At 64.3% G+C, this 57,671-nt stretch carries 48 protein-coding genes and 1 tRNA gene (1 of these 49 running past the window's edge); 18 read left to right on the top strand and 31 right to left on the bottom strand.

What is annotated here, in order from left to right:
• From CR919_RS17265 to ffh, 3 genes are all read right to left on the bottom strand, one after another.
• Positions 1-623, bottom strand: partial view of a nitronate monooxygenase gene (locus CR919_RS17265; protein WP_099821060.1) — the 5' portion only. The gene continues 454 nt to the left of window position 1, outside the view; the window shows 623 of its 1,077 coding nt (coding positions 1-623); the start codon lies at positions 621-623; the stop codon falls past the left edge of the window.
• 88 nt (positions 624-711) lie between these two features.
• Positions 712-1,146 carry a hypothetical protein gene (locus CR919_RS17260; RefSeq protein ID WP_099821059.1) on the bottom strand — a complete coding sequence of 145 codons (435 nt, stop codon included), beginning with the start codon at positions 1,144-1,146 and terminating at the stop codon, positions 712-714.
• A 55-nt stretch (positions 1,147-1,201) separates the two neighbouring features.
• Positions 1,202-2,578, bottom strand: coding sequence for a signal recognition particle protein (gene ffh / locus CR919_RS17255; protein WP_099821058.1), 1,377 nt, complete (start codon positions 2,576-2,578; stop codon positions 1,202-1,204).
• A 122-nt stretch (positions 2,579-2,700) separates the two neighbouring features.
• Between ffh and ccsA the strand changes: the two genes are divergently transcribed.
• Complete coding sequence (ccsA, locus tag CR919_RS17250; protein ID WP_099821057.1) at positions 2,701-3,495, top strand: cytochrome c biogenesis protein CcsA; 795 nt, start codon at positions 2,701-2,703, stop codon at positions 3,493-3,495.
• A gap of 107 nt (positions 3,496-3,602) precedes the next feature.
• On the opposite strand, the gene CR919_RS17245 is transcribed toward ccsA, so the two are convergent.
• From CR919_RS17245 to radA, 4 genes are all read right to left on the bottom strand, one after another.
• Positions 3,603-4,067: a hypothetical protein gene (locus CR919_RS17245; RefSeq protein ID WP_099821056.1), complete on the bottom strand. Its 465-nt coding sequence runs from the start codon at positions 4,065-4,067 to the stop codon at positions 3,603-3,605.
• A gap of 106 nt (positions 4,068-4,173) precedes the next feature.
• Positions 4,174-6,480, bottom strand: coding sequence for a tetratricopeptide repeat protein (locus tag CR919_RS17240; protein WP_099821055.1), 2,307 nt, complete (start codon positions 6,478-6,480; stop codon positions 4,174-4,176).
• A 48-nt stretch (positions 6,481-6,528) separates the two neighbouring features.
• The gene (locus CR919_RS17235; RefSeq protein WP_099821054.1) at positions 6,529-8,385 is read right to left on the bottom strand and encodes an ATP-binding protein; all 1,857 of its coding nucleotides are present in this window, start codon (positions 8,383-8,385) and stop codon (positions 6,529-6,531) included.
• Positions 8,386-8,561: 176 nt separating this feature from the next.
• Positions 8,562-9,938 (bottom strand): DNA repair protein RadA, encoded by a 1,377-nt coding sequence (radA, locus tag CR919_RS17230; RefSeq protein WP_099821053.1) that lies wholly within the window; start codon positions 9,936-9,938, stop codon positions 8,562-8,564.
• Positions 9,939-10,086: 148 nt separating this feature from the next.
• Here radA and CR919_RS17225 point away from each other — a divergent pair, with 148 nt between their 5' ends.
• Positions 10,087-12,144 carry a bifunctional diguanylate cyclase/phosphodiesterase gene (locus CR919_RS17225; RefSeq protein ID WP_099821052.1) on the top strand — a complete coding sequence of 686 codons (2,058 nt, stop codon included), beginning with the start codon at positions 10,087-10,089 and terminating at the stop codon, positions 12,142-12,144.
• A gap of 267 nt (positions 12,145-12,411) precedes the next feature.
• Here CR919_RS17225 and cyoD read toward each other — a convergent pair whose 3' ends face one another.
• Genes cyoD through cyoA form a run of 4 tightly spaced genes read right to left on the bottom strand, consistent with a single transcriptional unit; the run spans position 12,412 to position 16,431 of the window.
• Positions 12,412-12,753, bottom strand: a complete 342-nt coding sequence (cyoD, locus tag CR919_RS17220; protein ID WP_025873831.1) for a cytochrome o ubiquinol oxidase subunit IV — start codon at positions 12,751-12,753, stop codon at positions 12,412-12,414.
• Positions 12,753-13,391 carry a cytochrome o ubiquinol oxidase subunit III gene (cyoC, locus tag CR919_RS17215; protein WP_099821051.1) on the bottom strand — a complete coding sequence of 213 codons (639 nt, stop codon included), beginning with the start codon at positions 13,389-13,391 and terminating at the stop codon, positions 12,753-12,755. Before cyoC ends, cyoD begins: the two co-directional genes overlap by 1 nt.
• The gene (gene cyoB / locus CR919_RS17210; RefSeq protein WP_089239620.1) at positions 13,388-15,385 is read right to left on the bottom strand and encodes a cytochrome o ubiquinol oxidase subunit I; all 1,998 of its coding nucleotides are present in this window, start codon (positions 15,383-15,385) and stop codon (positions 13,388-13,390) included. The genes cyoC and cyoB overlap by 4 nt, the downstream gene beginning before the upstream one ends.
• 2 nt (positions 15,386-15,387) lie before the next feature.
• A complete protein-coding gene (gene cyoA / locus CR919_RS17205; RefSeq protein ID WP_099821050.1) occupies positions 15,388-16,431 on the bottom strand; it encodes a ubiquinol oxidase subunit II in 1,044 nt (347 codons plus the stop codon).
• A 339-nt stretch (positions 16,432-16,770) separates the two neighbouring features.
• On the opposite strand from cyoA, the gene CR919_RS17200 reads away from it, so the two are divergent.
• From CR919_RS17200 to CR919_RS17180, 5 genes are all read left to right on the top strand, one after another.
• A complete protein-coding gene (locus CR919_RS17200; protein ID WP_243380284.1) occupies positions 16,771-17,109 on the top strand; it encodes a hypothetical protein in 339 nt (112 codons plus the stop codon).
• Positions 17,110-17,528: 419 nt separating this feature from the next.
• Positions 17,529-17,897: a hypothetical protein gene (locus CR919_RS17195; RefSeq protein ID WP_099821048.1), complete on the top strand. Its 369-nt coding sequence runs from the start codon at positions 17,529-17,531 to the stop codon at positions 17,895-17,897.
• On the top strand, positions 17,897-18,214 hold the full coding sequence (locus CR919_RS17190; protein ID WP_099821047.1) for a hypothetical protein: 318 nt from the start codon (positions 17,897-17,899) through the stop codon (positions 18,212-18,214). Before CR919_RS17195 ends, CR919_RS17190 begins: the two co-directional genes overlap by 1 nt.
• Positions 18,215-19,054: 840 nt before the next feature.
• Positions 19,055-21,571 carry a DEAD/DEAH box helicase family protein gene (locus CR919_RS17185; RefSeq protein WP_099821046.1) on the top strand — a complete coding sequence of 839 codons (2,517 nt, stop codon included), beginning with the start codon at positions 19,055-19,057 and terminating at the stop codon, positions 21,569-21,571.
• Between the two features lie 1,581 nt (positions 21,572-23,152).
• Positions 23,153-24,139, top strand: coding sequence for a DUF4365 domain-containing protein (locus CR919_RS17180; RefSeq protein ID WP_099821045.1), 987 nt, complete (start codon positions 23,153-23,155; stop codon positions 24,137-24,139).
• A gap of 399 nt (positions 24,140-24,538) precedes the next feature.
• Here CR919_RS17180 and CR919_RS17175 read toward each other — a convergent pair whose 3' ends face one another.
• From CR919_RS17175 to CR919_RS17140, 7 genes are all read right to left on the bottom strand, one after another.
• Positions 24,539-24,859, bottom strand: coding sequence for a tyrosine-type recombinase/integrase (locus tag CR919_RS17175; RefSeq protein WP_099821044.1), 321 nt, complete (start codon positions 24,857-24,859; stop codon positions 24,539-24,541).
• A 985-nt stretch (positions 24,860-25,844) separates the two neighbouring features.
• On the bottom strand, positions 25,845-26,849 hold the full coding sequence (locus CR919_RS17165; protein WP_099821042.1) for a DUF4238 domain-containing protein: 1,005 nt from the start codon (positions 26,847-26,849) through the stop codon (positions 25,845-25,847).
• A gap of 357 nt (positions 26,850-27,206) precedes the next feature.
• Positions 27,207-27,578: a hypothetical protein gene (locus CR919_RS17160; RefSeq protein ID WP_099821041.1), complete on the bottom strand. Its 372-nt coding sequence runs from the start codon at positions 27,576-27,578 to the stop codon at positions 27,207-27,209.
• Positions 27,579-27,654: 76 nt separating this feature from the next.
• The gene (locus CR919_RS17155) at positions 27,655-27,936 is read right to left on the bottom strand and encodes a hypothetical protein (RefSeq protein WP_099821040.1); all 282 of its coding nucleotides are present in this window, start codon (positions 27,934-27,936) and stop codon (positions 27,655-27,657) included.
• 435 nt (positions 27,937-28,371) lie between these two features.
• A tRNA-Thr gene (locus CR919_RS17150) sits at positions 28,372-28,447 on the bottom strand.
• An 84-nt stretch (positions 28,448-28,531) separates the two neighbouring features.
• Positions 28,532-29,536, bottom strand: coding sequence for a 2-hydroxyacid dehydrogenase (locus CR919_RS17145; protein WP_099821120.1), 1,005 nt, complete (start codon positions 29,534-29,536; stop codon positions 28,532-28,534).
• A gap of 97 nt (positions 29,537-29,633) precedes the next feature.
• Positions 29,634-32,519, bottom strand: coding sequence for an autotransporter outer membrane beta-barrel domain-containing protein (locus CR919_RS17140; protein ID WP_099821039.1), 2,886 nt, complete (start codon positions 32,517-32,519; stop codon positions 29,634-29,636).
• 243 nt (positions 32,520-32,762) lie between these two features.
• On the opposite strand from CR919_RS17140, the gene CR919_RS17135 reads away from it, so the two are divergent.
• Genes CR919_RS17135 through CR919_RS17115 form a run of 5 tightly spaced genes read left to right on the top strand, consistent with a single transcriptional unit; the run spans position 32,763 to position 38,777 of the window.
• The gene (locus CR919_RS17135; RefSeq protein WP_099821119.1) at positions 32,763-33,287 is read left to right on the top strand and encodes a sigma-70 family RNA polymerase sigma factor; all 525 of its coding nucleotides are present in this window, start codon (positions 32,763-32,765) and stop codon (positions 33,285-33,287) included.
• Positions 33,284-34,252, top strand: a complete 969-nt coding sequence (locus CR919_RS17130) for a FecR domain-containing protein (protein ID WP_099821038.1) — start codon at positions 33,284-33,286, stop codon at positions 34,250-34,252. Before CR919_RS17135 ends, CR919_RS17130 begins: the two co-directional genes overlap by 4 nt.
• A gap of 26 nt (positions 34,253-34,278) precedes the next feature.
• The gene (locus tag CR919_RS17125) at positions 34,279-37,062 is read left to right on the top strand and encodes a TonB-dependent receptor (RefSeq protein ID WP_243380281.1); all 2,784 of its coding nucleotides are present in this window, start codon (positions 34,279-34,281) and stop codon (positions 37,060-37,062) included.
• 45 nt (positions 37,063-37,107) lie between these two features.
• Positions 37,108-38,076, top strand: a complete 969-nt coding sequence (locus CR919_RS17120; RefSeq protein WP_099821036.1) for a hypothetical protein — start codon at positions 37,108-37,110, stop codon at positions 38,074-38,076.
• Positions 38,073-38,777 (top strand): hypothetical protein, encoded by a 705-nt coding sequence (locus tag CR919_RS17115; protein WP_099821035.1) that lies wholly within the window; start codon positions 38,073-38,075, stop codon positions 38,775-38,777. The genes CR919_RS17120 and CR919_RS17115 overlap by 4 nt, the downstream gene beginning before the upstream one ends.
• A gap of 72 nt (positions 38,778-38,849) precedes the next feature.
• On the opposite strand, the gene CR919_RS17110 is transcribed toward CR919_RS17115, so the two are convergent.
• From CR919_RS17110 to murJ, 8 genes are all read right to left on the bottom strand, one after another.
• Positions 38,850-39,515: a lysoplasmalogenase gene (locus CR919_RS17110; RefSeq protein ID WP_099821034.1), complete on the bottom strand. Its 666-nt coding sequence runs from the start codon at positions 39,513-39,515 to the stop codon at positions 38,850-38,852.
• The gene (locus CR919_RS17105) at positions 39,512-41,395 is read right to left on the bottom strand and encodes a M61 family metallopeptidase (RefSeq protein ID WP_099821033.1); all 1,884 of its coding nucleotides are present in this window, start codon (positions 41,393-41,395) and stop codon (positions 39,512-39,514) included. Before CR919_RS17105 ends, CR919_RS17110 begins: the two co-directional genes overlap by 4 nt.
• Before the next feature lie 155 nt (positions 41,396-41,550).
• Positions 41,551-41,790, bottom strand: a complete 240-nt coding sequence (locus CR919_RS17100; protein ID WP_099821032.1) for a hypothetical protein — start codon at positions 41,788-41,790, stop codon at positions 41,551-41,553.
• A gap of 123 nt (positions 41,791-41,913) precedes the next feature.
• Positions 41,914-42,864 (bottom strand): 4-hydroxy-3-methylbut-2-enyl diphosphate reductase, encoded by a 951-nt coding sequence (gene ispH, locus CR919_RS17095; RefSeq protein WP_099821031.1) that lies wholly within the window; start codon positions 42,862-42,864, stop codon positions 41,914-41,916.
• A gap of 27 nt (positions 42,865-42,891) precedes the next feature.
• Positions 42,892-43,416 carry a signal peptidase II gene (gene lspA, locus CR919_RS17090; protein ID WP_099821030.1) on the bottom strand — a complete coding sequence of 175 codons (525 nt, stop codon included), beginning with the start codon at positions 43,414-43,416 and terminating at the stop codon, positions 42,892-42,894.
• Entirely contained in the window at positions 43,416-46,247 is a 2,832-nt protein-coding gene (gene ileS / locus CR919_RS17085; protein ID WP_099821029.1) for an isoleucine--tRNA ligase, read from the bottom strand. Before ileS ends, lspA begins: the two co-directional genes overlap by 1 nt.
• Positions 46,244-47,191 carry a bifunctional riboflavin kinase/FAD synthetase gene (locus tag CR919_RS17080; RefSeq protein WP_099821028.1) on the bottom strand — a complete coding sequence of 316 codons (948 nt, stop codon included), beginning with the start codon at positions 47,189-47,191 and terminating at the stop codon, positions 46,244-46,246. The genes ileS and CR919_RS17080 overlap by 4 nt, the downstream gene beginning before the upstream one ends.
• 75 nt (positions 47,192-47,266) lie before the next feature.
• Entirely contained in the window at positions 47,267-48,871 is a 1,605-nt protein-coding gene (gene murJ / locus CR919_RS17075) for a murein biosynthesis integral membrane protein MurJ (RefSeq protein ID WP_099821027.1), read from the bottom strand.
• 116 nt (positions 48,872-48,987) lie between these two features.
• Between murJ and rpsT the strand changes: the two genes are divergently transcribed.
• Positions 48,988-49,257, top strand: coding sequence for a 30S ribosomal protein S20 (rpsT, locus tag CR919_RS17070; RefSeq protein WP_025873851.1), 270 nt, complete (start codon positions 48,988-48,990; stop codon positions 49,255-49,257).
• A gap of 215 nt (positions 49,258-49,472) precedes the next feature.
• Here the strand turns inward: rpsT and obgE are convergent, their stop codons facing one another.
• Genes obgE through rplU form a run of 4 tightly spaced genes read right to left on the bottom strand, consistent with a single transcriptional unit; the run spans position 49,473 to position 51,314 of the window.
• Positions 49,473-50,528 carry a GTPase ObgE gene (gene obgE, locus CR919_RS17065; protein ID WP_025873852.1) on the bottom strand — a complete coding sequence of 352 codons (1,056 nt, stop codon included), beginning with the start codon at positions 50,526-50,528 and terminating at the stop codon, positions 49,473-49,475.
• Positions 50,525-50,662 carry a hypothetical protein gene (locus CR919_RS21235; RefSeq protein WP_157804331.1) on the bottom strand — a complete coding sequence of 46 codons (138 nt, stop codon included), beginning with the start codon at positions 50,660-50,662 and terminating at the stop codon, positions 50,525-50,527. The genes obgE and CR919_RS21235 overlap by 4 nt, the downstream gene beginning before the upstream one ends.
• Before the next feature lie 59 nt (positions 50,663-50,721).
• On the bottom strand, positions 50,722-50,985 hold the full coding sequence (gene rpmA / locus CR919_RS17060; protein ID WP_089239574.1) for a 50S ribosomal protein L27: 264 nt from the start codon (positions 50,983-50,985) through the stop codon (positions 50,722-50,724).
• An 11-nt stretch (positions 50,986-50,996) separates the two neighbouring features.
• Positions 50,997-51,314 carry a 50S ribosomal protein L21 gene (gene rplU, locus CR919_RS17055; protein ID WP_004148331.1) on the bottom strand — a complete coding sequence of 106 codons (318 nt, stop codon included), beginning with the start codon at positions 51,312-51,314 and terminating at the stop codon, positions 50,997-50,999.
• 342 nt (positions 51,315-51,656) lie between these two features.
• On the opposite strand from rplU, the gene uvrA reads away from it, so the two are divergent.
• From uvrA to CR919_RS17040, 3 genes are all read left to right on the top strand, one after another.
• Positions 51,657-54,653 carry an excinuclease ABC subunit UvrA gene (uvrA, locus tag CR919_RS17050; protein WP_099821026.1) on the top strand — a complete coding sequence of 999 codons (2,997 nt, stop codon included), beginning with the start codon at positions 51,657-51,659 and terminating at the stop codon, positions 54,651-54,653.
• A complete protein-coding gene (locus tag CR919_RS17045; protein ID WP_099821025.1) occupies positions 54,653-55,060 on the top strand; it encodes a thioesterase family protein in 408 nt (135 codons plus the stop codon). Before uvrA ends, CR919_RS17045 begins: the two co-directional genes overlap by 1 nt.
• An 82-nt stretch (positions 55,061-55,142) precedes the next feature.
• Positions 55,143-55,868: an enolase gene (locus CR919_RS17040; RefSeq protein ID WP_099821024.1), complete on the top strand. Its 726-nt coding sequence runs from the start codon at positions 55,143-55,145 to the stop codon at positions 55,866-55,868.
• 106 nt (positions 55,869-55,974) lie between these two features.
• Here the strand turns inward: CR919_RS17040 and CR919_RS17035 are convergent, their stop codons facing one another.
• Entirely contained in the window at positions 55,975-56,421 is a 447-nt protein-coding gene (locus CR919_RS17035) for a copper chaperone PCu(A)C (protein ID WP_099821023.1), read from the bottom strand.
• 35 nt (positions 56,422-56,456) lie between these two features.
• Here CR919_RS17035 and CR919_RS17030 point away from each other — a divergent pair, with 35 nt between their 5' ends.
• Both CR919_RS17030 and CR919_RS17025 read left to right on the top strand, forming a co-directional pair.
• Entirely contained in the window at positions 56,457-57,233 is a 777-nt protein-coding gene (locus tag CR919_RS17030) for an enoyl-CoA hydratase/isomerase family protein (protein WP_099821022.1), read from the top strand.
• A 157-nt stretch (positions 57,234-57,390) separates the two neighbouring features.
• A partial coding sequence (locus CR919_RS17025) for a transposase (protein WP_133119633.1) occupies positions 57,391-57,671 on the top strand: 281 nt, incomplete at its 3' end.

Below are 57,671 nucleotides of genomic sequence, written 5' to 3'. Positions count from 1 at the left end.
CGCGGCAGCAGTGCGAACAGGCCGACCAGCTGCTGTTCTGCACGTATCGGATCGAAGGCGCCGCGATGGCCACCGGCTTCGGCGCCTTGGGCGACCACCGCGTCAGCCCCCGCATCCTGCGCAGCGCGCGCTTCGGCCAGCGTCGTGGCGCAGGCGATCCAGGCGATGCCCGCATCCTTCAACTGCTGCACATGATGCGGCGACAGCACGCCCATGATGGTCGAGGCCACCGCCGGCCGTGCCGCCAGCAGTGCACTGAACTGTTCCTCGAAATCGGCAGGCGTGGCATCTGCGGCGCTGGCCGCAACCTCCGGCCCCCACTGGCCCAGGAAAGCACGCGTGGCGGCCTCGGCGGCAACGTCGCGCACCGGCGCGGGATCGGGCAGCCACAGGTTCACCTGTGCCGGTCCGCTGGACGCGGCCCGGAAGTCCTGCATCCATCGGCCGATATCCGCCGCGGGCGACAACACGGCCCCCATCGCGCCCATGCTGCCGGCGTTGGCCAGCGTGGCCGAAAGCGGAACCGGACAGGCGCCGGCCATCGGTGCCAGCAGGATCGGCAGCTGCAATGAAAAACGCCGACAGAAATCGTCGGCGCGTTCGAGAATCGGCGAAAGGCTCACGCGACGCACCTGTGGGAGGAGTCGCTGCCAGCATACGCCAGACACTGTGGACGGGAGCGTCGCACCGGGCGATCCGCTCCCGCGTTGCTCAGCGCGCAGACACCGCGTAGGTGCGGACCAGCTGGCTGTCCATTTCTTCGTTGAACTTGAACGTCACATAGCGCGCGTCATCCGCGGCGAACTCTTCCTCGGCGCTGGCGCGGCCGATCTCGGTGCCCTCGGCATCCAGTGCACGCGCCACCAGCTTGCCCTTGAAGGCCTTGTCGGCCACCACGTAGACCGCTGCGTCCTTGGAGCCCATGCCGCGGCTCTTGCCCAGGGTGACGGTGAGCCCGCGCGCAGCCAGGCCCGGATCGGCCTGCAGCGTCACGTTCATCTTCTTGTCCACGCCCTCTCCCAGCCCAGCGACGAAATCGGCAGCGGTGCCGCTGATGGCACTGCCGGCCTTCTGCGACACGGAGGTGTCGTCCTTGCAGGCAACCAGGCCCAGGGCCAGCGCCATCACCACGATCGACTTGTTCATGCACATTCCTTTGATTGATTCCGCGGGTTGTTCAAGCGTTCGATACAGCACGCGCTCAGCGGAACGGCATGCCACGGCCGCCCATGGCGCCCATCATGCCCTTCATGCTGCGCATCATGCCCTTCATGCCGCCGCCGGCCATCTTGCTCATCATCTTTTCCATCTGCATGTACTGCTTCATGAGCTTGTTGACGTCGGCCGGGGTCACGCCCGAACCCTTGGCGATGCGGGCGCGACGCGAGCCGTTGAGCAGGTTCGGGTTGCGCCGTTCCTTCTTGGTCATCGAGCCGATGATGGCGATCATGCGCGGCACTTCCTTGCCCTGGCTGACCTGCTGCTTGAGGTGCTCGGGAATCTGGCCCAGGCCCGGCAGCTTGTCCATCAGGCCGCCGATGCCGCCCATGTTCTGCATCTGCTCGAGCTGGTCGCGCATGTCGTTCAGATCGAACTTCTTGCCCTTGGCGACCTTCTCGGCCAGCTTCTGCGCCTTGTCCTTGTCGACCTGCTGCTCGACCTGCTCGACCAGCGACAGCACGTCGCCCATGTCGAGGATGCGGCTGGCGATACGGTCCGGGTGGAATACGTCCAGGCCTTCCGGCTTTTCGCTGACACCGACGAACTTGATCGGCTTGCCGGTGATGTAGCGCACGCTCAGCGCGGCGCCGCCACGGGCGTCACCATCGGTCTTGGTCAGCACCACGCCGGTCAACGGCAGTGCATCGCCGAAGGCCTTGGCGGTATTGGCCGCGTCCTGGCCGGTCATGGCGTCAACCACGAACAGGGTTTCCGCCGGGTTGACCGCGGCGTGCAGGGCCTTGATCTCGGCCATCATCGCTTCGTCGATGGCGAGGCGACCGGCGGTATCGACCAGCAGCACGTCGACGAACGACTTGCGCGCGTCATCGATGGCGGCGCGGACGATGGCCTCCGGCTTCTGCTCGGCGCTGGACGGGAAGAACAGCACGCCCACCTGCTCGGCCAGCGTCTTCAGCTGCTCGATCGCCGCCGGACGGTAGACGTCGGCCGAGACCACCATCACCTTCTTCTTGCGCTTTTCCTTCAGGTGCTTGGCCAGCTTGCCGACCGTGGTGGTCTTGCCGGCGCCCTGCAGGCCCGCCATCAGGATGATGGCCGGAGCGGGAACGTTGAGGTTCAGGTCGCTGGCTTCGGCGCCCATCACCGCGGTCAGCTCGTCGCGCACGACCTTGATCAGGGCCTGGCCCGGGGTCAGCGACTTCAGCACTTCCTGGCCGACCGCACGTACCTTGATGCGCTCGATCAGGGCCTGCACCACCGGCAGCGCGACGTCGGCTTCGAGCAGCGCGATGCGGACCTCGCGGGTCGCCTCGCGGATGTTCTCTTCGGTCAGGCGGCCACGGCCGCGCAGGCGCTCGATGGTGCCGGAAAGGCGCTGGGTCAGGGACTCGAACATGCGGCGCAACCTGTCTGAAAGCGGGGGACAATAAGGCTCACAGTATAACGGGTCCACCGCGCTCCCCGGACTGCGACGCCAGGGCCGTCGCCAGCACCCCGGGGGTATGCGAAACTTCAACGATGACAATCGTTCTCATCGCCGTCCTGCTCTACCTGGCCGCCAGCGCCCTGCTGGTGCGCGCCCTTGGTCGCAACGACGGGGTGACCACGCCTGTGTGGCTGTGGCCTGCGCTGCCGGCGATGCTGCTGCATGGCGGCTACCACGTGCTGGTGGCGATGCGCACCACCGGCGGACCGGACATGCACTTCTTCGCCGCGCTGTCGCTGGTCGGCCTGGGCATGGCCTGGCTGACCTCGCTGGTGGGCGCGCGCGGGCGCATGTCCACCCTGGGCGTGGTGGTGTTCCCGCTGGCCGCGCTGCTGCTGGTGGTCTACCACGGCTACGGCCACGAACCGAGCAAGCTGCTGGGCTGGCGCCTGGCCAGCCACGCCTGGTTGGCGCTGCTGGCCTACGCCACGTTGAGCATCGCTGCGCTGCTGGCGATCATGCTGTGGCTACAGGAGCGTGCGCTGCGGCGCCGCGAATTCCGTCCGTGGCTGCGTGCGCTGCCGCCGATGGCCGACCTGGAATCGCTGCTGTTCAGGGTGATCACCGTCGGCTTCGCGCTGCTGACCCTGACCCTGGTCACCGGTGTGCTATTCGTCGACGACCTGCTGGCGCAGAAGCTGGTGCACAAGACGGTGCTGAGCGTGCTGTCGTGGATCGTGTTCGGCGTGCTGCTGATCGGCCGCCGTCGCTATGGCTGGCGCGGCACGAAGGCGGTGCACTGGACGCTGACGGCGATGCTGTTGCTGCTGCTGGCGTTCTTCGGCAGCCAGTTCGTGATCGAGCTGGTGTTCGGGCATTCGCGATAGAGGCGTGCCGACCAACGGTCGGCACCCACCCCCACAGCACCCGTGCCGGCCGCCGGCCGGCAATCGGAGCACAGTAGATCCACGCCATGCGTGGATGCCCCAGATGCTCAGGGCACCGGCTGGGCCAGGATCCTGCGCAGCGAGCGGCCGCTGTTGGTGAGAATGTCATCGACCTGCCAGCAGCCCCCGCCCTTGCGCACCATCGGCAACCGCGTCACGTAGGCCTTGTTCCATACCGCATAGCCCATCTCGACCTGGCCCACCGTGGCGGAAGCCTGCGTCCAGCTGTAGCGCACGGCGCCGTCGATGCCCCCGTCCTGCGCGTCCAGCCACGGATCGGAATCGATCGTGCAGATGCCCTCTTCGCGCACCTGGCAGGCACGCTCGGCGTGCAGCGCCTTGGCGAATGCCGCGCTGACCAGCGCCTGCGGCGGCTGCAGCAGGTCGCCCTTGCCGGTGGTCGCTTCGAAGAAGGCACGTGCCACCTCGGCCGGTTCCCGGCAGGCAGGCGCGGCCTGCACGGTGGGGGCCAACAGCAGGCTGACGATCGCCAACATCCCTGTCTTTCGCATATCCAGTTCCTTGATGGTGGAGAGACGCCGGGCATGGCCCGGCGCTACCGGCAACACGTATGGGTAACGCCGGGCCATGCCCGGCGAGCGCGCAGCGCGACGGAGATTACAACCCGTACCGCTCGATCGCATCCAAGTGCGGCTGGCGATCCTGGTCACAGGCCTCGGCCAGGCGCAGCCAGCAGTGTGGGTGCGCCCAATCCGCCGTCGCCTGCTGCAGGAAGCGATGCAGCGCCAGCGGCGCGTGATCCTGCGGCTGGGCGACAGTGAACAACAGACCCGGCAGCGTGCCGTCTTCCGCGTCCGGATCGGTCACGGTGTAGTCCGCACGGCTGTGCGACCACACCTGCCAGCCCTGTGCCTCGGCGGCTTCCACGAAAGCGTTCCATGCATCTTCACCGGGGTGCGCGCCGTCGACCAGCCAGCTGCGAGCGAAACCACCCCGCTCCAGCACATGCACCTGCGCATAGGTCGGAATGAAGTGCTCGCGCTCCGCTTCGTCTTCTGGTGCCGGGTGCACCAGACCGGCGTCGAACACCACCCAGTCACCCACCTGCTGCGCACGATTGGCCGGTGCATTCTCGACGATACGCGCGGTCACCGGGCCGCTGCGGCGGGCGTAATACTCCATCGGCTCGCCGCCTTCTTCGCTGCGGATGATCACCCAGCCCCAGGGCTCTTCGACCACGCCCTGCTGGCTGGACAGTTCCATGCCGATCGCTGCTGCCGAGCGGCGCACCGCATCCCAGTCGCGCGCCGCGCTGGCCGCACTCATGTGGTCCCAGTGCGCGGCGTTGGGCTCTTCCAGCAGTTCCACCAGCTGCGCATAGCAGGCCTGCGCCTCGCTGAAGCGGCCGGTCTCCATGTACATGCGCGCAAGCGTGCCCCGTGCACCGTTCGATCCCGGCGACAACGCCAGCAATGCCTGCGCGGCCTGCTCCAGCGCCGGCCAATCCGACGCGCGCCGTGCACGCTGCACCTCGCACCAGTGCGCGAACACCGGCACGCTGTCGCGGTAGGTCGCAGCCAGCCTGCGCAGGCCGTCATCATCGCCCTGCTCGACCAGCCAACGCATCAGCGTATACGCCGCTGCGCCATCTTCCTGCGCGTGGCCGCGCACGAAGTCCCACAGCAGTGCCTGCGCTTCGGTCCTGGCGCCACAGGCGTGCAGCGCCGAGGCGGCCACCTCGGCCAGCGCGCCGTCGTCCGGCCGCTCGGCGTGGGCCTGCAGCAGCCACTGCGCTTCGCGCTCGGGATCACGTGACTGGTTCTGTTCGCCCTGCGCCTGCAGCCACGCCAGCAGTTCATCGGCAGGCACCGGCAGCGGTGCCGTCTCCGGCAGCGCCTCGATTCTTGCCGCCAAACCCGCCACCAGCGCGGCAGCGCCGCGGTCCTGCCGCAGTTGCCCCAGATGGGTGCGGGCCAGGCCGAGCTGGCGCTGTGCCACCCAGCGCGCACCGCGCTGCAGGGCCAGTTCCAGGCTCAACGCAGCGATCTCGATCACCAGGCGATGCGCGCCAACAGTGGCGAAGTGCTCGATGATGGTGTTGAAGCGCGTACCCAGATCCCAGGTGTTGCGTTCGCCATCACGACTGCACAGCGTTGACACGGTATTGGCCCACAGCCGCCAGTGGTTCGGCGTCAGCTCGCTCCAGGGCACCAGCTGCTGCAGCGCTTCTTCATCACGCCCCAACTGGGCCAGCGCCCAGGCCTTGGACAGCCGGCGCGGCACCGTGCAGTTGGCCGGCTCGTATTCGCCTGCGGCGGCTACTTCGGCCTCACGCTGCTCGATCAGTGCGAGGGCCTCCGCCGCGCGGCCGCTGGCCAGCAGGATCTTGATCTGCATTTCCGGGAAGCTGTCGAACACTTCCTTGCCGCGCGCCTGGATCGCCGCCGCCTGCACCTGCAGGTAATCCAGCGCGTCCTGGCAACGGCCGTCGTCCAGCAGCGCGTCGGCCTTCTCGCAGCTCAGGCACTGGAAGCAGGCCCAGCTCGGGTCGATGCGGCCGAGCGTCTCGTCGCAGACCTCGATGCGCTCGGGCACCCAGCCTGGACCATCGATGTTGCCGTAGCAGGCGGCAAGATCCTGGGTGACGCAGATCGACTGCGGGCAGTCCAGGGTATCGGCACGGTGTGCGCGCTCGAACAGCGCCACCGACTCGCCCAGCGCGCTTTCACCTTCCACGCGGTTGCCGACGCGGTTGCGCAGCGCCCAATGGCCGACATAGACGTCGACCCAGGGGTTGTCCAGCGCCTTGCCCAACGCGCGTGCTTCGGGCAGCAGTGCATCGACGCGGTCGACCTGCAGTTCACTGACTTCATCGGCAAGGCGGGTCAGCAGGTGGGCGTTCTGTGCCTGCCCGGCCTGGCGCAGGTCTTCCTGCAGTTTTTCGACCCAGTTCCAGATATCCATGGGGGTAATGCTCCTGTCTAGCGAAGGCTGGATGAGAGGGGGCGGTGCTCAGCGCAGCATCTGCTGCAGGGCACCGGCAATATCGGTAAATGCACCATTGAGATCGGGGCCCGGCGTCGCCGCAGTGCGCTGCAACGGCCGGCCCTGCGCGGACACGATGATCTTCAGCGAGCGCAGAAGGCGCGCGGCCGACGCGGCCTGCGGGTGGCCATCGCGCTGGGCCTGCAGCAAGGCCTGCACCGCTGGATTGTCCAGGTTGAGGTAGAGCCGCGACGGTGCACGCGCCTCGATGCGGGCGGTGAACTGGCGCGCCAGCCGCAGGGCGGCCATCGAGACGCGCTTGTCGTTCTCGTCGTCTTCCAGGCGCTGCTTCAGCTCGGCTTCGCGGTCGGGCACCACCACCACCGGCAGCGCCTCGGGGCTGAACCGCGCCGGCAGCAACTGTTCGCCATCGCCCAGGTGTTCACGCAACCAGGCCAGCTGCGCATCGTCAAGGCTGTCGTCGGTGCGGAACAGTGCGCGATTGCCCTGCTCGGTACCCAGTTCGACCAGGCGCAGGCCCTTGGCCTGGGCCCAGCGGCGAAGGAATGGAACCACCGCATAGCGATGGCCATGCGCGACCGGCACGCCCATCGCACGGAACAGCATTTCCTCGAAGCCGCCACCGTTGTCGAGGATCACATGCACCGCGCCGCGCGCCGGCAACGCGCTGGCCGGCAGGTCACCCTGCGAGGTCGGCACGCGCACGTGTTCCAGCAGCAGGTCGAACAGGCGCTCATCGCACAGCGCCGCACCCAGCAGGGCCTCGTTGTGGCGGCTGAGCACGCGCCGCCAGGCTTCGGGCTGCTGCCGCGCGACGTCGGCCAGGCCATCGATCAGCGCTTCCAGCAGGGCGTGCTGCACGGCGCGATAGTGGTCATCGCGCTGCAGGTCCTCGCGGCTGGCGGTCGGGGTCAGCTTCGACGATTCGATCACCCCGCCGATGAAACCGGCCCACGGCGGCAGCAGGTCGCGCGCGTCGTCGTCCAGCAGAATGCCGCGCACGAACACCGACAGGTTGCGGTTGTCGCTGGTGCCGTAGGTGGCACCATCCTGCACCCAGAGCATGCCGACGGCATCACTGCTGCCATCGGACCGTAGCGGCATCGTCACGATGGGCTCGAAATCATGTTCGAAGCGGGCCGCGAACTGCTGCGCCTGGCGGCGTGCCTGCACCGGATGCAGCGCGACGTCACCCTGCCCGCGCCACGGCGGCGGTTCGGGATTGATCGCGGCGGTCGCCGCACCGATGAAGATCGGCTCGGACAGCAGCGCGCAGTAGCGGCCCAGCACCTCGTGCAGGCGCGCTTCGTTGGCCAGCGGCAGGAAGTCCGGATGCAGCTCCAGCTCGACCTCGGTGCCGATCGCCCGTGCCGGCACTTCGCTGACGGTGTACTGCTCGGCGTTGCTGGACACGTACAGGTGGCCCAGCTCTGGTGACTGGTAGGAGGTGGTACGCACGCTGACACGGCGCGCCAGCACGAAGGCCGACAGGAAGCCGAGGCCGAACATGCCGATCAGGCCTTCATCGTCCTCGCCGTCCTGGCGCAGGCCGCGGGTGTAACCGACCCCGACCGTGGCCAGGTAATCGTGGATTTCCTGCCGGGTCAGGCCGGCACCGGTATCGGTGATGCGCAGCACGCCGGCGGCGACATCGACCTGCACGTCGATGCGCGACACACTCTGGATGCCGGGCTGCTCGATACGGCGACGGATGATCGAATCGTGCGCGTTCTGCACCAGCTCACGCAGCGCCACCATCGGGGTGGAATACAGGTGCTTGCCCAGCACCGTCATCAATCCATTGAGATCGACCCCGGCGCGGCGGATTTCGGCGGCGGGGGTGCTGAACATCGGGTCCTGCATGTAATCGATTACTCCTTGCCACGGAAAGGCGCCAGGGGGCGTCTTCGTCGAGCCGGGAAAACTAGCACAGGCAGGCTGACTGTTGCCGCATGTGACGTTTGTAGAGCCGAGCCCGCGCTCGGCTGGCCTTTGCCGGAAAAGCAGCCGAGCATGGGCTCGGCTCTACAGTACCGGCATCACGCCGCGTCGATGGCCTCGGACAGGCGTTCGACCGCGATCACTTCCATCCCCTTCACCGAACCGCCCTTGGGCGCATTGGCCTTGGGCACGATGGCGCGCTTGAAGCCGTGGGTCGCGGCTTCGCGCAGGCGATCCTCGCCATTGGGTACCGGCCGGATTTCACCGGACAGGCCGACTTCACCGAACGCGATGGTCTTCTCGGCCAGCGGACGGTCCTGCAGCGAGGACAGCACCGCCAGCAGCACCGGCAGGTCGGCGGCGGTCTCCTGCACGCGGATGCCACCAACAACGTTCACGAACACGTCCTGGTCGCCGACCAGCACGCCGCCATGCCGATGCAGCACCGCCAGCAGCATGGCCAGGCGGTTCTGCTCCAGGCCCACCGCCACGCGGCGCGGATTGGACAGCGGCGAGGCGTCGACCAGCGCCTGCACTTCCACCAGCAACGGCCGGGTGCCCTCGCGGGTGACCATCACGCAGCTGCCCGGCTGGTGCGTGCTGGCACCGGACAGGAAGATCGCCGACGGATTGGAGACTTCCTTCAGGCCCTTGTCGCCCATCGCGAACACGCCCAGCTCGTTGACCGCGCCGAAGCGGTTCTTGAAGGCCCGCAGCAGGCGGAAGCGGCTGCCGCTCTCACCTTCGAAATACAGCACGGCATCGACCATGTGCTCCAGCACGCGCGGGCCGGCGATGCCGCCTTCCTTGGTCACGTGGCCGACCAGGAACACCGCGGTTCCGGTTTCCTTGGCGAAGCGCACCAGCCGCGCAGCGCTCTCGCGCACCTGGCTGACCGAACCAGGCGCGGCGGTCAGCGTCTCGGTCCACAGCGTCTGCACCGAATCGGCCACGATCAGCCGCGGCCCACTCTTGGTGGCGTGCTGCAGGATGGATTCGACACCGGTCTCGGCCAGCGCGTTGACGCCCTCCAGCGGCAGCTCCAGCCGGTGCGCCCGACCGGCCACCTGGGCCAGTGATTCTTCACCGGTGACGTAGAGCACCGGCAGCACCGCGGCCATCTTCGCCACCGCCTGCAGCAGCAGGGTGGATTTGCCGATGCCCGGATCACCACCGACCAGCACCACCGCGCCCTCGACCAGGCCGCCGCCGAGCACGCGGTCGAATTCACCGATGCCGGTGCTGACCCGGTTGTGCTCGGTCTGCGCCACGTCCTTCAGTGCGGTGATCTTCGGCGGGTCGATCTTGCCCGCCCAGCCGGCACGCCGTGAGGCGGGCGCCTTGGCCGCCGTCGCGCTCTCAAGGACGATTTCCGACAGCGTGTTCCAGGCGTTGCACTCGGTGCACTGGCCTTGCCACTTGCTGTATTCGGCGCCGCATTCATTGCAGACATACGCGGTGCGGGCTTTGGCCATCGGAGATTTCCTGCAGGGGCAACGAGCGTGGCAGGATAGCCGAGCCGGGTCGCACGTGCTGCGACCACTCAAGTCCCACCCGCCGGTGCCGATAGCGGTGGCGGGCGTGCGCCTTGCGGGCGCCCCTCCCTTCTCCTCTGGATTCAACATGACTGGTAGTTACAGTCAGGGCCTGGTCGCCATCTCGCTGCTGGTGGCCATGCTGGCATCGTATACCGCGCTCGACATGGCCGGCCGCCTGGCCACGGCCGAGGGCCGGGTCGCCCGCTGGTGGCTGGCCGGCGGTGCCGCCGCGATGGGCCTGGGCATCTGGTCGATGCACTTCATCGCGATGCTGGCGTTCAAGCTGCCGATTCCAGTCGGATACGACCTGGCGATCACCCTGTATTCGCTGGCCGTGTCGATCGGCGCATCGGCCTATGCGCTGTGGCTGGTGTCGCGGCCCAGCCTGCCGCTGCAGCGCCTGGCCGCCGGTGCGGTGCTGATGGGACTGGGTATCGCGGCCATGCACTACCTGGGCATGGCCGCGATGCGGATGCAGCCGGGCATCGACTACCACCCGGGCTGGTTTGCCGCATCGATCGCGGTGGCCATCGGCGCCGCCGGTGCAGCGCTGTGGATCGCCTTCCGGCTGCGCGTCGAGCAACGCAACACGGTGCGCCTGCGGATACTGGCATCACTGGTGATGGGCCTGGCCATCGTCGGCATGCATTACACCGGCATGGCCGCCGCACGCTTCCCGGCAGGCAGCGTCTGCGGCGCGGTCGGCAGCGGCGGCATCGATCCCCGCTGGCTGGCCGTGCTGGTGATCGTGACCACCCTGGCCACGCTGGGCATCGCGTTGGTTGCCTCGTTGTTCGACCGCCAGATGCGCGTGCGCACCGGTCTGCTGGCCGACTCCCTGGCCCACGCCAATGACAAGCTGATCCAGGCGGCACTGCACGATCCACTGACCCAGCTGCCGAACCGCATGCTGCTGCAGGACCGGATCGAGCAGGCCATCGAGAAGGCGCAACGCCGCCAGCAGTCGGTGGCGGTGATGTTCTGCGACCTGGACGGTTTCAAGGCCGTCAACGATGCCTATGGCCACCAGCTGGGAGATCGCCTGCTGGTCGCGGTGGCCCAGCGCGTGGGGGCGCAGCTGCGGCCGCAGGACACCCTCGCCCGCCTCGGTGGCGACGAGTTCGTGATCGTGCTGGCCATTGATGCACCCGACGATGCGGCGGTGGTCGCCGAACGGGTGATCGCGGCGGCCAGCGAACCGTTCGTGCTGGATGCGGCGGAACTGCAGGTCACCGCCAGCCTGGGCATTGCCCTGTATCCGGACGATGCCGGCGACGAACGCGAGTTGATGGCGCATGCCGATGCGGCGATGTACCACACCAAGGAAACCGGCCGGAACGGCTACACCTTCTTCATCCCTTCGATGCAGCTCAGTGCCAACCGCCAGCTGCGGCTGCTGCAGGACCTGCGCAAGGCGATCGCGCGCAACGAACTGCTGCTGCACTACCAGCCGAAATTTCCGGCGGCCGACGCGCCCGCCACCGGCGCCGAGGCGCTGCTGCGCTGGCAGCATCCGGAGCTGGGCCTGCTGGCACCGGACGTGTTCATTCCCATCGCCGAGCGTAGCGGCCTGATCCTGCCGATCGGCGACTGGGTGCTGGACCAGGCCTGCGCGCAGCTGCGGGCCTGGCATGACGGCGGGCACAGCCACTGGACGATGGCGGTGAACCTGTCGCCGCTGCAGTTCGCCTCGCCGGCCCTGCTGGACAGCGTGCGGGCGGTGCTGGAACGGCATCGCATCGACCCGGCGCGGCTGACCCTGGAGATCACCGAAACCACGGCGATGAAGGATGTCGAGGCAAGCCTGGCGATCCTCAACGATCTGACTGCGATGGGCGTGCACATCGCCATCGACGACTTCGGCACCGGCTATTCCAGCCTGCTGTACCTCAAGCGCATGCCCGCCACCGAGCTGAAGATCGACCGGGCGTTCGTGCATGACCTCGAACGCAATGACGAGGATGCGGCCATCGTGTCGTCGATCATCGCGCTGGGCCGCACCCTGCAGCTGCAGGTGGTGGCCGAGGGCGTGGAGACCCAGGCGCAGCGCGATTATCTGAGCGAGCTGGGCTGCGACCAGCTGCAGGGCTATCACCTGGGGCGGCCGATGGAGGCCGAGGAGTTCCTGCGCAAGGTGGGGTGAGAGGCAACCGCATCCACGCATGGCGTGGATCTACTGCATCCTCCGGATGCATTGAACGGCAACCGCATCCACGCATGGCGTGGATCTACTGCATCCTCCGGATGCATTGAACGGCAACCGCATCCACGCATGGCGTGGATCTACTGTGCGGGGACTTCGCGGTGACGGGTAGATCCACGCCATGCGTGGATGCGTTCCCCGCGATCGCGGGGCAAACAGAAAGGCCGCCCGAAGGCGGCCTTTCTGCGTGGCAACGTCGCGAAGACGTCAGTGCATCATGTGCACGTTCATGTTGTGCATGACCCACAGGGTACCGACCACGATGATGCCGATCACCACCACGGTGAAGGCCGCAGCGTTGACGTTCCAGCGGCTCTCCGACGAGCGGTCCAGGTGCAGGAAGAACACCAGGTGGACCAGCATCTGCAGCACCGCGGTGATGGCGATCACCACACCGTTGACGGTGCGCGAGAAATCGCCCGACATCACCATGTAGAACGGGATGACGGTCAGCACCACCGCCAGCACGAAGCCGATCAGGTACGACTTCACGGTGCCGTGGCTTTCGCCGCCGGCGGCGTGGTCGTGTGCATGGTTGTCATGTGCCATTACAGCGCTCCATTGAGGTAGACGACGGAGAACACGCCGATCCAGATCAGGTCCAGGAAGTGCCAGAACAGGCTCAGGCACGCCATGCGGGTCTTGTTGGTCGGGGTCAGGCCGTACTTCTTCAGCTGCACGAACATCACCAGCAGCCACAGCAGGCCGGCGCTGACGTGCAGGCCGTGGGTACCGACCAGGGCGAAGAACGCCGACAGGAAGGCACTGCGGTCCGGACCGTAACCCTGATGGATCAGGTGCTGGAACTCATAGACTTCCATGCACATGAAGCCAAAGCCCAGCAGCCAGGTGATGCCCAGCCACAGGAACATCTGACCGACCTGCTTGCGGTGCATGGCGATCATGCCCAGGCCGAAGGTCAGCGACGAGGTCAGCAGCAGCGCGGTTTCCCACGCCACGAACGGCAGCTCGAACAGGTCCTTCGCGCCGGGGCCACCATCGGTGCCGCCGGCCAGCACCACGTAGGTGGCAAACAGCGAGGCGAAGATGAGGCAGTCGCTCATCAGGTACACCCAGAAACCGAAGACGGTGTTGCCGCCGGTGTCGTGGTGCTCGTGGTCGTCATGGCCATGGGCCGCCGCGTGTGCGGCGTGCCCGTGGTTCACGGTGGAGGTATTGGTGCTCATGCCTTCAGCTCCGACTTCACCAGGCCCTGGGCTTCCAGGTGCTTGCGGTGTTCGTTCTCGATGCGTTCCACCTCGGCGGCCGGGACCCAGTAGTCCACGTCCTGGTCGAAGGTGCGGTAGATGAACGTGGCGATCATGCCGACGAAGCCGATGATGGCCAGCCACCAGATGTGCCAGATCATCGCAAAGCCGAACACCATGCTGAAGGCGCCGATGACAACGCCGGTGCCGGTGTTGCGCGGCATGTGGATGTCGGTGTACTTGGCCGGCTTCGGCCAGGCTTCACCACGCTGCTTGCGCTCCCAGAAATCGTCCAGCTCGGTGACTTCCGGCAAGGTGCCGAAGTTGTAGAAAGCCGGCGGCGAAGAGGTTTCCCACTCCAGCGTACGGGCATCCCACGGGTCGCCGGTGAGGTCGGCAGTCTTCTTGCGGTCGCGGATCGACACGGCCACCTGGATGATCTGGCACAGGATGCCGGCACCCACGATGAAGGCGCCCACAGCGGCCACCAGCAGGAACGGCTCGTAGGCCGGGTTGACGGTACTCTGCAGACGACGGGTCATGCCCATGAAGCCCAGCACGTACATCGGCATGAAGGTCACATAGAAGCCGATGAACCAGCACCAGAACGCGCACTTGCCCCAGAACTCGTTGAGGCGGAAGCCGAACATCTTCGGCCACCAGTAGGTGATGCCGGCGAACATGCCGAACACCACGCCGCCGATGATGACGTTGTGGAAGTGGGCGATCAGGAACAGGCTGTTGTGCAGCACGAAGTCGATGGCCGGGATCGCCAGCATCACGCCGGTCATGCCGCCGATGGTGAAGGTGACCATGAAGCCGATGGTCCACAGCACGGGCGTGGTGAACTGCACGCGACCGCGGAACATGGTGAACAGCCAGTTGAAGATCTTCACGCCGGTGGGGATGGAGATGATCATCGTCGTGATGCCGAAGAAGGCATTGACGTTGGCACCCGAGCCCATGGTGAAGAAGTGGTGCAGCCACACGATGAACGACAGCACGCCGATGCAGGCGGTGGCGTAGACCATGCCCTTGTAACCGAACAGGGCCTTGCGCGAGAAGGTCGCGATGACCTCGGAGAACACGCCGAAGGCCGGCAGCACCAGGATATAGACTTCCGGGTGACCCCAGATCCAGATCAGGTTGATGTACAGCATGGCGTTGCCGCCACCGTCATTGGTGAAGAAGTGCGTACCCAGGTAACGGTCAAGGGTCAGCAGCACCAGGGTGATGGTCAGCACCGGGAAGGCGGCGACGATCAGCACGTTGGTCACCAGCGCGGTCCAGGTGAAGACCGGCATCTGCATGAGCTTCATGCTCGGGGTGCGCATCTTGAGGATGGTGATGAAGAAGTTGATACCACTCAACGTGGTACCCAGACCCGCCACCTGTAGTCCCCATATGTAGTAGTCCATACCTACATTGTTGCTGTACTCGATGCCCGACAATGGCGGGAAGGCCAGCCAGCCGGTGGCGGCGAATTCACCGATCCACAGCGACAGCATGATCAGCACCGCACCGGACACGAACAGCCAGAAGCTGAGCGAGTTGACGAACGGGAACGCGACGTCGCGCGCACCGATCTGCAGCGGCACGGCCAGGTTCATCAGGCCGGTGATCAACGGCATCGCCACGAAGAAGATCATGATCACGCCGTGGGCGGTGAAGATCTGGTCGTAGTGGTGCGGCGGCAGGTAACCCTCGGACCCGCCCACGGCGATGGCCTGCTGGGTACGCATCATGATCGCGTCGGAGAAACCGCGCAGCAGCATGACGAAGGCGACGATGATGTACATCACGCCGATCTTCTTGTGATCCACCGAGGTGAACCACTCCTTCCACAGATAGCCCCACAGCTTGAACTTGGTGATCAGGGCGACGACGCCCAGGCCACCAAGGATCGCGCCGACCAGGGTGGTCAGCACGATCGGATCGTGGGGGATCGACTCAAGAGAGAGTTTTCCCAACATGTTCATTCTCCCGAACCCATGTGGCCTTCATGGCCAGCGTGTTCGTGTTCTTCGGTGGCATCCAGGTTCTTCCCGGATTCCTTGGCATCATGCGCGTCGCTCGGGGCGTGCCCCTCGTGCGCTTCATGGCTGGACGCATCGGCAGCAGCCGCACCCGCATGGGCATGCTTCATGCCGTAGTGCTTGTTGTCGCCCATGTGCTTGGCGATGACCCAGTCGAACAGGCTGTCTTCAACCTTGCCGAAGTAGGTGACCGGGTACCACTCGGAATTCTTCGCTTCGCCCAGCGCCTTGAACGAGGTCTTGTCCAGGGTCTGCTCGCCGGCACGGACCTGGTCCAGCCACTGGCGGTACTGCGCGTCGGTGACCGAGTAGGCAGTGAAATGCATCTTGGCGAAGCCTGCACCGCTGTAGTGCGAGGACATGCCCGGGAACTCACCCAGTTCGTTGGCGATCAGGTGGAGCTTGGTCTCCATCGCCGCCATCGAGTAGATCATGCTGCCCAGGTGCGGGATGAAGAACGCATTCATCACCGTATCGGAGGTGATCTCGAAGTTCAGCGGGGTGTTGACCGGGAACTTGATCTCGTTGACGACCGCGACCTTCTCTTCCGGATAGATGAACAGCCACTTCCAGTCCAGCGAGATCGCCTGGATGGTGACCGGCTTGACGTCCGATTCCAGGGGCTTGTACGGATCCAGCGCGTGCGAGGACCGCCAGGTCAGCACCGCCAGGACCAGCACGATCATGCAGGGGATCGACCACACCACCACCTCGATCGCCGTCGAGTGGGACCACTTCGGCTCGTAGCGGGCCTTGGTGTTGGAGGCGCGATACTTCCACGCGAAGGTCAGGGTCATGATGATGACCGGGATGACGACCAGCAGCATGAGCACGGTGGCCGTGATCAGCAGTGTCTTTTCATCCTGGCCGATCTGGCCCTTCGGACTGAGGATGGCCACGGCATCGCAGCCGGTGAGCATCACCAGCAATGCGAGCAGCAAGCCCGGGCGCAACCAGCGCCCAAGGGTTTTCAACGGAATCATCGGTCGATCCAATTGCGAGGGAATGCCGTTCCCCGTCCTGCCCGCACCGGCCAAAGCCGGGCCCACCCGTCCAGAAGACAGGCAGGTAAGGTGGGGTCGAGTCAGCCCTTCAATTTTAGGCCGTCACCCACCATTTAAGAAAGGCATTGACAATGATCAGGCGCAGGAAAGGCCCGGATCTGGCTGCGACACGTTGTCGCACCGCGCGCAGCGCGCCCCTGTTGCGGGCGCTGGGGACCAGATTCGGCAAAGCAAGCTGAACATGCTCAGGCTACTTGAAGTGCATGTCTGCCGCACCGAGACTGGATGACAGACACCTCGTCCTGGCAAAGATGCCTTATGAACGCCCTGCTCCGCTGGCTCAGCACGCCCGCCCTGCGCCGCACGCTTGCCGTGCTGGGCGCCACGCTGGTGGTGCTGCTGGCCTGCAACCCGGAACTGGCGCCGCTGCTGGCGGTGCTGGATGTGTTGGGGCTGGACGTGCTGGCGCTGCTGCTGGGTGCGCAACTGCTGGCCACTCTGCCCTGGCTGCGACTGCAGGTTGACCGCGGGCTGCGGGGCGCTGGGCGGCTGGCCTGCGGCGCGGTGGCCGGGGCGGCAGGCGGTTATCTGCGGCAGTTCTGGCCGTTCTGTCGTGATCGCCTCGGGTTGTGCCGTGGGGTCGGCCGTGCTGGCTGACGCGTTCGACGTTGGCTGCGCCGACCGCTGAAATGGGCCTGATGAGCCCCCAGCCTTGCCGGCTAAGCGTTTCGGCCTGCGGGCCGCCGTGCCAAAATGCACCCGAAGCGTAAGGCAGCCCTGCGTTGACGGAATCTGCCCTTGGCAGCCCCCGGCGGGGTGTGCACACCATGGCATGCCACTGAAAACGAGTGGCCGGGTCGGCAAACCCGATTACTGCTGGTTGTTTACGCTTGTCAGCCGGCGTCACCTCTGCGTGGCGCCGGCTGACAATCCGTTCGCGTTCCATGGCGGGCGGTGCGTGGGGGTGCGTGCTTGCATGCGCCCGCCGGGTTCCAGCAGTAACCGGTTTTTGCCGCCACGCATCGTCCGCCACCTCCCCCGGTGGCGCTGCTGTCTGTCCTGCACGGAGCACTGCCATGCACGCATCGGAATATCTTGACCTCAACGCCCGCCATGACCCGGCCAATGCCGAGAGCGTGGGCGAGCCTGGAGCGGACCCCACCGCCTTCGTCTCCACGTTGCGCAGCATCCAGGCCGGAGCCGCCGCCGATGGGCGCCCGTGGCCGGAAACCCACCTGCGGCTTGGGCGCCGCATGCAACTGGCCGATGCCGACTGCGCGCTGGCCGGCCTGACTGTGGTGCAGGAAATGCTGTTGGCGGCGGAACGCACCCGGCAGAACGGCCCTTCCCACGAATACGTGGGCGAGCGCGCGATGGAGGGCATGATGATGGCCTGCCTGGCCCTTACCGCACAGGTCACTGCCTGCCTGCATGCGCGCAGCTAGTGCGCGGCCGGTTCGGCAGGCGGGCGCTGGCGTGGGCCGCCGTATTGATGATCGGGGTGCTGGGCCTGGTGGTCGCGCACAGCTATCGGCCGGAGGCGCGCATCAACGTCACGACCTATCGGGAGTTTTCCGATCTGGAGTTTCTGCAGCTGCAGGACGACCTGCGCGTGCGGTTGCAGCGGGAAAGCGTGGCCGGCATGCCGGAATTCAACATGGTCAGCGCGGCGACGTATTTTGAGATCCACCAGGATGGCGAGCCCGTCATTCTGGTGGACAACTCGGTAGGCCGTTTGTTGGTGATCGCGTTCGGGGAATAGCGCGGGTTGGTTTTGAAGTGCCTTCGGACGTATGACCGAGGTTTGGACTTCAGGCCGAGGCCGATGTCCGACACGCATCAACGGTGGATTGATATGGAAGGTGTCGATCAATCCCCCAGCATGACGCCAGCGCTTTAGTTGTGCGTCGGATCGGGACAATGCAAGACGTGCGGCGTTCCCGCGTTGCCAGCCATGGGCTGGCACTACTGAAGCAGCGGGTCAGCGGCCATGCCGGCCAAACGAAAAGCCCCGACCAAGGCCGGGGCTTTTCGTACAACTGGTGCCGGAAATAGGAATCGAACCTACGACCTACGCATTACGAATGCGCCGCGCGGACCCTACTAGCAACCGAGCGCCTAGCAACTGATCGGGTAAGGCCCGCTCTGGCCGAGCGGACCGGGGTGGACCGTTGCCACCTGTGCGCTGAACATAACTCTGCTGGCAAGTGCTCAGGGCGGCTGCCGCTTCCTCTACCAGGAAGTGACCCGAATGACGGTAAGCGCCAACTAAGCCTCGGGGTACGAACAACTCCTTCCAACCGATCCCCTGTGGACGAGGACACTCCTTATCTATGGCATCTATGGCTGCAACCCATCGCTGAAGGCCAGACGGACGAGCGCGGCAAGGCCAATGCGCCACCTGCTCAAGAATTTCATATAGGAGACATGAGGTTAGCGAATGGCCTCACCTATAAATGCCAACGAAGCCACTCAACAAGAAAAGGCGCGGACCCGCGCGAGGGACACTTTTTCGTCCAGTCATGGCACAAGCAGACGAATGGACAACGAGCCAAGAGTACCGGCAATATCGGAGGAGCAATCACAAGGAAGGAGTGAGAACATGGTCGACTTTACAAAGCGCGTCTCAAGCACAAGAACCCAGCGCCCCACGAATCCAATTGACTTGTACGAAACGCTGGACAGACTTCACGACAAAGGCCCATTACGGCCTGCCCAGCTTTCGGTCTTAGAGGAATGGCATTCGAAGCGAAAGCATGACCGTGACGTGCTGATAAAGCTACACACCGGACAGGGGAAGACCCTAATTGGACTGCTTGCTCTTCAGAGCCAATTGAATGACAAGAAGGGGCCCGCCGTCTATCTGTGTCCCGACAACTTTTTAATCGACCAAACTAGAGAGCAAGCGAGACAATTTGGCATTGCTACGTGCGGAGCGGACCCGGAACTCCCAGACGACTTTCTTAGCGGAGACAAAATTCTGGTTACGTCCGTACAGAAGGTATTCAACGGACTTACCAAGTTCGGACTGAATCATAAGTCAATCACAATCGGCACGTTCCTAATGGACGACGCCCATGCATGCGCGGATACGATCAGAGAAGCTTGCAGGATTCGAGTGCCGCATGAAGACCCTGCTTATAAAGCGCTACTGACTCTCTTTGCATCCGATCTTGAACAGCAAGGGATCGGAACTTTTGCAGACATTACAAACGAGAAGCGCGACGCATTACTTCCAGTGCCCTACTGGTCTTGGCAGCGACATGTGGAGAACGTCGCCACCACTCTATCGGCCGGGACAGATCGGAAGCCAATTAAGTTCGCTTGGCCGCTAATCAAGAATTCCTTGCATCACTGCCAATGCGTAATATCCGGAGCTGCGATAGAGATCGAGCCTTACCTTCCCTCTATTGAGGCGTTCGGCAGCTACGCTTCAGCTTCCCACCGAATTTTCATGTCCGCGACCGTCACCGACGATGCATTCTTGGTTAAGGGACTACGGCTAAAGCCTGAAACAATCACCAGACCACTCACCTACTCAGGCGAGAGGTGGTCTGGCGAGAAGATGATCATAATCCCTTCATTAATCGACGAAGATCTTGACCGCGAACTTATAGTGAGCACATTCGGCGCGAGCCAGAAGCGGACATCTGGATTGGTCGGCTTGACACCAGGGTTTGCATGGACGAAAGATTGGGCGCGATACGGCGGAATTGTTGCCTCACCCGACACGGTCTCGAAGACAATAGAAAACCTCAAGGCCGGCAACTATGGCAATGCCGTAGTCCTCGCAAATCGATATAACGGCATCGATCTGCCTGACGACTCCTGTCGAATTCTTGTATTCGACAGCAAACCCTACTCTGAGAACTTGATCGACCTGTACGAAGAGTCATGCAGACCCAAGAGTGTCACCACCCTCATGCGAACAGTCCGGACTGTCGAACAGGGCATGGGACGTAGTGTGCGCGGAGAGAAGGACTACTCAGTAATAATTATCACGGGATCGGACATCACGCGCCTAATAAGAGACAGAGAGTCCAGAACCTTCCTTTCATCTCAGATGTCAACCCAAGTTGAAATAGGCCTCGAGATATCAGGGTTTGCGCGAGACGAGATCGAGCAAGGCACGAAACCTATAGACGCGCTGAGCCAACTGATTCGCCAGTGCCTTGGACGAGATGCAGGCTGGAAGACTTTCTACTCAGAAAGAATGGAAGAAGTTCGACCTAAAGGCGCCAACGCAGAAGCACTTCTTCTCTATACGAAGGAACTAGAAGCTGAGCTTCTCCACTCGAACGGCGAGAACGAGAAAGCTGTTGCAGCAATACAAGCACTGCTTGATTCCGGCAAACTGCCCGACTCCGAGAGAGGGTGGCATCTTCAATCCATGGCACGCTTCCTATTCAACAGTGATCGGCTGCGGTCTCAGGCGCTTCAGGTGACAGCTCACAAATCAAATCGCCTTGTATTGAAGCCCGATCAAGGCGTGACAGTCACCAAGCTGTCGATTATCAGCCAGGGCCGCTCGGAGCGAATTATCGAATGGCTGCAGAATTATGGCAATTATTCGGATATGGAAATAGCGCTCAGCGAAATATTGAGCCGACTGACTTTTGGCGCAAAAGCGGACCGCTTTGAGCATGCTCTGGACGAACTTAGCAGGGCACTTGGCTTTGCAGGTGAGCGCCCAGACAAGGAATGGAAGGAAGGTCCCGATAATCTATGGGCATTAGACTCAAAGCAGTACATTATCTGGGAATGCAAGAATGAGGTAGGCGTAGATCGTGCCGATATCAATAAGCGCGAGGCCGAACAGATGAACAGATCCTCCGCCTGGTTTCTAAAGCACTACCCCGGACTGAGTGCCAAGCGAATTATCGTACATCCAGCGAGCAAAGAAGCTAGCGCGGCATCATTCCTACATGAGGTAGAAGTGATGCGGGTGACTGAGCTCAAAAAGCTGCTCAAGAACATAAGAGCATTCTTCAAGTCACTGCAGCCACTTGACTTCGCTGACTTGTCCGTCAACCACATCCAGAAGAACTTGGACGCGCACGGCCTGTCTATTCCATCACTCCTAAAAGACTATTCCAAGAAGATCAAACCATTAATCTAACCGCCACCTTGCGGCTGCCGGAACATTGGCAGTCGCCTCTTGGCCATCCGCTCTACTTGGCTACAAAGAGGTTAGTATGAGATCCGACGCTTACAAGCGATGACAAGGCATCGCGACTGTGCAGGACCAAATTAATACACTAGAATCGAGATACTTCCCAAGGCGGAGTTGCTTGCGTGATCGATCCGGGCCCTGGTCTGCCACCTCATGTAGCGCTCCTACTGAATGAGGACTTCGATTTCACAGACCCCACGCTGGTTGTCCGTAGGCTGCGATCAATGCTTCGCGACCTTAAGAACCAAGCGAACATCAGTGAGATCGAGCCCTTACCTAAGGTACCCATTGGCAATCCAGAATTCAGAGCAGTATTGAGCGGAGGATTGGACCTGTTCGGCAAGACGGGCGCCTGCCAAGAGGTACCGTGCAGAATCAGATACGCGGACCAAATTGCTCGAACCGTAGCCCTCATGTCTGATCGGGTCAGCGCTCACGACTTCTTCTACGAACGCATTTCGGCCCTTAGATCTCGCCCGACGAACGCCGAGTTATATGGCTTGGCAATAGATACCCTTGTGCTCAAGCGTGTACAGCCGCTGATTGAAGCGGGAATCCTACGCTTCACCTCTCCCTTCATGCCAACCTGCAATTCTTGCATAGCCGAATTTGAGCGAAGAATTGAAACCCTCACTGAGGAGGCCGTTGCGCGGATAGGCGCTGATATGGTCATAGAGCGCACTGACAGCGGTGGGTACGTTGATCTGACGGCCGTCTATGACCCACCGATATTCATGCACTTTTCAACTAAATTCGCTAACTCAGCTAGCGATGAAGAGATCCGATCAGTATTTTTGCATGAAGCTATAAGGTCTACAGTTTGGGACGCACGCACTGCTGCATGGACCTCTGGAAGCGTTTTCTCGAACTCTTCAGTTGGAGTATCTGCTCTTCTATCCTCGGACGGAGCGCATTTCACATCACCTGAGCTACAGGCCTTTGCAGCGGATAGGACTGCTGAGCTCCCCTGGGTTGCAAACCTCACGATTGAGCAAACGCTTGCGCTGCGTGACGCTGCCAGCCTCGCCCTTCCCCGACTCCGCGAATTCATGGCACGCAGGCTGTCCGGCATAGGTGAATCGGACGAACCGAATCGACAGTGGCGGCAAATCGTGGAAGAGCTAAGGGAACAAGCTGCAGAAGTTCGTTCAGAATTGGAGGCTGCAACGACCCGATCCCCCTCTCTTAGTCGGAACTCTGCGGGAATCTTGGGCTTAGCAGTAAGCGCAGCGTGCCTTATCGGCGACGGCCCCATTTCCGCACTCGGCGGGCTGCTGGGAACACTCGGGTTAGTACACTCGATAGATAACAGACATGCGTTTGAAGCGAGAACCAAGCCTGGTTATGTTCTCGTCTCCGCAAGAGATATCCTCGCGCACGCCCGTTAGCGGGACACAGCGAAAAGATGGAAAACCGTCAGAGAATTGACCGTCTACTACTCCCCGACATTAAAGCAGCCTTCACACACACACCAGAAACCATGCAATCATCGAAAAATAGAATCAAGCTTAATCGCGAGGAGGGCGCGTGATTAGCAATCGAGTCAAGGAAAGGATTGGCATCAATGAGGTTCGCAGCACCGTAGAAAATCTTTGGGAATGCGGCTGGCAGGAGTATGGCGCACAGAATGACGATGCAATTGACGGGGTCATAATTATGAGAAGGGGAACGAAACGCCCCTCCGACACCGGCGGCATCGTTTTTACCCAGGTCAAGTGCGGCGGGAACGGTTATCGCAAAGACCAGGTCCAATATCCAGCACACATCGGCGTCGCGCTAGGTCCAGATTACATCGCCACCCACATGCCTCGTTGGAGCAGAGCGCCAGGACCATGCGTTCTGATCTTTGTTGACGACACAACTAGCCGAAAGTCACCCGAGTCATGGTGGGTCGACTTGAGACAGGACTGTATTTCACCGACGAACAAAGGAATTATATTAATCCCCAGAGCCCAGCGATTCGGCGAGCACAGCAAGGGAGATTTCCACAGGCTGTGCGGATCCGGAACGGTAGACCGCCTCTTGGATCGAATCAACCTGGAGCGACGTGAGTCACTCATACCAACCCTAGGAAAAAATGAGTCCATCCGCAGAGATGCCAGGGATTTCTACAGGCATTGGCAGCAAGATAATGCCAGCCAGATAAATCCTATGCTTGGCCCTATCCTTGTTAATCGTGTTGGGTGGAAGCACATCACCCGCCGCGGAAGATTACCAGAGCGGATTGTTCAATCTTGGATGCTGCTTGGCGCAGCGAAAGCTATGATTATGCGCTGCACTCAAGTTTATACACTTGGTCACGCGTCTGAAGAAGAGTACGACGATGGAAATATTCTAGTTACGGATTACCTAGGGCTACGCGCAAAGGTAACCTTCACCTACAGACATCAATCCATCTGCCAAGTCGTGCTAAAGAGAACACGCCTCATCCGCCCAAATAACAAAAATTCGGAACGGCAGAAGATTTGGTTCTACTCCATATACGAAACGCGACGAGGCCGAGAGAACGTCTAAAAAAATGAGGCACGCTCCCCGACGTCAGCTACCGGAAAAGACCGAGCGAAAAATCACGCAAGAAGGTGATACGCCATTACTCTTCAAGGGCAACTGGGTCGGGGAACGCACAGGAAAATTATCACACTGCGGCACTTCACTTCAATGTATCGGTTGAAGTTCGTTTCAAAAGTCATGGGACAACCTCCATGCCCGAGTGACGCCGACAGGGCCCTCTCTTCCCCATCATCTATGAGCAGCGACTAGCTCCCGTGCTGACTCCTCCTCTTCGCTGGAGACTGTGCGACCTAAGTGCTGACCAGCACGGAGATGCCAAACGCCAGGCGGCTTCGCAGTACTGATGCGCATACCGCAGTGTCACAGTGATGTCTGCATGACCCAAGAGCTCGCGCACAGTGTTCAGTCTACACCTGCCCGCACCAAGCGCGATGCAAAGTGATGCCGGAGGTCATGGAACCGGAACTGTTCGATGTGGGCGTCAGTGATCAGTTTGCCCCACCCATTTTTGATGTCGCTCACCTCGAATACCTTGCCCGCGCGTCGCTCGCCCGCTTGACCGGCCCAACGCTGCAGGACTTCCATGGCTTCGACGTTCAGAGGGATGTGATGCTGCCTGCCGGACTTGGCGTTCTCCGCCTGGATGGTGAGCATCTTTGCTTCCCAGTTGATGTCGGCCCATGTTATCGACAGCAGCTCATCCCGTCTCATACCGGTGTTCATGGCTGTAAGAACCACGGGCGTAGGTGATCGACATACCCGTCCATCGGCAAATCAAGCATAACCACTAGCCGGTACTTACGTCGGCCCTCATTCGCGTTCGCCCTGCCCTCAACCCCGGCTAGATCGCGCGCTGCGAGCGCGGCCCGGAGCATCGCTTCTTCGCCCGGGGGCAGGAACCGAACCACCTTGCGTCTATCTGCTGATCGCTGACGCATGCCCATGAGGGGACTGGTCTCGATCAACTTCCACCCCACAGCCCGCGAAAGCGCTGACCTCAGGCAAGCAAAGTCGCGCGCTGCGGTAGCCTTAGTGAAAGCATCGGGTCCAGTAACACGCGCGCGCCACCATCGCTCCATCTTCGGCACATCAATCTCAATGATCTGACGGCGTAGCAGCCATGGGAACACTGATCGGATGCGATCCGGGTACTGACGACCACCCTTGAGTTCGGCAATAGCCCAAGGTTCGAAGTGATCGTTGAGCAGCGCTTCGAGCGTGCAACTAGTGGGCTTGGACTTTGCGAGCGCCGGCAATCCGGACTGAACGTATTCAGCGACTGCTTGCCGGGCTTGGTCGCGGGCCTGATCAAGTGACAGGTGTTCGACCGAACCCAACGTAAGACGCTTACCGTGCGCCCAGGTAGCGATCCAAGCTTTGTGCCCTGACGGCTCCGCGAACCTGAGCGTTTCTGAGCTCATAGGGGCGATCCCGGGGTTCTGACGTGAGGACGATGCGTTTGGTGAGGGCGGATGACATTGGCCGAACTGTCCGTAAGTGGCGGTAGAGCCAACTTAGGACAGGATGCGAGGCGGTGTTTGGATGCGGATCGTCCGTATCCCACTATCGTGAATCACCCGTGCGATGTGTGGGCCACAGGCAGGGGAGCGACGAATCCTTGTCCCTTTTGAAAGCGCTTCCCTTCGAGTTGGATCATGCTCCAACCGATGAAGTACGAAGGCCGGGAGTTCGGCCAGCTGTAAATCGTCTATTCGGCCGAAGTTCTCTTGCTTGCCATATCGGTGATTCGCGGCCCACCTCTAAGAATCGGATGATCCGCAACCATCCTGATGGGCAATGAGAAGTCTCCCATCGAGGAAAAAACATAGCGTTCGCTTCGGCTCACCTGAAGTGAATTGAAGTTCATCACATGCTCCGGCTTGTAAGGCAGCGCTGTGCCGAGGGTCAGGGCATCGTCCAAAGCGAAAATTCCTTCACGGTCGCGTACGACCGACGCAGTGAGCTGGATTGGCATGGAGCGAAGTGTGTTCGCCGCCTCAGCCACTTGTTGAGCCACCGATGAGCACCACATGGCGAGAGCACGTGTTGAAGAAAGGGGGAAGTAGATTTCGATCCCCTTAACACCGAGGCCGAGATTGCCGTACGGCTCCATGTCGATATGATTTTGGAGAGCGACCGGATTGTCGCCAATCATGAAGGGATGGGTCTTCGTGGTCTTCGCCAAAAACCAGACCTTGTTCAGAAAGTGAGGGCCGAAGTCAGTCGGCGCCTGCAAGATCATTCGTGCTGTGTCGATCTTGATTTCGTTCTCGGTCTGCGGCCGAATGAGCGCTTCAGCCTGGAGCCCTGGTGCGACGTGGTCGCCCATGGACTCAATCTTCTCACGCAGCAAGCGGCGCATGTCTTCCCATTGCATCCGGAACGCTCGCGTCCTAACGAACTGGATAGCAAAGAATGCGGCCAGAAGAGCGCGGCCTTGGGCTGGAATTGCGCCGACAGAATCATCCTGGAGAATCCGCTCCATGATGGGTTTTGCTTGCGACTCGATCCTTGACAGCCCATCTTCCAAGGAGTGGTCAGCACCATCGACCACAAAATCATAGAAGCGCGACTCACTGGCGACATTCTTGGCGTTCGTCTGGAAGCTGCGTCCGGAGTCCTTGTCGAAGACCCAGAGCTGATCCTTCTTCCCTGTTCCGAAGTTTCGCAAGAGGAACTTCGGAACGTAGTGCTGGATCTTCGCTGCCGTCATGGCGGTCCAGGAAAGCTCTGGATTGATTGGGCGTAATCTTATCCTGTCCACGCGCCTTGCAGGTCACGATCCATGCTTTATGCCCTGAGGGCTGCACACGAAGAATCAGACCGCGAGCCCGAGCATCCCTGAGCTCATAGGGGCGATCCCTGGGCTCCGACGTAAGAACAATGCGCTTGGTGAGAGCGGATGACATTGGCCGGAAGGTCGATAAGTGGCGATAAGGCCAACCTAGGACAGGATGCCAAGCGATGTTGGATGCGGATCGTCCGGAGTGGACAACCACACCCCATGTAGCCGCCAGTTCAGTCACAACTAAAGCTGAAAACCGATGAAATTCGAACAGACCCACAGGCTCTACAGCACGTATACCAAAACCACCTCGTATCGATATCCATCGCCAACTTCGTACACGTGAGCCTGAAGCACTAGATCACTCCTCCCCTCCTCTTCTGTGTAAAGATCAACCAGAACGTTCCAAAAATCTCCATACCAAATGCATACGGAAGAGCTCCACGACTCGTCTGGTAGCCTTTTTAAGTGTGCGCCATACGCGCGAATGCTCTCTTGCGCGCTTACCCACACATCTGGGGCTTGAAGGGTTACCTGCGGTAGCGATGGTTCGCCCCCTTGGATCAGCGCATCAACGATGGCTGCGAGCGTGAGCCGCCAAGCTTGCGGCACCGCAATCTCGTTCTCACCATCTTTAGCTATGGCCGTCTCATTCATTGCTAATCTCTCCCGTGCAATTGCTTGTGGCAGTCCAAACAGACCTCGGCATGATTGGAGGATTACGACCAGCCACCTACGGCTCCAAATCAACGATTGCCTGGTCGCTGGACGCATCAGTCTGATCAGCGATAGTGCCAACGAGATCGATGATCTCTTCGATCTCGGCGCCTCGTTGATTAGGCTCATCGTCATATCCCAAACCGGTCTCCGAAAACTCCTGCGCTAATGCATCGATCAGCGACTCGCGGTCCTGCTTGACAAGGTGCTTGATGCCCTCTTCAGGCAGGTGAAAGCTGTGCTTCGCTGCGATTTCAGCCAGCAGAGAATGCAGACGGGATGAGATAGACCGCTTCATTTCACTTTACCTTCGGGTCTCTCAACCCATCGCTGCTTCTTGGAATGGCAGTTATGACCTTCCCCCTCACCATTCAGGACTACCTTCGCATCTTTTCCCGGTGTAGGCAGTCCTGCCACCGACCTGCTTGGCGACCTTCGCAGGGTCTTTTACGCTCCTTGAAAGAGCCTCGACGCAATGTTCGGCATTCATGACACAAGGAGGTTATCGGAATGCAACTCCAGGGCCGAGGCCAAAGGGGCCATCCTGAGCTGGACAGGACCCTTGGCTATAAGCACCAGCGATGCCTCGCGAGGGATTGAATGGCTACGGGAAGCTTATGACTGCCAGCCATGGGCTGGCACTACTGAAGCAGCCCGCCAGCGGTCGGCACCAACAACGGCCGTGCCGCCCAAACAAAAAGCCCCGACCAAGGCCGGGGCTTTTCATTACAACTGGTGCCGGAAATAGGAATCGAACCTACGACCTACGCATTACGAATGCGCCGCTCTACCAACTGAGCTATTCCGGCTGAGCAGGCGATTTTACGGTCGCCCCACCCCTGCGGTCAATCCGGTCGTGACGATTGCCGCCAAACGCTTACCCACCCGGCCCCTCAGCCCGCCATCACCCGGTTACCACAGTCCCGCCCCGCCGCGAAATCGGCCAGGTTGCCCAGCGTGATCGCCGAGATCTCCTGCAGCGCCTCCACGGTGAAGAAGCCCTGGTGGCCGGTCACCAGCACGTTGGGGAAGGTCATCAACCGCTGGAAGGCCTCGTCGTCGATGATCTCGCCGGACAGGTCCTGGAAGAACAGCGCGCTTTCCTGCTCGTACACGTCGATGGCCAGGTGGCCCAGCCGGCGCGACTTCAGCGCGCGGATCACCGCGTGGGTATCGACCAGGCCGCCACGCGAGGTGTTGACCAGCATTGCACCGGGCTTCATCCGCGCCAGTGAGGCGTCGTCGATCAGGTGCTGGGTATCCGGCGTCAACGGGCAATGCAGAGAGACGATATCCGAGCGCGACAGCAGCTCGTCCAGCCCAACCATCGCACCGATCTGGGCGAAGGCCGGCGAGGGATACGGATCGTGACCCAGCACGGTGCAGCCCATGCCGCGGAAGATGCGCGCGGTGGCCAGCCCGATCTTGCCGGTACCGATGATGCCCACGGTTTTGCCATGCAGGGTGCGGCCGAGCAGGCCATCAAGCATGAAGTTGCCCTCGCGCACGCGGTTGTAGGCGCGATGGGTCTGCCGGTTGAGGGTCATCACCAGCGCCAGTGCGTGCTCGGCCACGGCTTCGGGCGAGTAGGCCGGCACGCGGGCGACGAACAGGCCGAGCGCGTTCGCGGTGGCCAGATCCACATTGTTGAAGCCGGCGCAGCGCAGCAGCACCGCGCGTACGCCCAGCGCATGCAGGGCCTGCAGCACCGGCGCATCAAGCCTGTCATTGACGAACACGCAGACGGCGGCGCAGTCCTGTGCCAGTGCGGCGGTGTGCACATCCAGCGCGGCGTCGAAATACACGAACTGGAACTGCTGCCCTGCCCCTTCGCGCAGGTTGGCTTCCTCGAGAAAGCGGCGATCGTAGGGACGGGCACTGAAAACGGCGATCTGCATGGGAAGGTCTGCGCGGAAATCCGCCACGACCATAGCGCACCCGCACATCGATGGGGATGGCACCGGCGGCGTGACTGCCGCCGGTGCCGGTACTGCCTTAGAACGTATAGCCCAGGCCCAGCATCACGCCGTTCTGCAGTTGGCCGTCGCGACGCTCGCCCACGTAGTCGACCATCACCGACAGGCGATCGCTGGCGCGGCTGGTCACGCCCAGATTCCAGGCCAGCACCTGCTCGCCCACGGTCTGGCTGCTGGCACCGAACACCAGGTCCGGCGCAGCGGCGAAGCCGGTGCTGTAACGGGCCTGGGTGTCGCCCAGTTCCTTCTGCCAGACCACGCGCGCGCGCGGGGTGATGCGCTCGCCATTGTTGCCTTCGAAGGTCTTGAACAGCTGCAGGCCCGCGCCGACGCGGATGCTTTCCAGGCTGTCACCACGCCCGACCAGCGCGCCGGCACCCTGCCCTTCATTGAAACCGGTGGCCGAGGTGCGCGCGTAGTCGACCACCGGCAGCAGCGGCTGGATCACCACCCCCTTGGCGGTGGTGAACGAGAAGCCGTGCTCCAGGCGGGCCGAGATCGCATCGTTGTTGTACTTGGCACGCAGCGCGCCCTGCAGACCGTCGATGCCCTCGATGCTGCGGCGGGTGTCGTGGCGCAGGTCGGTGTAGCGCACCGAGGCCGAGAGGTAGCCACGCGAGTAGGTGGCATCCAGGTAGCCGCCCACATCCAGCGCGCGCACGTCGCCGGTGAAGCCGGAACCATCGCGGCCCTTGGTCGACATGTCCGCCGCGGCAACGCTGACGCCCAGGGTCACCCGGTCATCGGCCAGCTGCGTATCGGCACCGAGCACGATGCCGCCGACGGTATGGCTCAGGCCAGCCACGCCGCCCTCGCCGTCGATGCGGCCATGGCTGCCGAAGCCGCGGCCCCAGAGGCCATGGTTGCGTGGTGCTTCGCCGCCGAAGTCGGTGTTGCCACCGCCCGCGCCCGCCGGCTCCACCAAATGCATCGCCAACTGGTTGAACAGGCTGCCATTGGCCATGCCGGGCTGCGCCGAAGCCGCCTGCGCTGCCTGTGCAGCCAGGCCGCCGGCGTCACCGCTGCCGCTGCGTCGTGCGGCCTGGTGCTGCTGCACCACGCTGCCGATGCTGCCGACCAGCGCGTTGTCGGCCAGGCGCAGGCTGGCGTGGCCATCACCGCGCAGTGCACCGGCCTGCTGTGCGATCACATCGCGGTCAGCAAACTGCAGTGCCCCCAGCAGCGGCTTCAGGCCGGCATCCTGGCGCTGACCCGCAGTAGCCAGCGCGCGACCGAGTCCATCGTTGCCGTTGTTGCCGGTGAGCTGCGCGAGCTGGTCGAAGCCGGGGTTGGCGGTCAGCGACAGGCCCTCGGCGGTCTGGTTGATGTTGAAGCTCAGCAACGAGTTGTGGCGCGGCCGGAATACTTCGCCGCCGGTGATGCTGGCCGTATAGCCGGTGTCACCCAGGCGCACCGCATCGGTGAAGCCCTGGAAGATCGGGCCGCTCACCAGCTCGCGCTGGTAGTTTCCGGCGTAGAAGCCCTGCGCCACGTTCAGTTCGAGGTGCGCGCCCGGCGAGATGACCAACGCGCCCTCGTTGGCGCCGCTGTCGTAGAAGTCGCCCACGCGCAGGCGGCCACTGTTGGCGCCGCCCGCCTCGGTGACGTCGAACAGCACCTTGCCGCCCGGCATGATGTTGACGTAACCGTGGGTGACCAGGTCACCACCACGCGGCATCAGGGTGCCGTACACGCGCAGGCGGTTGAAGCCGTCCTCGCGGTACGACGGACCGGTGCCAGCGAACAGCGCATCCGAGTCGTTGGCGACCGAGGCGATGTCACCGTGGCCGACCACCATGCCGGCCGCCAGCACGCGCAGCTCCGGGGTCCGCAGGGCGCCGCCTTCCAGGGCGATGGTGCCGTTCTCCACCAGCATGAAATCGGCGCCGGTGGTCTCGGCGGTGCGCCAGGTGCCGCCTTTGGCCACGCGGATCACGCCGGCCGAATTGCCCAGCGTGGAAGCATCCAGCTGCGACAGGCGCAGGCTCGCCAGCAGGTCGGCCTGGATGCCCGGATCGCTGAGGAAGTCCTGCACCGAGAAGCGACCGATGCCGTTGGGACCACGTGCAGCCGCGTTGTAGATGGAAACGGCCTGGTTGATGTACGTGGTGGCGAAGTCGGTATCGTTCCAGCGCGCGAAGTCGTCGTCGACGAACGCCTGCAGCTGGCGTGCGGTGCGCAGATAGCCCGGATTGATGTCGCCGCTGACATTGCCGGTGACCGTCAGGGTGTCGCCCGGGTCGCGGTAACCGGCGGCGGTGATGATGTTGTTGCTGTAGATGTCCTGGCCCGGGAAGGTTTCCAGCTTGCGGCCACTGCCATCGGGATCGAAGCTGATCGACGCGCCGGTGGTCCGGGCCGGATCGCGGAACACCAGCAGACCGTTGGGCTGCACCACCTCGTACATGGCCTTGTGCAGCAGGCCGGCATCCATGCCGCCGCCGTAGTTGCCGGTGTAGATCTCGGTCATCCGCGGCGACGGCGTATAGATCACCTTGCCACTGTTGCTGGCGGCGTGGATCTGCACCGAGTCGACCAGCGGCAGGTCGCTGGCCAGGTAACGCTCGACGCCACCGGACTGCATGATCGAGCAGGACGAGATGCAGTGGCCGGACACGATGGTGTTCAGGCCGTTGGTACGGATCACCCCCTGCAGCCACTCACCCGCGATCAGCGCGCCACCATTGGAGGTGCGCAGCACGACTTCGCGGATCGGACGGCCTTCGGCCTGTGCCTTGGCCAGCAACGCCGGCAGTGCGACCACGTCGGCGACGGTGACACCGCCACTGAGCACGACGCGATCGCCCTGCACGTGATAATTCATTGCCATGACGTCATCCATCTGGCCCAGGGTCGCGATACCCACCAGGCCCGCCAGGGCGATGCTCAACTTCGAATGCTTCATTGCGTTCTCTCTCTCCGCCCGCACCACGCGGGTCGAAAGCAGAACGCAGCAGCGGGGCAGACGCCCCCAGTCGGCGACGAGAAAAAAGATGAATGCATTCACAATGGAAATGCAGAAGAAATGCGGGCTTCCCCATCCGGTCACCGTCGCGTAAAACTCGATGACGCGTCCGTCATTGTCGTCCGAGGTCCTCCCCTGTCCGTGCCCTCCCCTTTGCTCCGTGCTGCGCCGGAACTGCCTGGGATTCCGGACGTCTTCATTGCATTCGTACGTGAGGAACGCGCGCCGCTGTGCGCTTTCCTGCGCGCCCGCGGTGTCGGTCCCGAGGATGCCGAGGACATCGCCCAGGACTGCATGGAGCGCCTGATCCGCTACCGCGCACACGACACCGAGGAACTGCGGCTGCTGCTGTACCGCATCGCCCGCAACCGCCTGGCAGACCGCGGGCGCTCGCCGCAATCGCGCAACCACCTGTCGCTGACCGAACGCGACGGCAACGAAGAAGCTGCCAGTGCTTCTCCTGATCCGCTGCGTCAGGCAGAATCCGGGCAGATGCTCGCCCTGCTGCGCCAGGCACTGTTCAAGCTTCCCGAACGTGCCCGCGAGGTGTACCTGCTCAACCGCATCACCGGGATGAGCTATACACAGATCGCCCGGCATTGCGGCATCACCGCCAAGACCGTGGAAAAACACATTGCCCGTGCATTGCAGGGCCTGCGCAAGGAGCTGGGCCCCGATCCTCTCCACAATGATGGAGACACCGAATGATCCGCAACGACAACAGGGATGACACGTTGCTTTTTGAACACGCAAGCGCCTGGGTAGCCCGGCTGGAAGCCCCCGACTGCAGCCCCGAAGAGCGTCAATCCTTCGAGGACTGGCTGGCCGAGGATCCCGCGCACGTCAGCGCATGGGTGCAGGCCGAGAAGCTGCACCAGCGCAGTGCCGGCCTGGCCGGCGACCCGTGGCTGCGCACCGCCGCCGCGCGTGCGGCACGCAGGCCGCAGCGTCGTTGGTTGCCAAGTGTGGCCGCCGCTGCCGGCGTATGCCTGGCCGTTGGCCTGGGCTGGATGCTGTACACCGATGGCAATCCCACACCCCTGACCTATGCCAACGCCAGCCTGCTGCCGCAGCAGCGCACGCTGGCCGATGGCAGCATCGCCATGCTCGACGCCGGCACTACGCTCACCGCGCGCTTCGGCTGGCGCAAGCGCGAACTGGCGCTGGAACACGGTCGCATCCAGCTGCAGGTCGAACCATCATCGCGCTCGCTGCGGGTGCAGGCCGGCGGCAGTTCGATCCGCGATATCGGCACCACCTTCCAGGTGGAACGGCTGACTGACGGCCGGGTCGAGGTCGCGCTGCTGGAAGGCGTGGTGGAAGTCACCAGTGGCAGCGCGCAGCACACGCTCTCGCCGGGCCAGCAGCTGCAGGTCCTGGCCTCCGGCAAGATCCAACCGGGCCCGCAGCTGTCCTCGACCGCTGCCGCCGAGGCCTGGCCACAGGGCAAGCTGGTGTTCGACGGCACGCCCCTGGCCACCGTGGTCGAACGCATGAACCGCTATGGCAGCACGCCACTGGTGGTCGCCGACCCGGACATCGCCGACCTCGCGGTCAGCGGCACCTTCCGTGCAGGCGACGCGCACGAACTGCTTTCCGCCCTGGAACTGGGGTGGTCCATTGCTGGCCAGCCGCGCTCGGATGGCGCGCTGGAACTGCGCCGCACCTACTGAGGCGGCGGCCGATGCCGGCGCCGGGTGTGCTTCGTTGGGACGCGCTTCGGTGGGGCCTGCTGCAGGCCCTGCTGTGCGTTGTGCTGGTGCCGGGCGTGACGGCAACGGCGGCGTCAGCAGAAGCCGTCAGGCAGGTCGACTACCGGATCGCTCCCGGCGCCCTGCCGCCGGCCCTGCAGCAATGGGCGCGCCAGAGCGGCATCGCCCTGGTATTCGACGCGCGTGAGCTGACCGACCTGCGCAGCGGCGGCGTCGCCGGCTCGCTGGCGCCGGCCGCTGCGCTGAAGCAGCTCGTCGCCGGCATGCCGGTGAACATCCTGCAGACACCCAGCGGCGGATTCGTGGTGCGCCGGCATGCTGCGCCAGCCGACGTGGTCGCGCAGCCGGTACAGCGGCCACCGCCGCCGGCGCCACCGAAGCCGGTGCAGGTGGAGCTGGCGCCGATCCATGTCACCGGCAGCCGGTTGCCGCGCACCTCCGTGCAGACCACGCTCCCAGTAACGGTGATCGACCGCGAAGACATCCTGCGCAGCGGCTACGGCACGTTGTTCGACCTGTTGCGCCACCTGCCCGGCATGAACGGCCACCCGCCCCTGAGCACCTCGCGCAGTGGCGATTCGCTGTACCTGCCGGTCGGCGCAGCGGCCACCACCAGCCTGGATGGCATGGGCCCGCGCGCGACCCTGTTCCTGGTCAATGGCCGGCGCCTGCCGCGCTATCCAATGGTCTCGCTGGAAGAAGGCGGGCTGACCGATCTGGGTGGCATTCCGCTCAGCTTCGTCGAGCGCATCGAACTGGTGCGTGGCGGCGCGTCGGCCATCTACGGCGCCGATGCGATGTCCGGCGTGGTCAACATCATCCTGCGTGACCAGGCCGAGGGGCCGGAAGCTACGCTGCAGTCGGGTGTCAGCAGCCGTGGCGACGGCGATCAGTACCGGCTGCAGGCGGCAACGGGTGGCGTGCGCGAAGGTGGCGACCGCTGGTTCGCCGGCGTCGACCTGCATCGCCTGCAGCATGTGGCCGGTGACCAGCGCGACTGGCATGCGGAAACCTCGCTGTACCCGATCGGGCTGATCCTGGGCAACGGCGATTACTACCCGGCCACGCAGTGCCATCCGCCACTGCAGCGCGAAGACGACGGCTGCTGGTTCGACAACGCCCGCCCGCGCTCGCTGCAGCCGGCATCGGAAACGCTGTCCGGCTACCTGCGCTATCGCCACGAGCGCGGTGACGGACGCTACGCCTATGTGGAAGCACGCGCCAGCCACAACCGCCAGCGTTTTGAACTGGGCCCGACCGCCGTCGCCCTCAATTTCAGCCGTGGCGCGATCCTCAATGTGGTCCTGCAGGAAGGCGGCGAAGTGCGCCCGCGCGTGCATGCCACTGAAGGCGACGTCAGTTTCGGCATGGGCCGCGAGCGCACCGGCCGCAGCTGGGATGCCGGCCTCAGCGCGCAGCGCAGCCAGGTGGACCTGCGCACCGAAGGCACCGTGCGCAGCGAGCGCCTGCTGGAGGCCGCACGCACGCTGGATTTCCTGCCCGGTTTTTCCACCCTGCCGCCGGGGCTGGCAGACGAGCTGTTTCCGGCCATCCACAACCGCGGTCGTACCGAACAGTGGCAGGGCTGGTGGGGCATGCAGCGCACCCTGATGACACTGCCAGGCGGTGCGGCACAGCTGGCCACCGGTATCGACCTGCGCCGCGAGCGCTGGACGTCGCTGCCCGATCCGCTGCTGGGCAAGGGTGAGCTGGCCCTGGGCCTGCCGCTGGAGCAGCGCCGGCTGACCCGGCAAAGCAACGCCGCCTACGCCGAACTGGGCCTGCCGTTGGCGCCGACGCTGCGCCTGGACGTGGCTGCGCGGCTGGACCGCGATGGCAGTGACACCGCATTCTCGCCGCGTGCCGGCCTGCGCTGGAGTCCGAGCCCGCACTGGTCGTTCCTGCTGGCCAGTGGCCGCGGCTACCGCGCGCCCAGCATCTTCGAGCGGCGGCGACCGCCGGGCTACTTCGGCCTGTATCCCCTGCCCGCATCGGCTTCCCTGCCGCCGTGCGCGCGCCCGCTGCGCGGTGGCGGCTGCGCGGTGGAAGTAGAGGTGGTGGAAAACGATGCACTGAAAGCGGAGAACTCGCGCAGCCACTCGCTGGCTGCCAGCTGGACACCGAGCGATGCGTTCTCGCTGTCACTTACCCACAACATCGTCGAACTGCGCAACGAGATCCTCGCCCTGCAACCCAGCGATGCGCTGTGGAATCCCGGTACCTGGGAGCTGGATGAGCAGGGCCGCCTGCGTGATCTTCGCCTGTCATTCGACAACATCGGCCGCACCACCTCACGCAACTGGGTACTGCGTGGCGAGTACCGGGTGGATGCCGGCCGCAACGGGCAATGGCTGTTCTCGCTGGATGCGTTGAAGCAGCAGGAACTGCGTCGTGATCGCAGCCATGGCGAATCGGTGGACCTGCGCGGGCATGCCACGCCGGCGAACGCGGGCATTCTCAACGTGCAGTGGCAGAACCCTTCCTGGGACATCGCCCTGCGTGGCAACCGCGTCGGCCGCACCCGCGCATGGCTGGCCGGTGAAGCATGCACGCAGGAGCAGCATGACCAGCGCCGCTGCATGAACCCCGCGCAGCTGCGCTGGAACCTGCACCTGGCGCGCCGGCTGAGCCCACGCGTGATTGCCGCTCTGGACGTGCACAACCTGCTCGATACGCGGCCGGTGAACTACCTTGCCGGCAGCGGCGGGCAGATGGCCGGACTGGACGATCCGCTGGGGCGCTACTTCCTGCTGACCCTGCAATTCCGCTGAGCGTAGTACCCTACGCCGCCTGTTCCACGGCGTCGAAGGCGAGTCATGAAAGCCTACCTCTGGTTCCTGGGCGCGCTCATGTTGTTCTTCGCGCTGCCCTTCCCCTGCCTGCTCTATTACGGCACCAGCTGGCCGATGGACCTGGGCGACCGCAGCGCGCCATGGTTGGCGCTTGGCCTGCTGGCGACGTCGCTGGCGCTGTGGCTGGTGCTGCTGTACGCCTTCCTGCATTACCTGCTGCTGGCGCCACCGCGCGCACTGCAACGCGTACGCAGCATCCTCGCCAACGGCGAGCCACGCAGCGCGCGCATCGAGCAGGCCGAACAGACTGGCGTGCAGGTGCGCGGCTTCGCGCAGTGGCGGCTGCAACTGGCCTTCGACAACCTGTCCGGCACGCCGATCACCGAAACGCTGGTCGTGGTCGACAGCAAGCCACAGCTGCAGCGTTTTGCCGTGGGCAGACAGCTGGATGTGCTGCTCAGCCGCACGCCGGGCACCCCGCCCAACCTGATGCTGGAAGGCGCGCAACCGGAACTGGACAGCGCCAGCCTGTGGCGCCGCGCCATCGGCGGCGTGATCGGTGTCATCGTGGTCGCTGCCGCGTACGTCATGGCCTACCGGCTGCAGAGCGATGGAATGGGTTGGACGTTCCTGGGTTTCGGTCATCCACTGCTGATCTGCCCGCTGGTGCTGTGCTGCTACCTGATCGGCCTGCGCCTGCTAGCACGCCTGCTGGCCGGCACGCTGCAGATCGACGCGCGCGGCGAAGCACTCAAGTACCGCGGGATCGGCGCCGAAGCGCGAGTGCTCGACGTGCGCCAGACCGGTACCTACGTCAACGAACAACCGCAGGTGGAGTTCCAGCTGGAATACCTCGACCGCGAGGGCAACGTGCAGCACGCCAGCGTGCGTCGCTTCGTTGCGCTGCTCGAACTGGCCAACATTCCTCGCGGGCAGGTCGACATCCTGTACGACCCGGATGATCGCCGCAGCGTGCGCATGGAGGACGCGTGAAGCGGCCCGTGTCCACACCGCTGGTGTTCGCCGGCGTGGTGCTGGCCCTGGCCGGCGTCGCCACGGCGGGCGGTGTATTACAGACCGTTGATGCGACCCTGCGCGGCGCCGCATCGACCGCGCCTGCGGATGCAACGCAGCAACATCCTTGGGAACAACCGTTGCGTACGGCGGCCATCGCCACGCCACGGGCAGCTTTCGAACCGATGCGCGTGCCCGGGCGGGCACGGCCCAACCTGCTGCTCGACAGCGAGCGCCTGCAGGCTGCAAGGCAGGCGCTGGAAGCGATGCCCGGACTGGCCGGCGAACGCCTGGTCGTTTTCCACAGCATCCACTTCCATGACGACGGTCGCATCGACATCGACCTGGTCGCCCCACAGCAGCCGGGCCATGTGGATGCTTACCACTACCAACGCGGGCAGTGGCGCAAGGGCGATGCGGTGAACCCGCAGCAGTTCGCACCGACCATCACCCTGCGCCGCAGCAGCACCGCACTGGCCAACATCGATTTCGATGCCGTGCCACGGGTGACGCAGGCCCTGCAGGAGCAGCGCAATGCCCTGATGCGTACGCCGGCCCAGGTCGGCCATGTGTATGTGGTCATCCGCAAGGGCGGCAAGCTGGTGTGGTTGCCGGATGAAGTGGCGGGCGACCGCCAGACCGTGCGCCTGCGCTACGACGCCAAGGGCAACCTGCAGTAGAAAATGGGGACGGAGGGGCCAAGTGGCACGACAAGGGCCAAAGCGACTTGCCCCCCTCCGTCTCCTTTTCTGCTATCTCACCGAGCGGGCGATGGCGTACTGCGCGGCGTAGTAAGTGGACAGCACCAGCAGGCTGGCCATCGGCAGGCCGCCGCCGAAGCGATCCCACGCCAGCAATGAATCGCTGGCGACGAACAGCAGTGCACCACCAGCAGCCCAACGCGCACTGCCCGCTTCCAACGCATCGGCGTGCGGCCGTTTCCAGTAACGCGCCAGTGCCAGCACTGCCATGGCGGCCAGCACCACGACGTAGGCCAGCACCGGAATGCGCATCGGCAGCGGCAGATGCGGCCATAGGCCGGCGACGTTGATCGAAGCGAATGCGGCAAGCAGCACGAAGGCAGCGAGCAGTCCGCGACCCGCGCGCAGGCCGGCACGGAACGCGGCGATGTAGCACAGATGTGCCAGCAGGAAGGCAACCAGCCCTGGCACGAACGCGTCGATCGGCAACATCAGCGCGATATCGCCCACGCAGGACAACAGCATGCCGGACAGCACCGCGCGCCGGTAGAACGCATCCGCTACCGGCCGCGCCTGCCAGGCGATGGCGGCGATCAGCAGCGTGGTCGCCGGCTTGGCCAACCAGTGCAGCCAACGCCCGTCGCCGTCCAGGTAGGCGCCGACGATGGCCAGCACGGCCACCACCAGGATCAGCCCATCGCGCGTACGCAGGCTCATCGCGCCTTCCACAGCTCTGCAAGGCGATCCGGGCGGCCGCTGATGCGTTCCAGCACCGGATACTGCAGGCCGCCGTGGTAGTCGATCTTCATCGTATCGATGCGGTCGAACTGTTTGACCAGCAGTGTGATCGGCGCCTTGTCAGTGGCCGCCGCAGCCACCGCATCCTTCAAGCGCTGGCTGCTGTATTCGCGACCACCAACGGCGATCACCTTCATGCCCGGCGCCAGACCTGCGTTGAACGACGGGCTGTCCCAGATCACATCGCCGACCACGCCGCTGTCGAGCACCGTCGCGCCCAGCGAGTAGGCCAGCAGCGCTGCCTTCGCGCGCTTTTCCTGTGCCTTGTAGGCCTCGTTCGGCGCATCGCGGTAGACCAGCTTCCAGCCCGCCAGTTCCAGGCCGCCGGTCAGCGATCCGTGCCCGTCCAGGCGCTGGCGCAGAAAGCTGGCCCAGTCGTACGGCGCGATGCCGTTCAAGGTCGCCACCACGTCGTCGAAGGTGTACGGATTGACGTCCCAATCGCCGTTGCCGACGCCAAAAAACGCACGCGCGAAATCATCCAGGCTGCGACGGTTGCCGGTCAGCCCCCGCAGCTTGCCCTCTACCTCCAGCCACAGCATCTGCCCACCGGAGTAGTAGTCTTCGCTCATCTGGTAATTGCGGTACGGCAACGTGCGGCGCTGGGCGATGGTCGGGTCGTTGGTGGTGTCCTGCAGCGGACGCCAAGCCAGGCCCGGGCGGCCGCGATCATAGGTTGCCGCCACGTTCGCGAGCATGTCGCGCGCCTGCTCGATGGTCCACAGCCCGGAACGCGCGGCCAGCACCTGGCCCCAGAACTGGGTCTGGCCTTCGTACACCCACAGCAGGCTGTCGCCCATCGGCATGTTGAAGTTGGCCGTGGCCAGATCGGCACCGCGACGGTACTTGCCGTTCCACGAGTGGGTGTACTCATGCGGCAGCAGGTCGCGCATCCACGCGTTGCTGTCCCACTCCGTGAAATAGCCCGGGTCGGCGCTGTTTTCGCTGGAGCGATGGTGTTCCAGTCCGATGCCGCCAAGACGATCGGTCAGGGCAAGCAGGAATTCGTAGTGATCGTAGTGACGCGCGCCGTACAGTTTGTCGGCCTGCTGCACCAGCGCACGATGCACCTTCAGCTGCGCATCGGTTGGCTTCAGTGATTTGGCATCGTCGGCGAACACGTTCAGGTGCACCGGCGCCTTCGCGCCGGGGTCGAGGTCGATGCGCTGGTGATGCTCGCCGGCAAACAGCGGCGAGTCGACCAGGTGGTCATAGGAGATCGGCTTGAACACCACGGTGTCGCCATCGCGGCGGGCGGTTTCCAACGCGGTGGCGTAGGCCCAGCCCTTGGGCAGCGTCACGCTGGCCTGCGCCTGCAGGTTGCGCGCGTCCACGCCGGCCGGATACAGCGAATTGGCGTTCCACTGCAGGTTGAGCATTTCCGGGGTCATCACCACCCGACCCTGGCTTCCCCCCTGCGAAGACAGGAAATCGAAGTGGGCGACGATCTCGCTCACACCCGCCGGTACCTCCACCTTGAACGCGTATACGTTGAACTGGTCGCGCTGCCAGGCCAACGGCTTGCCGTTGGCGGTCACCCGCAGGCCGGCGAGCTTGTCGATGGGGCCAGTGGGCGAATGGTTGCCGGGAATCCACTGCGGGTACAGCAGGGTCAGCGGACCGGGCTTGGCTGGCACGGTGGCGGTGACCTTGAAGATGCGCCGGGCCAGGTCGCGCGCGTCGACATCGATGCGCAGCAGGCCCGGGGCGGCGGCATCACCCGGTGGCGGGGTCTGCGCCAGCGCGGGCGTGGCCGCCAGCGCGAACAGCACGGACATCACCAGGGCACGGGTTTTCATCGGCAGGTTCCAGCAGCAGAGGATTCCCCGATGCTAGGCCTGTGCGGTGCCGAGCCCCATGGCCGAAGGTCATGGTTGCCAGTGCACCGACCTGATGCGGCAAAGCCTCATCGGAGCATTGGCGAAGACTGACAGCATCCACGCATGGCGTGGATCTACTGGAAAGCGGAGGAGTACCGGGTAGATCCACGCCATGCGTGGATGTCGCGCTTCCCGAAGCCGTGCGAACCAAGGTTCACACCCACCAGTTGCGCCATCGCAATAAACCGGGAGGCCCATCGGTAGATCCACGCCATGCGTGGATGGCGCATCCCGAAGCCGTGCGAACCAAGGTTCGCACCCACCAGTAGCGCCATCGCAATAAACCGGCAGGCCCATCGGTAGATCCACGCCATGCGTGGATGACCTGCATCCCGAAGCCGTGCGAACCAAGGTTCACACCCACCAGATGCGCCATCGCAATAAACCGGCAGGCCCATCGGTAGATCCACGCCATGCGTGGATGAAGCTCTTCCCGGTCAGTCGACCAGGCGCAGGCGCAGTTCCTTCGGCAGCGCGAACACCATCGATTCCGGCTCGCCGTCCAGCTCACCGATACCGGAAGCCCCCAGCTCGGCCAGACGCGCCAGCACGCCATCGACCAGCACCTGCGGTGCCGAGGCACCAGCGGTCACGCCAATGTGCTGCTTGCCCACCACCCAGGCCGGGTCGATCTCGTGCGCACCGTCGATCAGGTAGCTCTCCACGCCTTCACGGCGGGCCAGCTCACTCAGTCGGTTGGAATTGGAGCTGTTCGGCGAACCGACCACCAGCACCAGGTCGCAGCGCTTGGCCAGGTCGCGCACAGCGTCCTGGCGGTTCTGCGTGGCGTAGCAGATGTCGTCGTTCTTCGGCCCCTGCATCGCCGGGAAGCGCTCGCGCAGCGCATCGATGATGCCACGCGTGTCGTCCACCGACAGCGTGGTCTGGGTGGTGTACGCGAAGTTTTCCGGCTGGTTGATCTGCAGCGTGGCCACCTGCTCCACGTCCTCGACCAGGTAGATCTGGCCGGTGCCCGCTTCGCGGTTCCACTGCCCCATCGTGCCCTCCACTTCCGGATGGCCAGCATGGCCGATCAGCACCACGTCACGGCCGGCGCGGCAGTGGCGGGCGACTTCGAAATGGACCTTGGTCACCAGCGGACAGGTGGCGTCGAACACCTTCAGGCCACGACGCTCGGCTTCCTGGCGCACGGCCTGGGAAACGCCATGGGCGCTGAAGATGACGGTGTTGTTGTCCGGCACTTCGTCGAGTTCTTCGACGAAGATCGCGCCGCGCTGCTTCAGGTCGTCGACCACGAAGCGGTTGTGCACCACTTCATGGCGGACATAGATGGGCGCGCCGAGCGTTTCGATCGCGCGCTTGACGATCTCGATCGCACGATCGACACCGGCACAGAAACCACGCGGGTTGGCGAGCAGCACATCCATCAGTTCAGTCTCCCGGCAGCGGCCGGCTTACGGTTTCGGGTTGGCATTATCCGCCTTTTTGGCGGACTTGCCGTCGAACAGGCCAAACAGGGCGATGCCGATGGCACCCACCACGATGGCCGAATCGGCAATGTTGAACGACGGCCAGACATGCTCGCCGACGTACCACTGGATGAAATCCACCACGTGACCATGCACCTGGCGGTCGATCACGTTGCCGATCGCACCGCCGATGATCAGCGCGTACGGCACGGCAGCCTTCCAGTTGCCACGGGCAGTCGCACGCAGCCACCAGGCCATCAGGCCGCTGATGGCGATCGCCAGCACGGTGAAGAAGTGCTTCTGCCAGCCACCGGCATCGCTCAGGAAGCTGAACGCTGCACCGGTGTTGTAGGTGCGGTACCAGTTCCAGAAGCCGTCGATGACCACCACCGGCTGGAACTCCGGCAGGCTCGACAGCACCCAGGCCTTCGACCACTGGTCCAGGCCGATGATGACTGCCGACAGCAGCAGCCAGACCAGTGCGTTCGGATGCGGGCGCGGGGCGGCCATCAGAACCAGCTCCGCACTTCGCCGGCACCGGCGATGTTGGTCACGCAGCGGCCACACAGTTCCGGGTGGTCGGCATTGCTGCCAACGTCGGCACGGTGGTGCCAGCAGCGCACGCACTTGGACTTCTGCGTCGGCTGGGCGCTGACGAACACCTCGTCGGTGGTCGCCGGGCGCACCTGCACGTCACCGCTGATGAACAGGAAACGCAGTTCATCGGCCAGCGGCTGCCAGCGTGCGGCCTGCTCTTCGCTGGCGGCGATGGTGATTTCCGCTTCCAGCGCGGCACCGATCGCACCATTGGCGCGCATCGGCTCCAGCACCTTGGCCACCTGTTCGCGCACGGCCAGCAGCTGGTCGAAGTCAGCGGCGTTGAGCTGTGCCTCGGCCGGCAGCGGCGCCAGGCCCTCGTACCAGGTGGTGAACAGCACGTGGCCGGCACGGTCACCCGGCAGGTAACCCCACAGCTCGTCGGCGGTGAAGGTCAGGATCGGCGCCACCCAGCGGGTGAACGCTTCGGCGATGTGGTACATCGCGCTCTGCGCCGAACGACGACCATCCGAATCGGTCGGCATCGTGTACAGGCGGTCCTTGGTCACGTCCAGGTACAGCGAGCCCAGGTCCACGCTGCAGAAGTTCAGCAGCAGCTGCACGATCTCGGCCATGTCGTAGTTGTCATACGCCGCCTTGATCTTCTCCTGCAGCTCCCAGGCGCGATGCACGATCCAGCGGTCCAGCGCGACCATCTCGTTGAGGGGGCGCAGGTGCTGGGCCGGATCGAAACCGTCCAGGTTGCCCAGCAGGAAGCGGGCGGTGTTGCGCAGGCGACGGTAAGCGTCGGCGGTGCGCTTGAGGATTTCCTGCGACAGCGACATCTCGTTGCTGTAGTCGGCCGAGGCGATCCACAGGCGCAGGATGTCCGCGCCCAGCTTGTTCATGATTTCCTGCGGTTCGATGCCGTTGCCCAGCGACTTGGACATCTTGCGGCCGTGCTCGTCCACGGTGAAACCGTGGGTGAGGCACTGCTTGTACGGCGCGCGCTTGTCGATGGCCACGCCGGTCAGCAGCGAGGACTGGAACCAGCCGCGATGCTGGTCGGAGCCTTCCAGGTACAGGTCGGCCGGCTTGCCGAAGCCACGTGCGGCCAGCACGGCTTCGTGAGTCACGCCGGAATCGAACCAGACATCGAGGATGTCGGTGACCTTCTCGTAGTCGGCCGCTTCGGCGCCCAGCAGTTCGGCCGCGTCCAGCGAGTACCACACGTCGATGCCTTCGGCTTCAACGCGGTCGGCCACCTGCTGCATCAGCTCCACCGAACGCGGGTGGATCTCGCCGGTCTGGCGGTGGGTGAACAGTGCGATCGGCACGCCCCAGGTGCGCTGGCGCGAGATCGTCCAGTCCGGGCGGCCATCGACCATGCTCTGGATGCGCGCCTTGCCCCAGCTCGGGAACCAGCCGACGGTGTCGATGGCGGCCAGCGCATCGTTGCGCAGGTTGGCCTTGTCCATCGAGATGAACCACTGCGGGGTGGCGCGGAACACCACCGGCGTCTTGTGCCGCCAGCAGTGCGGGTAGCTGTGGCGGATCTCGACGAACGCCAGCAGCGCGCCGCTGTCACGCAGCACCTGCACGATCGCCTCCTGCGCCTTCCACAGGTGCTGGCCCGCCAGCACCACGTCGCCTGCAGGCGGGGTCGATTCCAGGTAGACGCCACGGCCGTCGATCGGCGTGATCTGCCCGGCGTTGTACTTGTCCAGCAAGCCATACTTCTGGCTGACCACGTAGTCTTCCTGGCCGTGGCCGGGCGCGGTGTGCACCGCACCGGTACCGTCCTCGTCGGACACGTGTTCGCCGTTGAGCACGAGGATTTCGCGCTCCGGGTAGAACGGGTGCGCCAGCAGCTGGTTTTCCAGCGCCGAACCTTCGGCTTCACCGTGCAGCACCACCGCGTCCACGCCGTAGCGCTGCAGCGAACGCTCGGCCAGCGCAGCAGCCAGCACCAGCCAACGGCGCTTGCCGTTGTGCGCCGGGCCTTCGGCCAGCACGTAGCGGATGTCCGCGCCCAGCGACACCGCCAGCGAGGCCGGCAGCGTCCACGGGGTGGTGGTCCAGATCGGCACGGCCACTTCCACGTCAGCCGGCAGGCTGACACCGAACGCCTGCGCCACGGCCTGCGCATCACGCGCGGCGTAGGCCACGTCGATCGCCGGCGAGGTCTTCTCGTGGTACTCGATCTCGGCTTCGGCCAGCGCCGAACCGCAGTCGAAGCACCAGTACACCGGCTTGGCGCCGCGCAGCAGATGGCCGTTGGCCACGATCTTGGACAACGCGCGGATCTCGTTGGCCTCGAAATCGAAGCTCAGGGTCTTGTACGGGTTGTCCCAGTCGCCGGTGACGCCCAGGCGCTTGAAGTCAGCGCGCTGGATGTCGATCTGCTCCTCGGCGAACTCGCGGCACTTCTGCCGGAACTCGACCGCATCGAGCTTCACCCCGACCTTGCCCCACTTCTTTTCCACCGCGATTTCGATCGGCAGGCCATGGCAGTCCCAGCCCGGCACGTAGGGCGCATCGAAGCCGGCCAGGTAGCGCGACTTGACGATGACGTCCTTGAGGATCTTGTTGACCGCGTGGCCCAGGTGGATGCGCGCATTGGCGTACGGCGGACCGTCATGCAGCACGAACAGCGGGCGGCCGGCGGCGTTGTCGCGCAGCTGCTGGTAGAGCCCCTGCTCTTCCCAGCGCGCCAGAATGCCCGGCTCGCGCTTGGGCAGGTCGCCGCGCATCGGGAATTCGGTGGCCGGCAGGTTGAGGGTGGTCTTGTAGTCCTGGCTCACGCAGTGGCTCGCAATCTATGTTCGGAAAGGATGGCACGCGCCTGTTCGGCGTCGCGGTGCATCTGGTCGGTCAGCGCCGCCAGATCGTTGAATTTCTCTTCATCGCGCAGCTTGGCGACGAATTCCACTTCGATGTGACGCCCGTACAGGTCGCCCTGGAAATCGAACAGGTGCGCTTCCAGCAGCGGCTCCACGCCATCCACGGTCGGCCGGGTACCGAAACTGGACACCGACGGCCACGGCTGGTCGAACACCCCGTGCACCCAGGTCGCGTAGATGCCCGACAACGCCGGGGTCTTCGGGAATCGCAGGTTGGCGGTGGGGAAGCCCAGCGTACGGCCGAGCTGACGCCCGCGCACCACCCGCCCGCTGATCGAGTAGGGACGCCCCAGCAGGTCGCCGACGCGGGCGAAGTCGCCTTCCTGCAGCAGCTGGCGGATCCGGGTGCTGGAGATGCGATCACCGTGCAGGTCGACCGCTTCGATTTCGCCGGCGCTGAAACCGAGCTCGGCACCCAGCGCCTGCAGCAGGGCCAGATCGCCACGGCGGCGGTTGCCGAAACAGAACTCCGGCCCGATCCAGACCTCGCGGGCGTTCAGGCGATGGGCCAGCAGCTGGCGCACGAAGGTTTCGGCCGGCATCGCCGCCATCGCCGCGTCGAAGCGCAGCAGGCCGATCGCATCGACGCCCAGTTCGTGCAGGATCTCGACCTTGCTGCGGGCCAGGGTCAGCCGCGGCGGCGGCGTGCCTTGGGCAAAGAACTCGCGCGGCAGGGGCTCGAAGGCCACCGCCACCGCAGCCACACCCAAGGCGCGCGCACGCGCGACCGCGTGCCGCACCAGCGCACGATGGCCCAGGTGGAGGCCGTCGAATGCACCGATGCAGACCACGCTTCCGTTGGGGAACAGCTCCCCGCCCTCGACGCTTCTGAACAGCCTGCTCATCAACTCTCGTTCCGGCCGGCCCAAGCCCGCCGTTTCAATGGTGTAACCCTGAAGTATAGCCGCCGGGAGCCACGATCAATGCCCGCGCAGGTCGCGCGGACGGAAGCCCATCGCCACCATTGCCAGCAGATAGGTCAGCCCGCCACCGCCGACCAGCAGGCCGAGGGCACCGATCCGTTCCCACACGCCCATCGACGAGAAGCCCGGCAGCCAGTACAGCAGGGCCAGCAGCACGCCGACCATCGCCGTGCACGCCACCAGCAGCCGCAGCAGGTAACCGCCCCAGCCGGGACGCCGCTGGTAGACATCGGTCTTGCCCAGCCAGTACCAGAGCAGCCCCAGGTTCAGGTAACTGGACAGCGCGCTGGCGATGCCCAATGCCAGGTGCAGGCCGGGCTGCTTGCCGAGGGCGGCCATCACCCCCTGCGCCTTCAGCTCATCGGGCACCATCACCTGGTACAGCACCGCCAGCAGGGCGAAGTTGAACACCATGTTGGCCACCAGCGCGGCGACACCGGCACGCACCGGCGTTTTGGTGTCCTGCCGCGCGTAGAAGGCCGGCAGCACCACTTTCAGCAGCGCGAAGGCCGGCAGGCCGAAGCTCAGGCCGTACACCGACAGCGCCGTCATGCGGGTGTCGAAGGCGGTGAACTGGCCGTGCTGGAAGATCGTCGAGATCAGCGGCTCGGCCAGCAGCAGCAGGCCGAGCATGGCCGGCACCGAGATCAGCAGGGTCATGCGCAGGCCCCAGTCCAGCGAGCGCGAAAAGCCTTCGCGGTCGGTGCTGACATGGTGCCGGGCCAGCGCCGGCAGGATCACCGTGCCCAGGGCCACGCCGAACACACCCAGCGGCAGTTCCAGGAAGCGATCGGCCAGCGACAGCCAGGACTGCGAACCATCGGTCAGCTTGGCGGCGATGACGGTATCCAGCAGCAGGTTGATCTGCGCCACTGACGAGCCGAACAGGGTCGGCACCATCAGCGTCATCACCTTGCGCACGCCCGGATGGTTCCAGCCCCAGCGCGGCAGGGTCAGCAGGTCGATACCCTTCAACGAAGGCAACTGGAACAGCAGCTGCAACAGGCCGGCGGCCAGCACGGCCCAGCCGAGGGCGAGGATCTGCTTTTCCGGTGTGCCCCCCAGCCGCGGCGCCAGCCACAGCGCGCCGGCGATCATGCACAGGTTGAGGATGACCGGGGTCAGCGCCGGCATCGCGAAGCGCTGGAAACTGTTCAGCGCGCCGCCGGCCAGGGCGGTCAGCGAGACGAACAGCAGGAACGGGAAGGTCAGGCGGAACAGGTCGATCAGCAGGCCCTGCTTGGCAGGGTCGGTGTCGACGCCACTGGCGAAGACCGACGCCAGTTGCGGCGCGAAGATCAGCGCCAGTGCGGTGACCAGCATCAGCACGCCGCCCAGGGTGCCGGCGGTGCGGGCCATCAATTCACGCAGCTCGGCGTGGCTGCGGGTCTCCTTCACCTCGGTGAACACCGGCACGAATGCGGTGGCAAAGGAGCCCTCGGCGAACAGCCGGCGCAGGAAATTGGGTATCCTGAAGGCGACCCAGAAAGCATCGGTGATGGCGTTGGTGCCGAAGGTCGAGGTCACCACCTGGTCCCGGACCAGGCCGAGAACCCGCGAGACCATGGTCATGCTGCTGAACGACAGCAGGCCCCGCAACATCTTGGGTGAACTCACTCAACGTCCCTCTTGACAATCGACTTGACGTACATTTCTTACGCCATCATACTAGCTAGCTTGCTGTTCCCATAACACCGATTTTTCAGGAAACCACCACCGTGGCCAATATCAAGTCCGCCAAGAAGCGCGCCAAGCAGACCGTCGTGCGCAACGCGCGCAACGTGGCTCAGCGCTCGATGCTGCGCACCGCTGTCAAGAAAGTGATCAAGGCGCTGGACGCCAACGATGCCGCCGGCGCTCAAGCCGCCTTCGCCGTTGCCCAGCCGATCCTGGATCGTTTCAGCGCGCGTGGCCTGATCCACAAGAACAAGGCTGCTCGCCACAAGAGCCGCCTGAACGACCGCATCAAGGCCCTCCAGGCCGCCTGATCCGGTTGGTTGCTGGAGCCTCGGCTCCGGCAGCACGCAAAAGCCCGGCTTCGGCCGGGTTTTTTGTTGCCTGCAGTTTCCGCTTCTGTAGAGCCAAGCCCATGCTCGGCTGGCCGCGCGAACAGCAGCCGAGCATGGGCTCGGCTCTACAGAAGAGCGGTACCCACAAAAAACCCGGCCGAAGCCGGGTTTTTTCGCGGGAACCACAACAGGCATTACTGCGCGTTGCGGGCCGCCTCGAGCTCGTCTTCCTTCTGGCGATCGAAGAACGCCATGATCCGGCTCATGATCGGGAAGGTGCCCTCGCGACCCAGTGCGGACACCAGGAACCACGGCTCCTTCCAGCCCAGCTCGGCCACGATCTTCTCGGCGGCGGCCTTGGCCTCGTCCTCGAACATCAGGTCGGCCTTGTTCAGCACCAGCCAGCGCGGCTTGGCCAGCAGCTCCGGATCGTGCTTTTCCAGTTCGCGCTCAATGGCACGCACCTGCTCGACCGGGGAAACGCCCTCCACACCACCTTCCATCGGCGAGATGTCGACGAGGTGCAGCAGCAGGCGGGTGCGCTGCAGGTGGCGCAGGAACTGCGCGCCCAGGCCGGCACCGTCGGCCGCACCTTCGATCAGGCCCGGAATGTCGGCGATCACGAAGCTGCGGTAGTTTTCCACCTTCACCACACCCAGGTTCGGGTACAGCGTGGTGAACGGGTAATCGGCCACCTTCGGCGTCGCCGCCGAGACGGCGCGGATCAGGGTGCTCTTGCCGGCATTGGGGAAGCCCAGCAGGCCGACGTCGGCCAGCAGCTTCAACTCCAGCTTCAGCGTGCGCTCTTCACCCGGCTCGCCCGGCAGCGCCTGGCGCGGCGAGCGATTGGTGGAGCTCTTGAAATGCATGTTGCCGAGGCCGCCGCGGCCCCCCTTGGCCACCAGCAGGCGGTCGCCATGCTGGGTCAGGTCGCCGATGATTTCATCGGTGGCCACGTTGATGATCACGGTGCCGACCGGCACGGTGATGACCATGTCTTCGCCACCCTTGCCATAGGCCTGGCGGCCCATGCCGTTCTCGCCGCGCTGCGCCTTGAAGATGCGGTCATGGCGGAAGTCGACCAGGGTGTTGAGGTTTTCGTCGGCGCGGATCCACACGCTGCCGCCCGCACCGCCGTCGCCGCCGTCCGGGCCGCCGAGCGGAATGAACTTCTCGCGACGGAAGCCAATGCAGCCGTTGCCGCCGTTGCCGGCGAACACTTCGATTTCTGCTTCGTCTACCAGTTTCATTGTTTCGATGCCTGCGATGGGCGCGGCATGCACGCCGCCACCTTGATGTAGTGCCGGCCGCTGGCCGACAACCGGGCGATGCCCGTTTTACCATTGATTCCAACGAAAAGCCCCGCCGAAGCGGGGCTCTTCATGCAGCGAGCTCTTCATCCAGCACGGCCATGCCGAGGCATGGGCGCCGGACGCAGCCTTATCAGGCTTCGACCGAGACGACGCTGACGGTGCGACGCTTCTTCGGGCCCTTCACGGTGAACTCCACCTTGCCGTCCGTCAGGGCGAACAGGGTGTGGTCACGACCGAGGCCGACGCCCGAACCCGGGTGGAACTGGGTGCCGCGCTGACGCACGATGATGTTGCCGGCTTCGATGGCCTGGCCACCGAAGATCTTGACGCCGAGGTACTTCGGGTTGGAGTCGCGACCGTTGCGCGAAGAGCCTACGCCTTTTTTATGTGCCATGACCTATCTCCTTACTTGCTGCCACCGGCAATGCCGGTGATCTCGATTTCGGTGTAGTACTGACGGTGACCCTGGCGCTTCATGTGGTGCTTACGGCGACGGAACTTGATGATCCGGACCTTGTCGGCACGACCCTGGGACAGGACGGTGGCAGTGACCGCAGCGCCGCTCAGGGCGTCGCCGATCTTGATGCCATCGCTGTCGCCGAGCAGCAGGATGTTGTCGAACTTGATCTCGCTGCCGACTTCGACTTCGAGCTTTTCAATGCGGAGCTTTTCGCCCTGCGCCACGCGGTATTGCTTACCGCCGGTGACCAGTACTGCGTACATGACCAGACTTCCTCTGTAGTTATTGTGGTCTATGGACTGCCGCCGTCGAGGGCGGACAGGAGCGGAATTGTACGTGGACCACCGCGGACGGGTCAAGTCAACCCCTGGGCAGGGCCTGCGGGGACCTGTCCCCCGCCCTCAGTAGAGCCGAGCCATGCTCGGCTGAACGGTTCGGGGTCCGGCCAGCCGAGCGTGGCTCGGCTCTACTGGCCGTCTCACGAGGTGAGACACCGGGCTGGCATTGTCGCCCATTGCCCCCATCTGGTCACCTCGGTAGGCTGACCGATTGCCGCCCTATCGCTGGCCCGGCGGCCCAGCCACGCCCCCACAACCGGATTCCCCATGGCGATGGATTTCATCCGCATCCGCGGCGCGCGGACGCACAACCTCAAGAACATCGACCTCGACCTGCCCCGCGACAAACTGATCGTGATCACCGGCCTGTCCGGCTCGGGCAAGTCGTCGCTGGCGTTCGACACCATCTATGCCGAGGGCCAGCGGCGTTACGTCGAGTCCCTGTCGGCGTATGCGCGGCAGTTCCTGAGCGTGATGGAAAAGCCGGACCTGGACCATATCGAAGGCCTGTCCCCGGCGATCTCGATCGAGCAGAAGTCGACCTCGCACAACCCGCGCTCGACGGTCGGCACGATCACCGAGATCTACGACTACCTGCGCCTGCTGTACGCACGTGTCGGCACGCCGCGCTGCCCCGACCACGGCTATCCGCTGGAAGCGCAGACGGTCAGCCAGATGGTCGACCACATGCTGACGCTGGACCCGGAACAGCGCTACATGCTGCTGGCGCCGGTGATCCGCGACCGCAAGGGCGAGCACGCACAGGTGTTCGACCAGCTGCGCGCGCAGGGTTTCGTGCGTGTGCGCGTCGATGGCGAGCTGTACGAAATCGATGCGGTGCCGCCGCTGGCGCTGCGCCAGAAGCACACCATCGAGGCGGTGATCGATCGCTTCCGCCCGCGCGAAGACATCAAGCAGCGCCTGGCCGAGAGCTTCGAAACGGCCTTGAAGCTGGGTGATGGCATGGCGTCGGTGCAGTCGCTGGACGACGCCGGTGCGACCCCTACCCTGTTCTCGTCCAAGTATTCCTGCCCGGTCTGCGACTACTCGCTGCCCGAACTGGAGCCGCGCCTGTTCTCGTTCAACGCACCGATGGGCGCCTGCCCCGGCTGCGATGGACTGGGCATGGCCGAATTCTTCGATCCCTCGCGCGTGGTGGTGCATCCCGAGCTGTCGCTGGCTGCCGGTGCCGTGCGCGGCTGGGATCGCCGCAACGCCTATTACTTCCAGCTGATCGCCTCGCTGGCCAAGCACTACAAGTTCGACACCGACGCGGCGTGGAACTCGCTGCCGGCCAAGGTGCAGCAGGCCGTGCTGTATGGCAGCGGCGAGGAAGCGATCACCTTCACCTACTTCACCGAGGCCGGTGGCCGCACCCAGCGCAAGCATCGCTTCGAAGGCATCATTCCCAACCTCGAACGCCGCTACAAGGAAACCGAATCGGCGGCGGTGCAGGAAGAGCTGGGCAAGTACATCAGCGAGCATGCCTGTCCCGAGTGCAACGGCGCACGCCTGAACAAGGCCGCGCGCAACGTGTTCGTGGCCGATCGCCCGCTGCCGGAACTGGTGGTGCTGCCGATCGATGAAGCGCTGAAGTTCTTCAGCGAACTGAGCCTGCCGGGCTGGCGCGGCGAGATCGCTGCGAAGATCGTCAAGGAGATCGGTGAGCGTCTCGGCTTCCTGGTCGATGTGGGCCTGGATTACCTGACCCTGGAGCGCAAGGCCGACACCCTGTCCGGTGGCGAGGCGCAGCGCATCCGCCTGGCCAGCCAGATCGGTGCCGGCCTGGTGGGCGTGATGTACGTGCTCGATGAGCCGTCCATCGGCCTGCACCAGCGCGACAACGAGCGCCTGCTGGGCACCCTCACCCGCCTGCGCGACCTCGGCAACACGGTGATCGTGGTTGAGCATGACGAAGATGCGATCCGTCTGGCCGACTACGTGCTGGACATCGGGCCGGGCGCGGGCGTGCATGGCGGCGAGATCGTCGGCCAGGGCAGCCTGCAGGACCTCCTCGATGCACCGCGTTCGCTGACCGGCCAGTACCTGTCGGGCAAGCGCGCGATCAAGATCCCGGCGCGCCGGCACAAGCCGAACCCGAAGATGACCCTGCATCTGCGTGGTGCCACCGGCAACAACCTGAAGGGCGTGGACCTGGCCATTCCGGCGGGGCTGCTGACCTGCGTGACCGGCGTGTCCGGTTCGGGCAAGTCGACCCTGATCAACGACACCCTGTTCTCGCTGGCTGCCAACGAGATCAACGGCGCCTCGCACCCGATCGCGCCTTACAAGGAGATCGATGGCCTGGACCTGTTCGACAAGGTGGTGGACATCGACCAGTCGCCGATCGGCCGCACCCCGCGTTCGAACCCGGCCACCTATACCGGCCTGTTCACTCCCCTGCGCGAACTGTTCGCACAGGTGCCCGAATCGCGTGCGCGCGGTTATTCGCCGGGGCGCTTCAGTTTCAACGTGCGTGGTGGCCGCTGCGAGGCCTGCCAGGGCGATGGCCTGATCAAGGTCGAGATGCACTTCCTGCCGGACGTGTACGTGCCCTGCGACGTCTGCCATGGCAAGCGCTACAACCGCGAAACGCTGGAGATCCTGTACAAGGGCTTCAACATCAACGACGTGCTGGAAATGACCGTCGAAGATGCATTGAAGCTGTTCGAGCCGGTACCGTCCATCGCCCGCAAGCTGGAGACCCTGGTCGATGTCGGCCTGAGCTACATCAAGCTGGGCCAGAGCGCGACCACGCTGTCCGGTGGTGAAGCGCAGCGCGTGAAGCTGTCCAAGGAGCTGTCGCGCCGCGATACCGGCCGCACCCTGTACATCCTCGACGAGCCGACCACCGGCCTGCACTTCCACGACATCGAGGCACTGCTCGGCGTGCTGCACAAGCTGCGCGACGAGGGCAACACGGTGGTGGTGATCGAGCACAACCTGGACGTGATCAAGACTGCCGACTGGATCGTCGATCTGGGTCCGGAAGGCGGTCATCGCGGTGGCACCATCCTGGTGACCGGCACGCCGGAAGACGTGGCCGCATGCCCGGATTCGTACACCGGCCAGTTCCTCGCCCGGATGCTGCCCTCCACTACTGCGCGACCGGACCAGCCCGCCGCCGTGGCCAACAAGCCCGATGCGCGCCCGCCGCGCAAGGTGAAGCCCGAGAAGCCGGCCAAGAAGGCCGCCGCCGCCAAGAGCACCGGCAAGGCCAGCAAGACCGCCACGGCCGGCACCAAGAAGAAGAAGGACGCCTGATGAGCAGCGAACACAAGATCCTGGCCCGCATTCCGATCAGCGTGCGCTGGCGTGACATGGACAGCATGGGCCACGTCAACAACGCCAAGTACATCTCCTACCTGGAAGAGGCGCGCGTGCGCTGGATGCTGGGCGTGGAAGGCGTGTCGATGACCGACCGCATCGCACCGGTGGTGGCTGCCACCAACGTCAACTACCGGTTGCCGATCGTGTGGCCCAACGACATCCTGGTCGAGCTGTTCGTCGAGCGCCTGGGCAACAGCAGCGTGACCATCGGCCATCGCATCGTCGACCAGCAGGATGAGTCGAGGCTGTATTCGGACGGCAACGTGGTGGTGGTGTGGATGGACACGCAGACCGGCAAGAGCGCGCCACTGCCTGAGGCGATCCGCAACGCGTCGAGCTGACACATCTGGTAGATGCCGACCTTGGTCGGCACCGGCCCGCCGGGCATGGCCCGGCGCTACCGTTCCACATCAAAGGACTGACATGATCCACCAGACTGAACTGCGCGACCTGCTGCCCGGCATGGTCCCCTTCCCCGCCGACGTATTCCCTGATGACCAGGCCTGGCTTGGTCAGCACCTGCTGCCGCTGCTGAAGATCGACCTCGGCGTGCTGCGCCCGGAACTGGCCGGCCAGGCCGCCACCCTGCTGTGTCCGATCGAGCCCTATGAAGGCTGCATCGGCGAAGCCACCGAAGAACACCACAACGCGTTCACCGGCACCAACTGGATCGCCTTTGAATTGACCGCCGACAACCGCATGCGTTTCCTCGGTGAGGAGGGCTATTTCATCGGCGACCAGGTGCAGGACAACGACGCGCTGGAGCACATCACGGAGATGCGTGAGAGCTACAGCAAGGCACACGCGTACTTCCAGCAGCATGGACGCTTGGCCAGCTATTCGCGCTATGGCGATGGCGAACCCGGCGAGCAGGCCTACCTTGATGTGCTGGGCGGGCAGATCTCGACCGGCAACTGGATTGAAACCGCGGAGATTCCCGCCGCCTTCGCGCTGGCGTTCACCGAGGCGGCCGACGACCGCCATGCGCCGGACGATGCCGAGTGCGCGATCATCACCCGCGATGGCAGGAAATTCTTCGCCGTTGCCGAAGTGGCCGGCTACAACTGGTGCGCCACCGGTGCCGATGCGATCGTGATGCTGTACGAGCCGGAAAGCCGCACGGTGCTGTTCTCGTACGACTGGTCGTAAGCCCACCGCGCTGCGCGCTCGCCGGGCATGGCCCGGCGCTACCAGTGTCGATTCGGCCGTGATGCCTGGGTAGCGCCGGGCCATGCCCGGCGGAACGAGCGCCGCGTTACGGCGCGGCCTTGCGCGCTATCAACGCCGTGCTGACTTCGGTGCCATCTTCCAGCTGCAGCTGCAGCCACACAGGCTGCCCCTCCTCCAGGGTGCGGTTGCCGTCCATCAGCATCAGGTGCAGGCCACCGGGCTTCAGTACGGCGCGCGCGCCGGGCGCCAATGGCAGGCGCCGGACCTCACGCATGCGGCTGACCCCATCGACGATCGTGGTCTCGTGCAGCGACACATCGCCGAAGGTCGCACTGCGTGAACCGGTGATCGCCACCGCGTTGGCGCAGCCGTTGCGGATCACCGCATAACCGGCAGTCATTGCCATCTTCGGGTTGGGCAACAACCGTACCCAGCCCTGCTCGACGGTGACGCACTTCGTCTCGGCGGCGGAGGCCGATGCTGCGGCCGCACACAGAACCAACAGTACGCCAACGAATGGTTTGGTTATCATCGTCTCAGTTCCCTCTTCGCAACGAGACCCGCAGCATGACGACGCTCATCGAGGTGATCAACCATGGCCCCATCCGCGAACTGCGGCTGGCGCGGCCGCCGGTCAATGCCCTGGACACCGAGCTGTGCCGGCAGTTGATCCATGCCATCGAACTGGCGATGGCCGAGGACGCGCACGGTATCGTGCTGTCCGGCAGCGAGCGTATCTTCACCGGCGGCATGGACGTGCCGCACCTGCTCTCGCATGGCGATGACAAGCACAAGCTGCTGGACACCTGGAACGCGTTCTTCGGCGCGGTACGCACGCTTGCCGAGAGCCGCATCCCGGTGGTTGCGGCGATCACCGGCCACGCCCCGGCTGGTGGCTGCGTGCTGGCCCTGTGCTGCGACTACCGGGTGATGGCACGCAGCGCCGATCCGGCGCGCCCGTACGCCATCGGCCTGAACGAAGTGCAGGTCGGCCTGATCGCACCGGAAGGCATCCAGCGCCTGCTGCGCCGTGCCGTGGGCGCGCATCGCTCCAGCGTCCTGCTGGCCACCGGCGCGCTGGTACCGGCCGAACAAGCCTTGCAGATCGGTCTGGTCGATGAACTGGTTGATGGCGAGCTGGTGGTGGCCCGTGCGGTAGCCTGGCTGCAGGACCTGCTGAAGCAGCCGCGGCAGCCGATGCTGCTGACCCGGGCCATCGCCCGCGCCGAACTGCACGATGCCCTGCACCCGGACCTGATCCAGCTCGACCGCTTCGTCGAGGCCTGGTTCGCCCCGGATGCGCAGAACGCGCTGCAGGCGCTGGTCGCCCGCCTAGGGAAGTAAGGCGGCCGAGCTGCCGCCCGGCACCCGCAGAAACCAAAGCAGCCACCGCGGATCCGTCTGCGGATTGCGGTGAGGCGGGAACAGGCGGGACACGCCGTGAACCCTTCCTTGAAGTGACCCCCGGGAGTTGGACGCCAGATCCAACCCCGAGGGATACATGAACAGGTACGAAGCTCGATTCAAACTGCAGGTCGCCAAAGAAGCCTGCAAGACCTCCACGTCGGTCAAAGCCATCGCCCGACACCACGGTTTGGAGTTCTCCACGGTCAGACGCTGGGTGGCTACGTATCGGCTGCACGGTTGGCGCGGGTTTCACCGCCAGACCCGGTCCTATGACCTCGCGTTCAAGCTGGCTGTTCTGGAGAAGATGAGCCGGGACGGCATGTCCGGGCGTGAGGCCACCACCTACTTTCAGATTGGCGATGCCGGCGCAGTGGG

The sequence above is a fragment of the Stenotrophomonas sp. LMG 10879 genome, from assembly GCF_002750935.1.
GTDB lineage: Bacteria > Pseudomonadota > Gammaproteobacteria > Xanthomonadales > Xanthomonadaceae > Stenotrophomonas > Stenotrophomonas lactitubi_B.
Note: the sequence above shows the minus strand (reverse complement) of the source record. Positions and strands in the feature narration are given on the sequence as shown.

Bases quoted from the DNA above. Each gene is read 5' to 3' on its own strand.
- CR919_RS17195 (WP_099821048.1), top strand. From the start codon at position 17,529: ATGCACGCATCGGAATATCTTGACCTCAACGCCCGCCATGACCCGGCC.
- cyoA (WP_099821050.1), bottom strand. From the start codon at position 16,431: ATGATTCCGTTGAAAACCCTTGGGCGCTGGTTGCGCCCGGGCTTGCTG.
- cyoB (WP_089239620.1), bottom strand. From the start codon at position 15,385: ATGTTGGGAAAACTCTCTCTTGAGTCGATCCCCCACGATCCGATCGTG.
- lspA (WP_099821030.1), bottom strand. From the start codon at position 43,416: ATGGCCGCCCCGCGCCCGCATCCGAACGCACTGGTCTGGCTGCTGCTG.
- rplU (WP_004148331.1), bottom strand. From the start codon at position 51,314: ATGTACGCAGTACTGGTCACCGGCGGTAAGCAATACCGCGTGGCGCAG.
- CR919_RS17160 (WP_099821041.1), bottom strand. From the start codon at position 27,578: ATGAATGAGACGGCCATAGCTAAAGATGGTGAGAACGAGATTGCGGTG.
- CR919_RS17100 (WP_099821032.1), bottom strand. From the start codon at position 41,790: ATGGCGTGGATCTACCGATGGGCCTGCCGGTTTATTGCGATGGCGCTA.
- CR919_RS17260 (WP_099821059.1), bottom strand. From the start codon at position 1,146: ATGAACAAGTCGATCGTGGTGATGGCGCTGGCCCTGGGCCTGGTTGCC.
- CR919_RS17200 (WP_243380284.1), top strand. From the start codon at position 16,771: ATGAACGCCCTGCTCCGCTGGCTCAGCACGCCCGCCCTGCGCCGCACG.
- murJ (WP_099821027.1), bottom strand. From the start codon at position 48,871: ATGTTGCGGGGCCTGCTGTCGTTCAGCAGCATGACCATGGTCTCGCGG.
- CR919_RS17175 (WP_099821044.1), bottom strand. From the start codon at position 24,859: ATGAACACCGGTATGAGACGGGATGAGCTGCTGTCGATAACATGGGCC.
- CR919_RS17105 (WP_099821033.1), bottom strand. From the start codon at position 41,395: ATGAAAACCCGTGCCCTGGTGATGTCCGTGCTGTTCGCGCTGGCGGCC.
- CR919_RS17185 (WP_099821046.1), top strand. From the start codon at position 19,055: ATGGTCGACTTTACAAAGCGCGTCTCAAGCACAAGAACCCAGCGCCCC.
- CR919_RS17035 (WP_099821023.1), bottom strand. From the start codon at position 56,421: ATGATAACCAAACCATTCGTTGGCGTACTGTTGGTTCTGTGTGCGGCC.
- CR919_RS17080 (WP_099821028.1), bottom strand. From the start codon at position 47,191: ATGAGCAGGCTGTTCAGAAGCGTCGAGGGCGGGGAGCTGTTCCCCAAC.
- CR919_RS17110 (WP_099821034.1), bottom strand. From the start codon at position 39,515: ATGAGCCTGCGTACGCGCGATGGGCTGATCCTGGTGGTGGCCGTGCTG.
- CR919_RS17030 (WP_099821022.1), top strand. From the start codon at position 56,457: ATGACGACGCTCATCGAGGTGATCAACCATGGCCCCATCCGCGAACTG.
- CR919_RS17045 (WP_099821025.1), top strand. From the start codon at position 54,653: ATGAGCAGCGAACACAAGATCCTGGCCCGCATTCCGATCAGCGTGCGC.
- CR919_RS17240 (WP_099821055.1), bottom strand. From the start codon at position 6,480: ATGGATATCTGGAACTGGGTCGAAAAACTGCAGGAAGACCTGCGCCAG.
- ffh (WP_099821058.1), bottom strand. From the start codon at position 2,578: ATGTTCGAGTCCCTGACCCAGCGCCTTTCCGGCACCATCGAGCGCCTG.
- CR919_RS17145 (WP_099821120.1), bottom strand. From the start codon at position 29,536: ATGCAGATCGCCGTTTTCAGTGCCCGTCCCTACGATCGCCGCTTTCTC.
- rpmA (WP_089239574.1), bottom strand. From the start codon at position 50,985: ATGGCACATAAAAAAGGCGTAGGCTCTTCGCGCAACGGTCGCGACTCC.
- CR919_RS17120 (WP_099821036.1), top strand. From the start codon at position 37,108: ATGAAAGCCTACCTCTGGTTCCTGGGCGCGCTCATGTTGTTCTTCGCG.
- CR919_RS17040 (WP_099821024.1), top strand. From the start codon at position 55,143: ATGATCCACCAGACTGAACTGCGCGACCTGCTGCCCGGCATGGTCCCC.
- uvrA (WP_099821026.1), top strand. From the start codon at position 51,657: ATGGCGATGGATTTCATCCGCATCCGCGGCGCGCGGACGCACAACCTC.
- obgE (WP_025873852.1), bottom strand. From the start codon at position 50,528: ATGAAACTGGTAGACGAAGCAGAAATCGAAGTGTTCGCCGGCAACGGC.
- CR919_RS17130 (WP_099821038.1), top strand. From the start codon at position 33,284: ATGATCCGCAACGACAACAGGGATGACACGTTGCTTTTTGAACACGCA.
- ccsA (WP_099821057.1), top strand. From the start codon at position 2,701: ATGACAATCGTTCTCATCGCCGTCCTGCTCTACCTGGCCGCCAGCGCC.
- CR919_RS17235 (WP_099821054.1), bottom strand. From the start codon at position 8,385: ATGCAGGACCCGATGTTCAGCACCCCCGCCGCCGAAATCCGCCGCGCC.
- cyoD (WP_025873831.1), bottom strand. From the start codon at position 12,753: ATGGCACATGACAACCATGCACACGACCACGCCGCCGGCGGCGAAAGC.
- cyoC (WP_099821051.1), bottom strand. From the start codon at position 13,391: ATGAGCACCAATACCTCCACCGTGAACCACGGGCACGCCGCACACGCG.
- CR919_RS21235 (WP_157804331.1), bottom strand. From the start codon at position 50,662: ATGAAGAGCCCCGCTTCGGCGGGGCTTTTCGTTGGAATCAATGGTAAA.
- CR919_RS17165 (WP_099821042.1), bottom strand. From the start codon at position 26,849: ATGACGGCAGCGAAGATCCAGCACTACGTTCCGAAGTTCCTCTTGCGA.
- CR919_RS17155 (WP_099821040.1), bottom strand. From the start codon at position 27,936: ATGAAGCGGTCTATCTCATCCCGTCTGCATTCTCTGCTGGCTGAAATC.
- CR919_RS17140 (WP_099821039.1), bottom strand. From the start codon at position 32,519: ATGAAGCATTCGAAGTTGAGCATCGCCCTGGCGGGCCTGGTGGGTATC.
- CR919_RS17225 (WP_099821052.1), top strand. From the start codon at position 10,087: ATGACTGGTAGTTACAGTCAGGGCCTGGTCGCCATCTCGCTGCTGGTG.
- CR919_RS17245 (WP_099821056.1), bottom strand. From the start codon at position 4,067: ATGCGAAAGACAGGGATGTTGGCGATCGTCAGCCTGCTGTTGGCCCCC.
- ispH (WP_099821031.1), bottom strand. From the start codon at position 42,864: ATGGATGTGCTGCTCGCCAACCCGCGTGGTTTCTGTGCCGGTGTCGAT.
- radA (WP_099821053.1), bottom strand. From the start codon at position 9,938: ATGGCCAAAGCCCGCACCGCGTATGTCTGCAATGAATGCGGCGCCGAA.